Origin of the sequence: Trujillonella endophytica, from assembly GCF_900110555.1 — a bacterium.
GTDB classification, from domain to species: domain Bacteria; phylum Actinomycetota; class Actinomycetes; order Mycobacteriales; family Geodermatophilaceae; genus Trujillonella; species Trujillonella endophytica.
In genome coordinates this window covers 1-55,388 of sequence record NZ_FOEE01000014.1, presented here as the reverse complement: position 1 = coordinate 55,388, position 55,388 = coordinate 1, and the positions used below count along the sequence as shown (strand labels likewise).

The window sequence follows — 55,388 nt, the reverse complement described above, 5'->3', positions numbered from 1 at the left end:
GGGGCGGCTACGTCATGCACAGCGCCGAGACCGACCTCGCCTCCCCCGCGGGGCTGTGCGCCGAGGTCGGCGCGGTGGTGGTGTCGGTGGACTACCGGCTGGCGCCCGAGCACCGGTTCCCGGCCGCGTTCGACGACTGCTGGACCGGGCTGTGCTGGCTGGCCGAGCACGCCGCCGAGCTGGGCGTCGACCCGGCGCGGATCGCCGTCGGCGGGGTCAGCGCCGGTGCCGGGCTCGCGGCGGCGCTCGCGCTCGCCGCCCGGGACCGGGGCGGGCCGGCCGTGGCCTTCCAGCTGCTGGACATCCCGGTCCTCGACGACCGCCTGGACACGGCGTCGATGCTGGCCTTCACCGACACCCCGCTGTGGAACCTCGCCAACGCGCAGCAGGCCTGGTCGCACTACCTCGGCGACTCGGCGCCCTCCCCCTACGCCTCGCCGGCGCGAGCCGGCGACCTGGCCGGGCTCCCCCCGGCCTACCTCGCCGTCGCCGAGTTCGACCCGCTGCGCGACGAGGGCATCGCCTACGCCGCCCGGCTCATGACCGCCGGGGTCCCGGTGGAGCTGCACGCCTTCCCCGGCACCTTCCACGGCTCGGCCGGCGCCCTTCCGCAGGCCGGGGTGTCCCGCCGGATGCGCGCCGAGCTCGTCGACGCCCTGCGCCGCGGCCTCGCCTCCCCCACCCCGACCGGAGACCCACGATGACCCCCACCCCCGACGTCGACTGCCTCGTGATCGGTGCCGGCTTCGGCGGCATCTACGCCGTCCACAAGCTGCGCGAGGCCGGCTTCGGCGTGCGGGCGTTCGAGGCCGGCAGCGACGTCGGCGGGGTGTGGTTCTGGAACCGCTACCCCGGCGCCCGCTGCGACGTCCCGAGCCTGGCCTACCAGTACTCCTTCTCGGAGGAGCTGGACCGGGACTGGACCTGGAGCGAGCGGTTCGCGACGCAGCCGGAGATCCAGCGCTACGCCCGGTTCGTCGCCGAGCGCCTCGACGTCCTCCCGCACATCACGTTCGACACCCGCGTCACCGCCGCGGCCTGGGACGAGGAGCTCACCGGCTGGCGGGTGGTCACCGACACCGGCACGACGGTCACCTGCCGCTTCCTGATCTCGGCCGCCGGAGCCCTGTCGGCCGCTCAGACCCCGCCCTTCGCCGGGATCGAGGACTTCGCCGGGCAGGCGCTCCACACCTCCCGGTGGCCCGCCGACGGCGTCGACCTCACCGGCAAGCGGGTCGCGGTCATCGGCACCGGCTCCACCGGCATCCAGGCCGTCCCCGAGATCGCGGAGCAGGCCGAGCACGTCACCGTGTTCCAGCGGACGGCGAACTTCAGCGTCCCCGCGCAGAACCGGCCGCTGCCCCCCGACGAGGTCGCCCGGGCGAAGGCCCACTGGGCCGACCGCCGCGCCGCCACCTTCACGACCCGCGCCGGCCACGTCATCCCCACCACCGGCAAGCGCATCCTCGACGTCTCCCCCGAGGAGCGGATGGCCGATCTGGAGAAGGCCTGGCAGTTCGGCGGCAACGAGTTCCTCGGCACCTACATCGACACCAGCAAGGACCTCGAGGCCAACGCCCTGCTCGCCGACTTCGTGCGGGACAAGATCCGCTCGATCGTGCACGACCCGGCGACGGCCGAGAAGCTCGTCCCGACCGGCCACCCGATCGGCAGCAAGCGGATCTGTGTCGACACCGCCTACTACGAGACGTTCAACCGGCCGGACGTGGAGCTGGTCGACCTGCGCGCCGAGACGATCGAGACCTTCACCCCCACCGGGCTGCGCACCACCGCCGCCGAGTACGCCTTCGACACCGTCGTCCTCGCCACCGGCTTCGACGCCCTCACCGGCGCCCTCACCCGGATCGACATCCGCGGCACCGACGGCCAGAGCCTGGCCGACGAGTGGGCCCCTGGCGCGCAGACGTACCTCGGCCTCACCGTGCCCGGCTTCCCCAACCTGTTCACCGTCACCGGGCCGGGCAGCCCCTCGGTACTGGTCACCGTGGTCATCGCCATCGAGCACCACGTCGACTGGATCAGCGGCCACCTCGTGCACCTGCGCGCGCACGGCTGGACCCGGACCGAGGCCGAGCCCGCCGCCCGCGACTGGTGGACCGACCAGGTCCGGGCGACCACGCAGCTCACGCTGCACCGCCATGCGCCGAGCTCCTGGTACCTGGGCACGAACATCCCCGGCAAACCCCGCCTCTTCCTCCCCTACGCCGGCGGCCTCGACAACTACCGCGTGGTCGCCGACGGCATCGCCACCGACGGGTACCGCGGCTTCGCCATGACCGGCGCCCGGGAGCAGGCGCCGCTGTGACCGGTCGCCTGGCGGGTCGGCGGGTCCTCGGCACGGGGGCGGGGTCGGGCACGGGCGCGTCCCTCGCCCGTCGGTCCGCCGGCGGCGCGGACCGGGAGCACGTCAGACGGCGTCGTCGGGAAAGGCGATGATCGACAGGAAGCGGATGGGCAGCCGCACCAGGTCGACGGGCCCGTGCGCGCCCTCGCCGTCGATCTGCAGCGAGTCCCCGGCCTCCAGCCGGTACACCGAGCGGCTGTGGCCGTAGTCCATGGCGCCCTCGAGCACGTAGATGAACTCGGTGCCCGGGTGCTGGAACAGCGGATAGGCCTCGCTCGCGTCGGTGAGGGTGACCAGCAGGCACTCGAGCCGCTTGTGCTCGCCCCGCAGCCCGCCGAGCAGGTTGTACTCGTGCCCGGCCCGGGTGCCGTTGCGGACGATGGGCGTGCCCTGCCCGGCCTTGACGAAGGAGGCCGGCCGCTCGACGTCCGCGCCGCGGAACAGCGAGGTGACGGGCACGTCCAGTCCCCTGGACAGCGCGGCGAGGGTGCCCAGGCTGCACGAGGTCAGCGCGTTCTCGATCTTGGAGAGCATCGCCTTGGAGATCCCGGTCCGGCCGGCGAGGTCCGCGATCGACCAGCCGTGCCGGAGGCGGAGCTCGCGGACGTTGCGGCCGATCGCCGCCTCGAGCTCGAGCTCCTCGATCGGCTCGCCCGGCGCCCGGTCGCGCGCGGTGCCCGAGGCGTTGCGGAGCAGCGAGGGATCGGTCATCGATGCAGGGTACGAGTGATCGTCCACTGGCAGGAAACGCCCGGGTCAGCCGGCGAGGGAGCGCAGGACTGTCGCCAGCGCACCCACGCCCGCCTCGCAGTCGTCGTCCCCGGCGTGCTCCGCCGGCGAGTGCGAGACCCCGGTCGGATTGCGCACGAAGAGCATCGCCGAGCGGACGCCCGCGGTGGAGAGGATGCCGGCGTCGTGGCCGGCGCCGGTGCCGATGACCGGCACGCCGCCGAGGAGGTCGGCCAGCCCCGCTGCCAGGTCGGCGTCGAACCGCGTGTCCGCCGTGAACGACTCCGTGACCGCCGGATGTCCCAGGGCCGCCTCCACCGACGGCACGAGCCGCCGGACCGCCGCCTCGTCGGGACCGCGGGCGTCCAGCCATCCGCTGACCGCCGACGGGATCGCGTTCACCCCGTTGGGCAGCACCCGGACCTTGCCGACGGTGGCGACGCAGCCGAGCTCCTCGGCGGAGCGCCGGGCCGCCTGGATCAGGGCGGCGAGGTCGAGCATCGGGTCGCGCCGGTCGGCCAGCCGGGTCGTGCCGGCGTGATTGGCCTCGCCGGCGAAGTCGAAGCGCCAGCGGCCGTGCGGCCAGATGGCCGAGCCGACCGCCACCGGCCACGGGGTGTCGCCGAGGTGGCGGCCCTGCTCGATGTGCAGCTCCACGAACGTGCCGATGCGGGCAAGGGTCTCGTCGTCGCGCCCCATGACCCCGGGCTCGCGACCGGCCGACCGCAGCGCGTCGGCCATGGTCGTCCCGTCGGCGTCGGTCAGGCCGAGCGCGTGGTCGGCGGTCATGGCGCCGGTCAGCACCCGCGACCCCGCGCAGGCGACCCCGAACCGCGCGCCCTCCTCGTCGACGAAGTTGGCCACGCCCAGGGCCCGGCCGGGCACGAAGCCCTCGGCCTTCAGCGCCGCGACGGCGGCGAGCGAGGAGGCCACCCCGAGCGGCCCGTCGAAGGCGCCGCCGTCGGGCACCGAGTCCAGGTGCGACCCCGTGACGACGCCGGGCCGGCCGGCGGCCGCGCTCGCGTCGGGGTCGCCCCACCACGCCCACTGGTTGCCGACGCGGTCCTCGGTCACGTCCAGGCCCAGCGCCGTCGCCGAGCCCGCGAACCACTCCCGGAGGTCGGCGTCGGCCCGGGTCCACGCGAACCGGCGGTAGCCGCCGGAGTCGGCCGCCCGGCCGATCGCGGCGATCTCGGCCAGCAGGCCGCCCACGGTCGTGCGCGCGCGGGTCACCGCATCTCCCCCGCCCCCACGTAGGGGTGCAGGCTCGCCAGCGGCCGGCCCTCGGCGAACCGCTCCAGCCGGAAGTCCGCCGCGGGGACGTCGGGGTCGGTGCTGTCGCCCTCCAGGACGAGGTCGGCCACGAGGTCCCCGACGGCGGGGCTGATCTTGAACCCGTGCCCGGCGAAGCCCGCGGCCAGGACGAGTCCGTCGAGGCCGGGCGCGGGGGCGATGACCGGGTTCCAGTCCGGGGGCACGTCGTAGACGCCGGCATAGGTGTGGGTGACCGAGGGGTCGGGGAACCCCGGGAAGCGGTGCAGCACCTTGTGCGCGTACCTCTCGATGCTCGCCTCGGTCGCGATGTTGGAGTAGTCGTCGGGATCGACGATCTTGTCCTCGACGTCGGCGTGGTCGCTGTTGCCGACGAGGAACTGGCCGGCGCCCTCGACCCGGCAGTACTGGAGGCTCACCAGGTCGGAGAGGACGGGCAGGTCCGGCAGCGGCTCGCCGGCGTCGACGACGAGCAGCTCCGAGCGGTAGGCCGCCATCGGGAACTCGATCCCGACGTCGGCCAGCAGCTTCGCCGACCACCAGCCCGACGCGAGGACGACCACGTCGGCCTCGCACACCTCGCCGTTCGCCAGCTCCACGCCGGTGACCCGGTCGCCGGTGGTGAGCAGCCGCGCGACCGGGGCGTTCTGCCGGATCCGGGCGCCGTGGTCGCGGGCCACCCGGCCGAAGTGCAGCCCGAGCTGGGTTGCGTCGGCGAAGCCGCCGCGGGGCTCGAACGAGGCCGAGGCGACGTCCTCGACGTTCAGCATCGGCCACAGGGCCGAGAGCTCGTCGAGGTCGATCAGGTCGACCTCGATCCCGAGGGACCGGTGCATCGCGGTGTTGGCCGCGAGCGCGGCGACGTTCTCCTCGCCCACGAGGACGGCGTAGCCGACCTGCCGGAAGCCCACCTCGGCACCCAGATCCTCGAACGTGGGCAGGCTGCGCCACGCCATGGCGGCGATGGAGGGGACGCCGTAGTGCGCGCGGACGATCCCGCTGGACTTGCCGGTGCCCCCGCTGACCAGCTCCCGGCGCTCGAGGACGAGGACGTCGCCGACGCCGCGCTCGGCGAGCGCGCGCGCGATGGACAGGCCGATCAGCCCGCCCCCGATGACGATCGCCCTCACCAGGACCCCTGCCCTGGGATCCAGCTGGTGCCGGCGAGCGGGATCCGCGTCATCGCGGCGGCCTCGACGGTCAGGGCCACCATGTCCTCGGGCTCGAGGTGGGTGACGTGGGCCTTGCCGCACGCGCGGGCGACCGTCTGGGCCTCCATGGTCAGCACCCGGAGGAAGTTGGCGACCCGCCGTCCGCCGGCGACCGGGTCGAGCGCCTGCTGGAGGTCGGGGTCCTGCGTGGTGATGCCGGCCGGGTCCTGCCCCGCCTGGAACTGGTCGTAGAAGCCGGCCGCGGACCCCAGGGCCTGGTACGCGGCGGCATAGCGGGGGTGGTTGTCACCCAGTGCGATGAGCGCGGCCGTGCCGATCGCGACCGCGTCGGCGCCGAGGGCGAGGCACTTGGCGACGTCGGCCCCGTTGCGGATCCCGCCGGACACGATCAGCTGGACGCCGTCGGGCTTCTTGTGCACGCCCAGCTCCTGCAGGGCCTGCACGGCCTGCGGGATCGCGGCGATCGTGGGGATGCCGACGTGCTCGATGAAGACCTCCTGGGTGGCCGCGGTGCCGCCCTGCATCCCGTCGACCACCACGACGTCGGCGCCGGCGTGGACGGCCAGCTTGACGTCGTAGTAGGTGCGGCTGGCGCCGACCTTGACGTAGATCGGCTTCTCCCAGTCGGTGATCTCCCGCAGCTCGTTGATCTTGATCGTCAGGTCGTCGGGCCCGGTCCAGTCGGGGTGCCGGGAGGCCGACCGCTGGTCGATGCCGACCGGCAGGTCGCGCATGCCGGCGACCCGCTCGGAGACCTTCTGCCCCAGGAGCATCCCGCCGCCGCCGGGCTTGGCGCCCTGCCCGAGCACGATCTCGATGGCGTCGGCGCGCCGCAGGTCGTCGGGGTTCATGCCGTAGCGGTTGGGGAGGTACTGGTAAACGAGGTGCTGGGAGTGGCCGCGCTCCTCCTGGGTCATGCCGCCGTCGCCGGTGGTGGTCGAGGTGCCGGTCTCCGACGCGCCCCGGCCCAGCGCCTCCTTGGCGCGACCCGAGAGCGCCCCGAAGGACATGCCGGCGATGGTGACCGGGATGTCCAGGTGCAGCGGGAACCGCGCGTTCCGGGCGCCGAGCACCACGTCGGTGCCGCACCTCTCGCGGTAGCCCTCCAACGGGTAGCGGCTCATGCTGGCGCCGAGGAACAGCAGGTCGTCGAAGTGCGGCAGGGCGCGCTTGGCGCCCCAGCCGCGGATGTCGTAGATCCCGGTCTCGGCCGCGCGCTGGATGGCGGCGATGGTGGTGCGGTCGAAGGTCGCCGACTCGCGCAGCCCACGGCTGGCCAGGTCGTCGGGAGCGCTCGTCATCGGGGTCCCCGTTCGCGGGCTCGTCGTCATCAGTACGTGTTGTCCGAGTGGAAGTGGTAGAGCGTGCGGGCCGATCCGTAGCGGGTGTAGGACGCCGGGTCGTCCTCCTCGAAGCCGGCGGTCTTGAGCAGGTCCGCCAGCTCCTCGAGGTGCTCGGCGCGCATCTCCTTGGGCTCGCAGTCGGCGCCCAGGCTCTGCACGCGGCCGCGCACGTAGAGCCGGGCCTCGTAGATCGAGTCGCCCAGGGCGTCGCCGGCGTCACCGCGCACGACCATCCGCCCGCGCTGGGCCATGAACGCGCTCATGTGGCCGACCGAGCCGCCGACGACGACGTCGAGCCCCTTGAGCGAGATGCCGCACCGGGCCGCCGCGTCCCCGTCGACGACCAGGAGCCCCCCGCGGCCGGTGGCGCCGGCGGATTGCGAGGCGTTGCCGGTGACGTGCACCGTTCCGCTCATCATGTTCTCGGCCAGTCCGGTGCCGGCGTTGCCGCGGATCGTCACGTCGGCGCGCTGGTTCATCCCCGCCGCGTAGTAGCCGACGTGCCCCTCGACGGTCACGCTCACCGGGGCGTCGAGGCCGACGGCGACGTTGTGGGCCCCCTGGGGGTTGCCGATGACGAAGTCGCCGGAGATGCCGGGGGCGTGCAGGGCGGCGTTGACCTCCCGCAGCGGGGTCGTGGCCAGGTCGAAGGTGGTGCTCATGCGGTCACCACTTCCTGCGCGCGGGTCCAGGCGTAGATGACCTCCGGCTCCGGCTCCCAGATCCGGGCGTCCTCGATCCCCGGCAGGTGGGCCAGCGCGCGGAACTCGCTGGCCATCGCCACCCAGTCGCCGGTCTCGGCGATCACGGCGGGCTTGCAGGCGATGGCGTCGCGCACGACGGCGAAGGAGTTCCGGTCGGAGACCAGGAGCGTGTAGAAGCCGTCGAACGTCGTCGTCAGGTCGGTCAGTGCGGTCGCGACGTCCCGGCCGGCGGCCAGCCGGTGGGCCACGAAGCGGGCGCCGACCTCGGTGTCGTTGAGCGAGTCGAACTCGACCCCGGCGGCCAGCAGCTCGCGGCGGATCGTGGCGTGGTTGGAGAAGGACCCGTTGTGGACCAGGCACTGGTCGGGGCCGACGGCGTAGGGGTGCGCGCCGGCGGGGGTGACCGCCGACTCCGTGGCCATCCGCGTGTGACCGACACCCTGCCAGCCCTGCGCCGCCGCCAGCCCCCACCGCTGCGCGAGGTCGCGCGGGCGGCCGACGCCCTTGAGCACGGCCAGATCGGTGCCGAATCCGCCGACGAGCACGTGCGGGTAGCGACGCCGCGCGGCGGCCGGCAGGACCTCGGGGTCCACGTCGGCGGACGCGAGCAGGACGTCGCCCACCTCCGTGACGACGACGTCGGCGCCCAGCTCGGCGGTCAGGGCCGCGGCCACCTCGGCCGCCGGCGCCCCGACGTCGATCAGGGAGATCGTGGCCCGGCCCGCCGGGGACCACGCCTCGTTGCCGTAGACGGCGATGCCGGCGGAGTCGGCGCCCCGGTCCTCCATCGCGCACAGCATCCCGGTGAGCAGCTCGCCCAGCCGGGAGTGGAGCTCGGGGTTGCGCACGTGCAACCCGACGATCCCGCACATCGTCGTTCCTCTCTCAGATCGCGGTCAGGTAGCGGTCGTGCTCCCACGCGGAGACCGCCGCGTGGTAGGCGAAGAACTCGTCCTTCTTGAGCCTCGCGAAGTACTCGGCGACGCCCGGGCCGACCGCGTCGAGCACGCCCGTCACCACGTCGTCGCCCTCGAACGCCTCCACCGCGTGCAGCAGCGTCGCGGGGAACGGGGTGTCCGGGCCGGTGCCGACCTCGCCGAGCGAGCGGCCGTGGGCGATGCCGTCGAGGCCCGCGCCGACGGCGGCCGCGATGGCCAGGTAAGGGTTCGCCGACCCGTCCCCGCCGCGCAGTTCGATCCGCTGGTCGTCGGGGATGCGCACGTAGTGCGTCCGGTCGTTCCCGCCGTACGTCGGCAGGGTCGGCGCCCAGGTCGCGCCGCTGGCGCTCGAGGCGACCGCGCCGGTGCGCTTGTAGGAGTTGACCGTCGGCGCGATCACCGCCTGCAGAGCGCAGGCGTGCTCGAGGATGCCGGCCACGAACGAGTACGCCGTCTTCGACAGGCCCAGCCCGACCGGGTCCGCGTCCCCGCCGGCCGGGAAGACGCTCGCGCCGGTGGCGGTGTCGCGCAGCGACAGGTGCAGGTGCAGCCCCGAGCCGGTGCGGTCGGCGAACGGCTTGGGCATGAACGTCGCGATCATCCCGCGCTCGGCCGCCATCACGTTGAGCAGATAGCGCAGGGTGACCACCCGGTCGGCGGTCGTGAGGGCGTCGGCGTACTCGAAGTTCTGCTCGAACTGGCCGTTGCCGTCCTCGTGGTCGTTGGCGTAGTTGCCCCAGCCCAGGCTGTTCATGGCCTGGCTGATGCCGACCAGGTGGTCGTACATCCGGGTCACGCCCCGCGCGTCGTAGCAGGGCTGGGCCGCCGTGTCGTCGCCGTCGGCGGGGACCAGGCGGCCGTGCTCGTCGCGCCGGAGGAGGAAGTACTCCACCTCGGCGCCCGCGTACGGCGCGTACCCCGCCGCCGCGGCCCGGGCGACGGCGGCCTTGAGGATCACCCGCGGCGCGTAGGGCCAGGGCTCGCCCTCGACGTGCGGGTCGCAGTGCACCAGCGCCAGCCCCTCCTTGACGAAGGGGATGGGGGTGAACGAGGCGACGTCCGGCATCGCCATCAGGTCCGGGTCGCGCGGCTGCTGGCCGATCGCGCCGACCGCGTACCCGGCGAAGCCGACGCCCTCGGTCGCCAGCTGCTCCACGGCCTCGACCGGCACCAGCTTCGCGCACGGCTTGCCGGTCAGATCGACGAACAGCGCCAGGATGAACCTCGTCCCGGCCTTCTCGGCCAGCACTGCCAGCGCACTCGGTTCAGACATTCCGGACTCCCTGTGATCACTGCAATGAATCGCCGTGTCATGGGAGTAGATAGGAAACGTGTTGCCGAGGGGGTCATCGCCCGTTTCGTCCGCGTAACGTCGCGCCGCACCGCGACCCGGGACGCCGGCGGGCCGGCCGCGTCAGCCGGTCAGGAGCGCCAGGCGCGGGCGATCTCGGCCACGCCGGCCCCGCTCCGGGCCACGTCCATGACCCGCCGTTCCACCGCCTCGTGCGCGCGGACGGCGGCTGGCAGGTCGGCGGCCAGCTCGACCGGGATCCTGGCGACACCGTGCAGGTCGGCGTGCACCAGGTCGCCGTCGGCGAACCGGACGCCGCCGATCTCCACCGGCTCCCCCACCGCGACCAGCTCGACGTGACCGCCACCGACGTCGGGCCCGGCCGACCACGTGGCGAACCCGGCGGCGGCCATCTCCGGGACGTCGCGCACCGGCCCGTTGGTGAGGCCGCCGACCACGCCGGCGGCCAGGTTGATCGCGGCACCCACGTCGCCCCAGATGCAGACCGGCCCCTGCCAGTCGCCGACGTTCTGCGCGACCAGGAAGCCCGGCCCGGGCAGCGCGCGCAGCTGCGCCTCCCCCGCCTCGGTCAGCGCGCGGGTGCGCTCGGGATCGGCCGGGGGGCCGTGCCGGCGGGTGCTGACCGTGCGGGTGACCGCGAAGCCGACCCGCACCCCGAGCTCCGGGGAGGTGCAGCGGGCGGCATGCCGGTCCACGGTCTGCAGGTCGGCGGGGTCGACGCCGAGCCGCTTGAGCCCGTTGAGCACCGACGGCGTGCTGAACCCCGCCAGCTCGGCGAGGACGCCGGGATCGAGCGCCGTCACGAGAGCAGGGTCGGCTCGCGCCGCAGCTCCGCGCGCACGCTGGACTCCCAGAAGCCGTGGAACCGGTTGCCGTCGGCCCGCGCGCTGCGCTCCAGGTACCAGTCGGGCAGGCGGGTGCCGGCCCGGCTCCCGGCGGCTCGGATCCGCCACGCGGTGCGACACCGCTGCTCGAGCGCGACGGCCCGCTGGTGCACGGCACGGATGGTGGAGCCGAGGACGAAGACGCCGTGGCCGGCCAGCAGGGCCAGCTCGGCGTCCCCCATCGCGGCGACGGCCTTGGCGGCCGCGGCGGAGTTGTCCACGCCGCCGTCGTACTCGTCGACCAGCACCAGGTCGCCGCCGCCGAGGCTGGAGCTCTGGTCGTAGACGGGCGGGATCTCGCCCATGTCGGCCCAGACGGTGCCGTACTGGGAGTGGTTGTGCAGCGCCACCTGCACGCCGGGGCGGGCGCGGTGCAGCTCCAGGTGCAGCGGGATGCCGAGCGGCACCGGCCAGTCGCCCTCGACCAGGTTGCCGTCGAGGTCGATCCGGATGACGTCGCGCGGCCGGAACTCCGCCCAGCTCAGCAGCCACGGATTGCACAGCAGGGTGCCGTCGCCGAGGTTGACGGTGATGTGCCCGGCGAGGTGGTCGTCGTAGCCCTCGCGCCACAGCGTGCGGGCCAGGACGACGATCTCCTGCGCCGGGGTCAGCTCGGGAACGAGCTCGTCGGCGGTCGGGACGAACGACATCGGTCCTCCAGGGAAAGGGGTCAGGAGTCCAGCGGGAGGACGACGTCGGGCAGCGGGTGGCGGTAGAGCACGGCCGCGTTCTCGCTGCACATCTTCCGCAGCTCCGCGGCGGGGATGCCGGCCCACGCCTTCTCGATGACGTCCTGCGTGTGCGGCCAGGTGCCGTCCCCGTGCGGGTAGTCGGTCTCCAGCATGATGTGGTCGACGCCGATGACGTCGCGCAGCGCGATCGTCGACGGGTCGTCGATGGTGCAGAACCAGAAGTTGCGGCGCAGCACGTCCGAGGGCCGGTCGGCCCAGCCGCGGCCGTAACCGGAGCGGTCGACGATGTTGTCCAGGCGGTCGACCAGCATCGGCACCCATCCGATGCCGCCCTCGCTCATCGCGATCTTCAGGCCCGGGTAGTCGCGCGGGAAGCCCGACCACAGCCACTCGCAGCACGCGCCGAGCGACATCTGCCCGAACAGCGTGGCGCCGAGCTCCAGGATCGGGGCGCCGGGCGGGAAGGGGTGCATGCCGGAGCTGCCCACGTGCAGGGAGATGACGGTGTCGGTCTCCACGCAGGCGCGGATGATCGGGTCCCAGTGGTCGCGGTCCCACAGCGAGGGCAGGCCGATCGCGTGCGGGCGCTCGGGGAAGGTCACCGAGGTGAACCCGCGGGCGGCGTTGCGCTCGATCTCGCGCACGGCCTCGACCGGGTCGGCCAGGTAGGTGATGCCGCCGGGGATGATCCGCTCCGGGTAGGCCAGGTACCACTCGTGGTACAGCCAGTCGTTCCAGGCCCGCACGCAGGCCAGCCCGACCTCGACGTCCTGCGCGCCGAAGAAGACCCGGCCGCTGAAGCCGGTGATCTGCGACGGGAAGTTGAGCATCGCCCAGATGCCGCCGGTGTCCATGTCCCGCACCCGGGCGTGCACGTCGTAGCAGCCGGCCCGCATCTGGTCGAGCCGGAACGGCTCCATCGCCACGGTCTCCGGGCGCCGCCCGGCGACGGCGTTCATGCCCACCTGCTTGAAGATCTTGCCCTCGAACTCCCAGACCAGGGCCCCGGTGTCGGTCTCGACCATCTGCGGGCCGCGCTGCCGCAGGCGCTCGGGCAGCCACGTGCGGAACAGGTGCGGCGGCTCGACGACGTGGTCGTCGACGGAGATCACGGTGTAGCGGACCTGTGCCGGCTCGGGCTCGGGGAGGAAGAGCTCCGGGTCCAGGGCGACAGTCATGGTCTGACCTCCGGGGTCGTGGTCCCGCCCGGGTGTGGTCCAGGGCACAAACAGACTGAGCCTAGTTCAGTCGCTCCGCACGGGTCAACGCGGGAATGGAACAACGTTTCAGCTGGGCAGCATCGCGGCGACGTCGGGACGGCGGAGCTTGCCGACGTCGGTGCGCGGCAGCGCGGCCACGTGGTGGAAGGCCACCGGCACCTTGTAGGCGACGAGGTGCTCGCGGCACAGCGCGCTCAGCTCGGCGTCCGTGGCCGGGGGCAGGCCCGGCGCGTCGACGACGAAGGCGACCGGGACCTCGCCGAGCCGCGCGTCCGGGGCACCCACGACCGCCGCCTCCGCCACCGCGGCGCACAGCTCCAGGACCTCTTCCACCTGCTCGGGGAAGACCTTGTTGCCGCCGCGGTTGATCAGGATCCCGGCGCGGCCCTCGATCCAGACGAAGCCGTCGTCGTCGATCCGCGCGAGGTCCCCGGTCTCCACGTAGCCGTCGGCGTCGATCCGCGCGGACAACTGCTCGCCGGTGGCGTAGCCCGACGCCATCCGCGCCGTCCGGACCCGCAGCGCGCCGACCCGGCCGGCCGGCAGCTCGCCGCCGTCCGGGCCGACGATGCGCACGCCGACCCCGGGCAGCGGGCGCCCGGCGGCGCCCACCTTCTCCGGGTGCTCGCGCGCGTCGGCCGCGGTCCAGCCGACGACCTCGCCGAGCTCGGCCTGGCCGTAGCTGTTGAGCACGAAGACGCCGAACCGCTCGCGGAACAGCCGCGCCTGGGTCGGCGACAGCGGGGCGGTGATGCTGCGGACGTACCTCAGGGGCACCAGGCTCGCGACGTCGGAGGCGTTGAGCATCGCGATCGCGGCCGGCGGGAGCACGACGGACCGGACGTCGAAGCGGGCGACCAGCTCGGCGAAGACCTCGGGCCGGAAGCGGTCCATGATCACCAGCGGGGCGCCGGCGCGCAGGCCGAACAGCGCGTTGTAGATGCCCGAGTTCAGCGCCAGGGAGACCGGGATCAGGTTGGGCGAGGGGGGCCGGGCCGTCGTCCGCTCGCCGCCGGCCCGCAGCGGGCCGAGGACCCGGTCGAGCAGCTCCAGGTACCCGCCGTGGGTGTGCAGGATCGCCTTGGGCGGACCGGTGGTGCCCGACGTCCAGGTGATGAAGGCCGCGCCCGCCTCGTAGCGGCGCGGCTCGCCGTCCAGGGCGCGGATGCGCACCGCCGCCTCGTCCGCGCCGCCGGACTCGATGATCGCCGCGGGCAGCGTCGCGGCGAGGGAGTGCGCGATCTCGGTGGCGGGCGAGGCGGGGTTCAGCGGCACGAAGACGGCGCCGGCGGTCCAGACGGCCGCCATCGCGAGGACGCACTCGGGCGCGTTGTCCAGCCGGACGGCGACCGCCTCCCCCGGCACGACGCCCAGCGCGCGCAGTTCGGCCGCCCAGGCCCGGCAGGTGGCGCGGGCCTCGCCGGCGGTCAGCGTCCGGGTCGCCGTGTGCAGCAGCGGCTGGTCGTCGGCGGCGGGGTGGTCCAGCAGCAGCGCGGCGAGCGAGTCCTCGGCCGGCTCGGCGGCCGTCACGGGCGGCACCCCTGCCCGAACCGGTCCGGTACCCGTGCCCGCATGCGGCGTACCCCCGTCGGCGGTCTGCGACCCGAGGGGGTCGTCGTCCTCGCTATCATCACAATCATAGCTCTTTAAGCCCGTGCGGCACAGCGCGCCCGGCACGGGAACGGCGCGAGGCCGGTCACGGTCCCACCGTGGCCGGCCCCGCGCCGTCGGGACGGGCATGCCCTTCGCGCGGCGCGGGCTCGCAGGAGTCGGCGCCGCGGCCGGTCACTGCGGCATCGAGGCGAAGTACTCCTTCGCGGTCTGCAGGTTGTCGATCGGCATGGTGTACCCCTGCTCCAGGCCGATCCGCGTGATCCGCCAGCCCTCGGCGGTGCGCCGGTAGGTGTTCGTGTAGCGCGACATGCTGAAGGCCGCGGCGCCGTTCTGGTAGCCGGTCAGGATGATCAGGTTCGACTCCTGGACGGCGGTGTCGCCGTCGACCGTGACGCCGTAGTCGACTCCGGTCTGGAAGACACGGGGCAGCAGCCCCTCGGTGCCGTGGTAGGGCTTGAAGTAGGCCAGCAGCGCCTCGCGGCCGGTGGGGCCGGTGCCGGGCTCGTGCAGGCCCTGCACCTCGATGGTGGCGTCGTCGGTCAGCAGGTCGATCCCCTCCAGCGTGCGGTGGGTGGGGATGCCGTTGAAGCCACCGGTGCACGCCCGGTGCCAGCGGCGGAAGACGTCGTTGATCTCGCGGACGTCCTCCAGGTCGCGGACCCGGGACTCCAGGGCCTCCAGGCGGGCCAGGACGTCGGTGCTGCTGGACTGCTCGGTGGGTGCGGACATGGGAACTCCTCCAGGAACGGGGCCGCTTCCGCGGCGCGCGCGACGACGGGGGCGGGGCGGAAGGCGCGCAGGGCGGGGCCGGGGACCCCGCTGGGTCGCGTCCGGACGCTAACACCGCAGGGGACCCCCATCAATACAAAGATGATGGTTTGCGGGCGTTGCTCGCCACGAGCGGGGTGCCGCCGCCCGTGCTGCCACCATGCCGGGACCACCCGTCGCGCAGGGAGCACCCATGGCCACAGATCCGTTCGACAGCGCCGGCACGACCGACGAGGGATCGAGCTGCTCCGCGGTGGCCGCCCGGGACCCCGGGCGGCCCGCGATCGTCACCCCCGCCGGCGCGGTGCTGAGCTTCGGCGCCCTCGACGCGCGGGTGAACGCGATCTCGCACCACCTGCGCGCGCTGGGGCTGGGAACGGGCGACGTCGTCGCGGCGGTCGTGCCCAACGGCGCGGAGTACGTCGAACTCGTGCTGGCCACGGCCCAGGTGGGGATGTACCTGGTCCCCGTCAACCGGCACCTCGCACCGCCCGAGATCGCCTTCGTCGTCGCCGACAGCGGCGCGCAGGTCCTGGTCGCCGGGGCCGGGTCGGTGCCGGGACTCCCCGCCGACGCCCTCCCCCGGCACCGGTTCACGATCGGTGGCGCACCGGCCGGCTGTCGGCCGTACGCGGAGCTGGGCGCCGGGTACCCCTCGTCCGCCCCGGAGGGCCGCACCGCCGGCGCGGTGATGGCCTACACCTCGGGCACCACCGGCCGGCCCAAGGGCGTGCGGCGGAACCTCCCCGGCGTGCCGCCCGAGGCCGCCCTGACCCGCGCCCAGGGACTGCTGCTCCGCTACGGCGCGCGGCCGGGCCGGGGCGTGCACCTGGTGTGCTCGCCGATGTACCACGCGGCGCCGGGCAGCCACGCCGTCGGCTTCCTGCACCTCGGGCACACGCTCGTCGTCCAGGACTCGTTCGACGCCGAGACGTTCCTCCGCGACGTCGCGGAGCACGGGGTCAGAAGCACGCACATGGTCCCGACGCACTTCCACCGGCTGCTCGCACTGCCGGAGGCGACGCGCCGCCGCTACGACACGTCGACCCTGAAGATCGTCGCGCACGCCGGCGCCCCGTGCCCGGTCGACGTCAAGCGGCGCATGCTCGAGGAGTGGGGGCCGGTCCTCTGGGAGTACCTGGGCTCGACCGAGGGCGTCGTCACGCTGGTGTCCCCGCAGGAGTGGCCGGCCAAGCCCGGCACCGTGGGCCGACCGCTGCCCGGGACCGTGGTCCGGATCGTCCGGGACGACGGCACGGAGGCCGCGGCCGGCGAGCCCGGCACCATCTACTTCGGGGTCGAGGGCGTGCCACCGTCCTTCAGCTACCACGGCGACCCGCAGAAGACCGCCGAGAGCCGTCGCGGGAACCTGGTGACGGCCGGCGACACCGGACTCGTGGACGACGACGGCTACGTGTTCCTGCTCGACCGCCGGACCGACCTCGTCATCACCGGCGGCGTCAACGTCTACCCGGCGGAGGTCGAGCAGCACCTGCTCACCCACCCGGCGGTGCACGACACCGCCGTCGTCGGCCTGCCGGACCCGGAGTGGGGGCAGTCGGTGCTCGCCGTCGTCCAGCCCGCACCCGGGATCGTCGCGGACGACGCGCTGCGCGCGGAACTGGACGCCCACTGCCGCACCGGTCTCGCCGCGTTCAAGCGGCCCCGGCGCATCGACTTCGTGGCCGACCTCCCGCGCACGGAGTCGGGGAAGCTGCAGCGGCGGCGGGTCCGCGAGCTGTTCGCGGAGCCCCTCCCCGACGCGTGAGCCGGCGCCACGGGGGCTGGGCGTCGCGCACCAGCAGGTCGTGGATCGCGTCGACGTCGTCCCGGCGGCGGTCGTCGCCCGTCGCCCTCAGGTCCGCTCCTCGCCCGGCCGGACGCGGTCCTCCTCGGCGAGGACGCGGTGCCAGTCGGCGTCCACTCCGTACGTCCACCGCGGCGGGCGGCGCTCCACCCAGGCCCGCGGGCCCTCCCGGGAGTCGGCGCTGCCCATGACGACGCGGTGGTAGCGGGTCTCCCGGTCGACCACCTCGGGCAGGGAGACATCGGCCCACAGCAGCCGCTTCGACATGGCCAGGGACAGCGGGGCGCAGTTGTCCGCGATGTCCTGCGCCACCGCCAGCGCCTTCGGCAGCACCTCGTCGGCGGGCAGCGACGCCGAGGCCAGCCCCAGCCGCACCGCCTCGTCGCCGAGGAACGTCCGGCCGGTCAGCAGGACGTCGGCCGCCACGGCGCGCGAGGCGGCGTGCGCCACCGTCCAGTGCGATCCGCCGTCGCCGAGCATGCCGCGGCGCACCTGCGGGATCGCGAGCTTCGCGGTCTCGGCGACGTACCGGATGTCGCACTGCATCGCGAGGGTGAGACCGATGCCGATGGCATGGCCGTTGACCGCGGCGATGACCGGCTTGCGCACCTCCCACGCGGGCAGGGACAGCGGCTGGGCGGAGAACTCCGGCGCCACGCCGCGGAAGGTGTCGGCCTCGGGCTGCATGTCGGCCCCGGCGCAGAAGGCCCTCCCCGCGCCGGTGAGGACGACGACGCGGACGTCGTCGTCGATGTCGCACCGGGCATAGGCGGCGCCGAGCTGCTCCCCCATCGCCCGGGAGTACACGTTGAGCCGATCGGGCCGGTTCAGGGTGAGGACGGCGACCCCACCGCTCACCGCCACGGTGACCTCAGCGAGAGCCATCGGGGGCCCGCCGCGGGGGCTCGTGCCGGGCCTGCGGGGCGGGTGGGCCGGCGGGGTCCTCACCCAGCCGCCGCACGTCGCGCACGACGTCGCGCCACCGGTCGACCGATTCCGGGTCGGTCTCCCACTGCTTGAGGGTCGAGTAGCAGACGAGCCGCGTGGCCCGGCCGCGGTACTTCGCCACCAGTGCCGCCGGCAGCTCCGCCCAGGTCGTGGTGACCGCCATGGCGTCGACCATCTCGTCGGTGACCAGCGCCGTGGCCTCCTCGTGCCGTCCGGCGCGCGCCAGCTCGTGGAGCCGCTCGCCCACGCCGGGCCAGCCGGAGGAGTCGAAGACGACCCCGTAGCCGGGCGTCGAACCGTAGAAGGCCAGCCGCTCCCGCAGGCGCTCGCGCTGCTCGGCGAGGGACCGCTCGTCGTCGGCGACGGCGGTCATCACGGGACAGACCACCTCGAGCTCGTCGGCCGACCGCCCGGCCCGCTCGGCCCCGGCCACGAGGTTGGGCCGCACGAGCCCGTCCAGGTAGGCGACGGTGTGCAGCGGGTGCACCTTGATGCCGTCGGCGACCTCGCCGATCATCCGGCACATGTAGGGCCGGACGCCGGCGAGGTGGATCGGCGGGGCCGGGTACGGCAGGGGATCCGGCGCCCAGGTCTCGGGGAGCAGGCTGAAGCCGTAGTGGTCCCCGGCGAACGCCAGCCGCTCCTCCCGCGCGAAGGCGGCGAAGATCGCGCGCAGCGCCTGCACGTACTCCCTCAGCCGGGGGCCGGGCGGGTCGAAGGGCATCGAGTAGCGGCGCTCGACGTGCGCCTTGACCTGCGTGCCCAGCCCGAGGACGAACCGGCCCTCCGTGGCCTCGGCCAGCATCCACGCGGCCTGCGCGGTGACCATCGGGCTGCGCGCGAACGCGACCGCGATCCCGGTGCCGAGCATCAGCCGGTCGGTCGCCGCGGCGGCGACGGCTGCCAGAGAGAAGGCCGGCGCGGCACCCTCGGGGATCCACAGACCGTCGAAGCCGACGTCCTCGACCTGCCGGGCGGCGGCCTGGACGGCCCGCACCGTCTGCCCGCCGCCGAAGGCGTCGATGCGGAGGGCGTGCCCGGCCGCGGTCACGCGCCCTTCTCCTGGTTCCATCGCATGGGCTCTATCTTTACATCTTTGGGATCGAGCGCAGGGCCGCGCGCGGTCGCGACGGCCACGGCGCGTGGCCACGAGGAGGGAACCGTCATGGGCATCGCCGTCACCGGGGACGAGACCGCGTTCGCCGAGGCGGTGGCCGCGTTCGCCGCGCGGCACGCCCCGGCCGAGAGGATCCGGGCGGTGGTCAACGGGACGCCCGGCGACGTCGTCGCCGGACTCTGGGTCCGGCTGGTCGACCAGGGCTTCCTGGAGCTGTACCTCCCCGAGCCGGACGGGGCCGGCGCCACCCTGGTCGACGTCGCCGTCCTCGTCGAGCAGGCCGGCCGCCGGCTGCTGCCCGGCCCGCTCCTGCCCACGCTCCTGGCCGGTTTCGTCGTGCACCGCGCGGCCGACGGCGACGCGGAGGCCCGCGCCGCCCTGCCCACGAGCGCGCCTGCCGCCGCGGCCCTCTCCCCCACCGGGCTGGTCGCCCGGCGCACCGCCGACGGCTGGACGGTCGACGGCCGCACCGGTCCGGTCCTGGGCGCGCCCGGCGCCGAGCACCTGCTGCTCGCGGCGGCGGGTGACGGGGAGGACGTCTGGTTCGTCGTGCCGGCCGCGGAGGTGACCGTGCACGCCGAGCCGGGGCTCGACGGGACCCGCGCGCTGGGGACCGTCGAGTGCTCGGGTCTCGCGGTGCAGGCCGGCCTGCGGGTGCCGGTGTCCACCGCGCAGGTCCGCGCCGTGGCCGCGACGCTGTTCGCCGCCGAGGCCGCGGGCATCGCCCGGTGGTGCGAGGAGACCGGGACCGCCTACGCGAAGATCCGCGAGCAGTTCGGCCGCCCGATCGGCGCCTTCCAGGCGGTCAAGCACAAGTGCGCGCGCACCTTCGTGGCCGGCGAGCTCATGGCCGCCGCGGCCTGGGATGCGGCGACCGCGTTCGGCCAGGGCGACGACCAGTTCGGGCACGCCGCCGCCGTCGCCGCGACCCAGTGCCTGCAGCGCGCCGTCGACCTGTGCCTGGACACCGTCACGCTGCTCGGAGCCATCGGGAACACCTGGGAGCACGACGCGCACCTGTACTGGCGGCGGGCGATGACCCTGCGGGCGCTCTTCGGCCCGACCGCCCGGACCGCCGGCGAGGTCGCCCGCAGCGCCCGCTCGGTGCACCGTTCCCGCTCCCTCGAGCTGGGCGCCGAGCCGGCGGGCCTGCGGGAGCGGGTCGCCGCCGTCCTGCAGGGCGTCGTGGCCGCCCCCGCCGGGCAACGGCAGGCGCTGCTGGCCGAGGCGGGTCTGGTGGCGCCGCAGTACCCGGCCCCCCACGGGCTGGACGCCGGACCGGTCGAGCAGATCGTGATCGCCCAGGAGTTCCAGCGCGCCGGGCTGCCGCAGCCCTCCATGGTCATCGGCGAGTGGGCGCTGCCCACCATCATCGTCCACGGCGACGACGCCCAGCGGGAGCGGTTCGTCCGACCCTCGCTGCGCGGCGAGATCACCTGGTGCCAGCTGTTCAGCGAGCCCGGGGCGGGCTCGGACCTCGCCTCGCTGCGGATGCGCGCGGACCGGGTGGACGGCGGCTGGCGGCTCGCCGGCCAGAAGATCTGGAGCTCCAACGCCCACACCGCCGACTGGGGCATCTGCCTGGCCCGCACCGACCCGGCCGCGGCCAAGCACCACGGCATCACCTACTTCCTGGTCGACATGCGGAGCCCGGGCCTCACCGTGCGGCAGATCCGCGAGGCCAACGGCCGCGCCGAGTTCAACGAGACGTTCTTCGACGACGTGTTCGTCCCCGATGCGTGCGTGATCGGCGATCCGGGCGAGGGCTGGCGGCTGGCGCGCACGACGCTGGGCAACGAGCGGCTGAGCATCGGCGGGGGGCACGGCTCGCGACGCCTGCCGGTCGACATCGCCGCCGCGTACGGCGCGGCCGGCCCGGATCTCGAGCAGCGGGCCGGCGAGCTCACCGCGGACTACGACAGCCTCGACGCGATGGGGCAGCGGATCCTGGTGCGCAGCCTCGACGCCCTGGAGCCCGGGCCGGAGGGGGCGGTGCTCAAGCTGCTGCACTCGCAGCTCGCGCCCCGCGTGGCCGAGTTCGAGCTGGCGTGCGCGGGGGACGCCGGCGCCCTCGACGGCGGCGCCGCGACAGCCCTCCTCTCGGCCCCGCGGGTGCTCATCGGCGGGGGGACGGTGGAGATGCAGCTGAACATGATCGGCGAGCGCATCCTCGGGCTGCCGCGGTCGTGACCGGGCGGGCGCTAGCTTCTCCCGGCAATCCCGTCCATCAACGAGGAGGACCGCGATGACTCGCGTGGGCATCATCGGCACGGGGGCGATGGGGCGCCCGGTCGTCGACCGGCTGCTGGCCGCCGGCCACGAGGTGGCCGCCGTCGTCCGGCGTCCGGAGGTGCGGGACGAGCTGACCGCCGCGGGCGTCGAGGTCGTGGCGAGCCCGGCGGAGCTCGGCCGCGGCCGCGACGTCGTCCTCGTCTACGTCTACAGCGACGAGCAGGCCCGCGAGGTGACCCTGGACAGCGGGCTGCTCGAGTCCCTCGAGCCGGGCGCGCTGGTGGTGGTGCACACGACGGGCAGCCCGCGGACGGTGGAGGACATCGCCGCCCGCGGCGTGGCCGTAGTCGACGCGGCCGCCAGCGGCGGGCCGGCCTCGATCGCCGCGGGCACGCTCACGGTGTTCCTGGGCGGAACCGCCGAGGACGTCGAGCGGTTCCGGCCGGTCGTCGAGGCCTACGCGTCGCACGTGGAGCACGTCGGGCCGCTGGGGTCGGGACAGCGGGTCAAGCTGCTGAACAACCTGCTCTTCGGCGCGCACGTGCAGCTGGCCGTCGAGGCGGCCCGGGTCGCGGAGTCGTTCGGGCTCGACGTCGCCCAGGTGGCCCGCACCCTGCACACCTGCAGCGGGCAGAGCTACGCGCTCGACCTGGTGGCCGCGTCCGGCTCGGCGGCGGCGCTGGTCCAGGGCGCCGGGCCCTACATCCGCAAGGACGTGTTGGTGGCCCGCCAGGTGGCCGCCGACCTCGGGGTCTCCCTCGGGACGATGGACGCGGCCACCCGCCCCCTGACGGAGCTCTGACTAGGGACGTTCCACGAGGGCGCGGAACTCGCGGGTCTCCGCGGCGAGGGCGTCGGCGAGCGTGCCGCGCAGGGTCTGCGCCACCACCCGCTTGACGGCGGCCACCGCGCGCGGGTCGTTCGCCGCGATCTGCGCGGCCACCTCGAGCGCCCGCGCCAGCGCCGTCCCGTCGGGGACGACCTCGCTGACGAACCCGCGCGCGAGCATGTCGGCCGCGCCGAACCGGGCGCCGGTGAGCAGCACCTGCATCGCCGCGGCGTATCCGATCTGGCGGGGCAGCCGGGCCACCGAGCCGCCGGAGGCGAGGAAGCCGTGCCGCACCTCGGGAAGGGCGAACACCGCCGACTCCCCCGCGATCCGCACGTCGGTCGCGCCGACCAGTTCCATCCCCGCGCCCATGCAGACCCCCTCCACCGCCGCGATCACGGGAATCTCCAGGTCGGTGTCGCGGAGGACGGCGGCGTTCACCGTCGCCCACACCTCCCGGCCCCCGCCCGGGCCCTGCCCCGCGGCCGCGACCAGGTCCTCGGCGAACCCGGCCAGGTCCGCGCCGGAGGAGAAGTCGGCGCCGCCGGTCAGCACACAGGCCCGCGCCCCGCTGCCGGCCACCTCCCCCCAGGCGGCGGCCAGCTCCCGGAACCCGGCCAGCGAGAGGGCGTTGCGGCGCTCCGGCCGGCGCAGGGTCACCTGGACGACGCCGGGCAGCGGCCGGCTCAGCTCGATCACGGTCGGATCGAAGCACCCCGACCCATAGTGATCACTATCTTTCCTCGCTAAGTTAACGAGGACAGCGTCGTCGTGCCGCAGCAGCGGCTGAGCAGAAGGAGCGCCCGGTGGAAGAGCTGAGCGGGAGGACCGCCGTCGTCACGGGCGGCGCGGCGGGCATCGGACGGGCGGTGGGCCGGCGACTCGCCCGCGAGGGCATGACGGTGGTGCTCGCCGACCGGGACGCCGACGCCCTCGATGCCACCGTCGCGGAGCTGCGGGGCGAGGGAGCCGAGGTCACCGGCGTGCCGACCGACGTCTCCGACCCCGACGCCAACGCGCGCCTGGCCGACGCCGCCTACGACGCCCACGGGGCGGTGCACCTGCTGCACCTGAACGCGGGCATCGGCGGCACGGTGCCGCTGCTCGACCCGGATCCCAAGGTGTGGCAGCGCGTGGTCGGCGTGAACCTGCTGGGCGTCGTCTACGGCATCAAGGCCTTCGGCGCCCGCATGGTCGAGAGCGGCGAGCCGGGCGTCATCGTGGCCACGAGCTCCGGCGCCGGGGCCGAGGGCACCTCGTACCTGTCCGGGCCCTACGCCGCGACCAAGAACGCCGTCGTCTCGGTGATGGAGAGCCTCTACGGCGAGCTGCGGGACCGGAAGGCCGCCGTCCGCGCCGCGGTGCTGTTCCCGCCGCTGACCGCCAGCAGCATGGGCAACCCGCAGGTCGAGGCCTGGCTGCGGGGCAACGGCGTGCCCGCGACCCTCATGCAGCCCGAGGACGTCGCCGAGCTCCTGCTCGACGGCGTGCGCCGCGGACGTTTCTACATCCGGATCGGTCGCGAACAGAGCGCGAGCCTGTACAACGGGGCCGTGTCCGACGACTTCTTCGAGTGGAACGAGCGGGTCATCCGCTCCCGCGCCGAGGCGCAGATCAGCGACGGGACCCCGGAGGGCCACCTGTGGTGACCGGCCGATGAAGCCCGCGGAGTTCGAACACCACGCCGTCGACTCGGTCGAGGAGGCGGTCGGCCTCCTCACCGAGCTCGCCGACGACGACGTCAAGGTGCTGGCCGGCGGCCAGAGCCTGGTGCCCCTGCTGGCGCTGCGGCTGGCCTCGGTGGGGCACCTGGTCGACGTCAACGGGGTGACCGAGCTGGCCACGATCGCCGACGGGGACGGGCTGGCGATCGGGGCCACCGTGCGGCACCGCCAGGTGGAGCGCTCCCCGGAGGTTGCGGCGGCCAACCCGCTGCTGGCGGCGGCGGTGCGCCGGATCGGCCACGCCGCGATCCGCAACCGCGGCACGATCGGCGGCACCGTGGCCCACGCCGACCCGGCGGCCGAACTCCCGGCCGTGCTGACCCTGCTCGACGGGTCGGTCGAGGTGCGCGGCACCGGCGGCGGGCGCACCATCGCCGCCGCCGACCTGTTCGACGGCTACTTCACGACCACCCTGGAGCCCGAGGAACTGCTCACGGCGGTGCACGTGCCGGCGCTGCCGGCGGGCACCGGGTGGGCCGTGCAGCAGTTCAGCCGGCGCAGCGGTGACTACGGGATCGTCACGGTCCTGGCGACGCTGGCCCTCGACGGCGACGGCCGGATCTCCGCGGCCAGGGTCGCGTACGCCGGGGTGGACGCCGTTCCGCTGCGCTCCCCGGTGGCGGAGACGGCGCTGGTCGGGCAGACCGCGTCGGCCGAGCTCTGGACGGCGGTCGGGCACGACGCGGCCGTGGTCCTGGAGCCGGCGAGCGACCTCAACGGCTCGGCCGAGTACCGGCGGCACCTCGCCGCCACGCTCACGGCCCGGGCCCTCCAGCAGGCCTCCGAGAGAGCAGGGGTACGGGCATGACCGGACGAACCGTCCGCGTGACGGTCAACGGGGTCGCCTACGAGCGCTCCGTCGAGGCGCGGCGGACGCTGACCGACTTCATCCGCGACGACCTGCGGCTGACCGGCACCCACGTCGGCTGCGAGCACGGGGTGTGCGGGGCGTGCACCGTCCTGCTCGACGGCGACGCCGTCCGGGCGTGCCTGCTGCTCGCCGTTCAGGTCGACGGCCGGGAGATCCGCACCATCGAGGGGCTGGAGCGCGACGGGCAGCTGCACCCGCTGCAGGAGGCGCTGCGCGACTGCCACAGCTTCCAGTGCGGGTTCTGCACGCCGGGGTTCGTGATGACGGCGGTGGCGCTGCTGGAGGAGGGCGCGACGCCGACCGAGGAGGAGCTGCGCGAGGAGCTGTCGGGCAACCTCTGCCGCTGCACGGGCTACCAGTCGATCGTCGCCGGCGTCTCCGAGGCCGTGCGTCGGGTCAACGGCGACGGCGGCGGCGCCTCCGGCGACGCGCGACGGGTCGAGGAGATCTCCCGATGAGGATGGTCGGCGCGAAGGTCCCGCGCGTGGAGGACCGCCGCATCCTGACCGGGCGCGGCCACTACGTCGACGACCTGCAGCTGCCCCGCATGCTGCACGCGGCGTTCCTGCGCAGCCCGATCGCGCACGGCCGGGTCACCCACCTGGACGTCGAGGCGGCCCGGGCGGCCCCGGGCGTGCACGCGGTCTACACCGGCGCGGACATGCGGGAGCTGAGCAAGCCGATCCGCAGCCCGCTGTCGCAGGGTGCGGTCCCGGAGGTCTATCCCCTGGTCACCGACACCGTGCGCTTCGTCGGCGACCTGGTCGCGATGGTGGTCGCCGACTCGCGGTACACGGCCGAGGACGCCGTCGGCATGATCGACGTCGAGTACGCCGACCTCCCCGTCGTCATGGACTACGAGGCGGCGCTGGACCCCTCCGTGCCGCCGCTGTTCGCCGACCTGGACAGCAACGTCGTCCACACGGCGACGAAGGAGTCCGGCGACGTCGACGCGGCGTTCGCGGCGGCCGACCGGATCATCGAGGTGACCCTCAGCCAGCACCGGATCGCCAACGTGCCGATCGAGACGCGCGGCCTGGTGGCCGACTACGACGCCGGCTCCGGCGAGCTGACCGTGCACGCGGCCACCCAGTCGCCGCAGGGCCTGCGGCTGCAACTGGCGCAGACGCTGGACCAGCCGATGGACCGGCTCCGGGTGCTGACCCAGGACGTCGGCGGCGCGTTCGGCCTGAAGGGCAACATCTTCCGCGAGGACTTCTGCGTGCCCATCGCCAGCCGGCAGCTCGGCCGGCCGGTGAAGTGGATCGAGGACCGCAACGAGCACCTGATGGCGTCCGGGCACGCCCGCGAGGAGCGCATCGCCGCCCGCGTCGCGGTCACCGAGGCCGGCGACATCCTCGGGCTCACGGCGGCTCTGGACCTGGACATGGGCGCCTATCCGGGGATGCCGTTCTCCGCGGCGTCGTTCACCGGGGTCATCGCGCTCCTGCTGCCCGGCCCCTACAAGGTGCGCGGCTACCGGTGCGACACCCGCGTGGTGGCCACCAACAAGTCGACCTACGTGGCCTACCGCGGCCCGTGGGCGATGGAGACCTTCACCCGCGAGCGGCTGATCGACATGGTCGCCGCCGAGCTGGGGCTGGACCCCGCCGAGGTGCGCCGGCGCAACCTGCTCGAGGGGGCCGACGAGGACCGGCTGATCACCGGCCCGACGGTCCGCGGCATCACCACCCGCGAGTGCCTGGACCGTGCGCTGGAGCGGATCGACTACCCCGCCTTCCGCACGGAGCAGGAGGCCGCGCGCGCCGAGGGCCGGTACCTCGGCATCGGCATGGCGGCGTTCATCGAGAACGCGCCCGGCCCGAAGGAGATGCGGCCCGGCGGCGGGTTCACCGGCGGTGAGTCGGCGAAGGTCCGGCTGGAGATGGACGGCGCGCTGACCGTGATCACGGCGCAGTCGCCGCACGGGCAGGGGCACGAGACCACGCTGGCCCAGCTCGCCGCCGACGAGATGGGGGTGCCGTTCGACTCCGTCCGCGTGGTGCACGGCGACACCCGCCTCACCCCGTTCAACATCATCGGCACCGGGGGCAGCCGGGCCGCGACCTGGGGCAGCGGCGCGGTGATGGTGTCCACCCGGAAGCTGCGGGAGAAGGTCCTCGCGATCGCCGCCGGCCAGCTGGAGATCGACCCGTCGGACCTGCAGATCGTCGACGGCGTCGTCAGCCCCAAGGGCGTGCCGGGCAAGGAGATCCCGCTGGCCCGGCTCGCCGGCCAGATGACGCTGATGCCGCAGACCGCGCCCCCGGGCACCGACCCCAACCTGATGGCGGAGGAGCGGTTCACCGGCGAGGAGACCACCGGCAGCGGCTGGTCCGGCGGGGTGCACGCCTGCATCGTCGAGGTCGACCTCGGCACCGGCGGGGTCGAGATCAAGCGGTGGGTCGTCGTCGAGGACTGCGGCCGGATCATCAACCCGGCGATCGTCGACGGGCAGATCCGCGGCGGGGTGGCCCAGGGCATCGGCAGCGTCCTGTACGAGCGGATCCCCTACGACAGCGAGGGCACCTTCCTCGCCGGGACGTTCATGGACTACCTGCTGCCCACCTCGGCCGAGATCCCGCCGATCGAGATCGTGCACATCGAGTCGCCGGACGACGACGGCGTCGGCTTCCGGGGCGTCGGCGAGGGCGGCATGATCGTCGCCCCCGCGACGCTGACCAACGCGATCTCCGACGCGCTCGCGCCGTTCGGGGCCCGGGTGACCGAGCAGTACCTGCCCCCGGCGGAGGTCCTCCGACTGGCGGGCGTGGTGGGCGCCGGCGCGGCCTGAGCGAGCAGCCCGGCCCCTCCGTCACCAGACGAGGGGCCGGGCTCCCCCGCCGGTCACGCGCACGACCTGGCCGCTGACGTACCGGGCGGCGTCGGAGGCGAGGAAGGCGACGACCTCCGCGACGTCCTCGGGGGTGCACACCCGGCCGGCCGCGGCGCCCTCGGCGAAGCGCGCCACCGCGGCGTCGTCGAAGACCTCGCGCACGCCCTCGGTGAGCACGAAGCCCGGGGCGACGACGTTGCTGCGGATGCCCCGGGTGCCGTAGTTCGCCGCCGTGTACGCCGACAGGGTCTCCAGCGCCGCCTTCGCCGTCCCGTAGGCGACGTGCGATCCGGTCGGGTTGACCGCCGCGCCGGACGACGTGTTCACGATCGACCCGCCGCCGGTCCCGACCATCGCCGGGATCGCGTGCCGGCAGCCGTACACGGCGGCCATCACGACCAGGTCGAAGGCGCCGCGCCAGGCCTCGTCCGGGGCGCCGACCGTGTCGGTGTCCCGCGGGTCCTGGGCGACGGCGTTGTTGTGCAGGACGTCGAGCCGGCCGAAGGTGCCGACCGCGGTGGCGACCAGGCCGGCGACGGCGTCCTCGTCGGTGACGTCGGCGCACCGGGCCACCGCGGCGGGCCCCAGCTCGCCGGCCACCCGCTCGACCCCGGCGCCGTCGACGTCGGCCAGCACCACCCGGGCGCCCTGCGCCACCAGCACGCGCGCGGTCGCCGCGCCGATCCCCCGCGCGGCGCCCGTGACGATCGCGACCCGGCCCTCCAGCGGGCCGGTCACCCGGCGACCCACACGTCGACGGTGTGCAGCGTGTCCTGGTACTCCACGAACCGGCGGATCAGGCCCTCACCGTCGAAGGTGAACAGCTGGTGGTAGCGGTTGGCGTAGGTGCGGCCGGTCGCCGCGATCACCGCGTGCCCGGTCGCGGTGGCGGCCACGCGGTCGTCCTCGGCGGTCATCGTGCCCACGTCCAGGCGCAGGCTCCGCCCGACGGTGGCCTCGAGCGTCGCGTCCAGGACGGCGAGCGTGGTGGCCCGGTCTCGCGGCTCGCCGGACGGCGCGCCGATGCCGGCCAGCCGGGAGGAGACGGGCGCCGCGGCCACCGGGACCTCCCACGAGAAGTCCGGGGCCAGCAGCTCGGCGAGGGCGTCGATGTCGCCGGCGCCGAGCGCGGCGGCGAAGGCGAGGACGGCGGCCTTGTTGCGCTCGCGGGTCGCCGCGCCGCCGTCCGCGGCCTGCGCCACCGCGGTCGCGGCTGCGCCGCCCTCGAACGGGCGCATCAGGGTGACGTTGAAGCCGAACCACTGCTCGGGGTCCAGGTGCAGCTGGTGCACCGACATCTCGACCTCGTCGGCGCTGCCCTGGCGGCTGTCGTACTCGTAGCGGATGCGGAAGCCGCGGGACTCCAGCCAGCCGCGTGCGGCCTCGACGTCCCGGATCCGGAAGACCAGCGGACCGAGCTGGCCCTCGCCGAACTCCGCGAGCCGCCGGCCGACGCTGCTGCTGGTGTCCCCCGGCGCGGGCGCGATGAACTCCAGGCCGCCCGCGAAGTCCGTGGCCGACAGCGCACCGTGGCCGGCGATGTCGATGGGATCGGGCAGCCGGAGCCCGAACGCCTCGTTGAACTGCTTCACCGCGTCGTGGATGCGCGCCTGGTCGATGACCAGCTCCACGCGGTTGAGGCCGACGACGTCCACGGGCACTCCCTGACTCGATGCGACGGGGCCGGGGGCGCGCGACAGGTCGGCGCCCCCGTGCCGCCGACCCGTCGTGCGCCGTCCCCCCGCGGAACCGACCGGTCCGCGCGCCGACATAGTAGGTGCAATGCGCGGTGGGTCGCGTGCCGAGCCGGCTTCAGATCCGGACGGTGCGGAAGAAGGCGCGGACCTCCGCGACGAGGACGTCGGGCTGCTCGAGGGCCGCGAAGTGGCCGCCGGCCGGCAGCTCGCTCCAGCGGCGGAGGTCGAGGAACGCGCGCTCGGCCCAGCGCCGGGACGGGGTGACGATCTCGTGCGGGAAGATCGCCGCGCCGGTCGGCACGGAGGTCGGGGGCCACCCGGGGCGCCGGAAGCTCTCCCGGTACAGCCGCGCCGACGACGCCGCCGTGGCCGGCACCCAGTAGAGCATCGCGTTGTCCAGCAGCCGGTCCGCGCCGAGCGCCGCCACCGGGTCGAGGTCGCAGTCGGCCCAGACGGCGAACTTCTCCAGGATCCAGGCGAGCTGCCCCGCGGGTGAGTCGGTCAGGCCGTACCCGAGCGTCTGCGGGCGGGTGGCCTGCTGAGTGGAGTAGCCCGTGCCCTGCTCGCGGTGCTCGGCGAGCCGGCCGAGGGCCCGCTGCTCGGCGTCGGTGAGGCCGCCCTCGGGTTCGCGGTCGGGCCGGACGGTGACCATGTTCAGGTGGATGCCGGTCAGCCGGTCGGGGAACGCGTCGGCCAGGGCGCGGGTGACCTCCGCGCCCCAGTCGCCGCCCTGCGCACCGAACCGCTGGTAGCCGAGCCGGGACATGATCTCGGCCCAGGCGGCGGCGATCGCCTCGACGCCCCAGCCGGTGCGGGCCGGGCGGTCGCTCCAGCCGTAGCCGGGCAGCGACGGGCAGACGACCGAGAACGCGTCCCGGGCGTCGCCGCCGTGCGCGACCGGATCGGTGAGCGGCCCGATGACGTCGAGGAACTCCACGACCGACCCGGGCCAGCCGTGCGTGAGCACCAGCGGCATCGCCCCCGGGTGCGGCGAGGGCACGTGGATCAGGTGGATGCCGAGGCCGTCGACCGTCGTCCGGTACTGCGGAAAGCGGTTGAGCAACTGCTGCCGGGCGGGCCAGTCGTACTCCTCCGCCCAGTAGCGGCACAGGTCGCGCAGGTACGCCGCAGGCACGCCCTGCGACCAGTCGGCGACCGGTTCGTCCTCGGGCCAGCGGGTCCGGCGGAGGCGCTCGCGCAGGTCGTCGAGGACGGCCGGGGCGACGTCGACGGTGAACGGCTCGAGGCCCGGTGCGGTCATCGCTCTCCTCGGGGCAGGACGGCGCCGGCCCAGGCGAGCAGGCGGTCGAACAGCCGGCCGCGGTGCGGGCCGACGACGTGGTGGTGGCCGGAGTCGGTCACCCGGTACAGCGTGAGGTCGCCGGTGCCGCAGAACTCCGGGGCGACCTCGGCCAGCGGCGCGCCGATCTCCCGGTCGCCGTGCGCGAGGAGCACCGGGACGTCGAGCGCGGCGATCTCCGCCGCGGCGTTGCCGGGCACCATCGCCGCCAGCCCGACCAGCGCCAGCAGCGGGGTGCTCGCGCGGGCCAGCGCGCCGGGGACGCCCGGCTCGGCCGACCGGTCCCGCCCGTGCCGCCGGTCGAGGTCGGGCAGGGCGGTGCCGAACCGGTCGCGGACCAGGCCGGGCAGGGCGCGACGCAGGCCGTCGGGGTCGTCGGCGTACCGGGCGAGCGCGGGATCGAGCTGCTCGGGCATGCCGCGCCCGCCGTAGCCGAGGAGGGCGAGGGCCTCGCAGCCACCGTGCCGCGCCTGCTGGGTGACCAGCAGCCCGGCCCCGGCCGAGTGCCCGACGCCCACGGTGCGCAGGCCGGGCAGCGGCTCCGGCCCGATGGTGCCCGCCCGCAGCCCGTCGGCGACGGACCGGAGGACGGCGGCGTTCACGTCGGCGACCGCGTGCGCGGTGAGCGCGTAGGGGTCGTCGGGCACGCTGCTCTCCCCCACCCCCAGGTGGTCGACGGTCACGGCGACGTGCCCGCGGGCGGCGAGGAACCGGGCGAGGCCCGCGCCGGGCAGGTCGAGGTCCCAGTACCGCCGGGACATGCCGCCACCGGGCAGCAGCCACCACAGCGTGCCGGCGGGTCCGACGTCCGCCGGCGGCAGGAACACGTCGACGACGGCCCGGGCCCCGCCGGGCGGCGCGACCGCCCGGACGTCGACCTCGACGGTCACCGGCGCGCTCATGCCCCGAGCACCGCCCAGCCGCCGGCGGGCAGCACGACCCGCCCGTCGCGGAGCTCGGCGGCGCCGGCCAGGACGGCGCGCGCGCCGGGGGCCGGCAGGGTCACGGGGGCGGCCGCGGTCGAGAGCGCGACCAGCAGCCGGCCCTGCGGTGCGGCCGACGCGTAGACCAGCGTCTCGTTGGCGACGTCGAGCACCTCGGTCCGCGCGGCGTGCAGCCACGCGTGCCGGCGGCGCAGCCCGAGCAGCTCCTGGTGCAGGCCGAACGTGGGCAGGCCCAGCGGCGAGAGCTCCTGCGGGGTGTCGGGGAAGGCCGGCCGCACGGCGTCGTCCCCACCGGCGCGGTCCTCCTTGACCCCGCGGAAGGCGTGCTCGTCGCCGGCGTACACCGCCGGGGTGCCGGCGACCGTGGCCAGCACGACGACCGCGTGGGCCAGGTGCGCGGGGTCGGTGAGCCGGCTGGCGATACGGGTGACGTCGTGGTTGCCGAGGAACGTGTACGGCACGAAGTGCTCGACGAAGGAGTCGTGCCGGCGCAGCGCGTGGGCGAGCTCGTGCAGGTTGGCGTCGTTGAGCGAGCTCCAGACGGCCTTCCACAGCTCGTACTGCGTGACCGAGTCCAGGCCGCTCCCGGCGACGAAGCGTGGGTAGTCGCCGTGGATGACCTCGCCCATGAGGTAGGCGCCGGGGTGGCGGGCGCGCACCCGCCCGGCCACCTGCGCCCAGAACGCCGTCGGCACGGCGTAGGCGGCGTCCAGGCGCCAGCCGTCGACACCGCGGTCGAGCCAGTGCGTCATGACCTCGGCGACGTGCTCGACGACCGCGGGCTCGGCGTGGTCCAGCGCGACGAGGGCCGAGTGGCCCTCGAAGTCGTCGTAGCCGGGCTCGACGCCGGGGCGCCAGGCCTCGGGGCCGCCGGGCCAGCGCAGCCGGAACCAGGACGCGGTCGGCGCTGCCGGCCCCTGCTCGAGCACCGCCCGGAACGCGGGATGGCCACGGCCGACGTGGTGGAAGACGCCGTCGAGCAGCACGCGGATGCCGCGGTCGTGCGCGGCGGCGATCAGGGCGTCGAGGTCGGCGTCGTCGCCCAGGCGGGGGTCGATCCGGAGGTGGTCGACGGTGTCGTACCCGTGTGTCCCGGACGCGAAGACGGGCCCGAGCGCCAGGCCGGAGGCGCCGAGTTCCAGGAGGTGGTCCAGCCACGCGGTCACCCGGCCCAGCCGGTGGACGACGGGGGCGGCCGGATCGCCCTCCGGCTCGGCGCCGACGAAGCCCAGCGGGTAGACGTGCCACCAGATCACGTGCTCGACCCAGTCCCGCTCCCCGTGTCCCACGCGCCCAGCCTGTCAGCCGGGAGGCGTCAGCGCAGGCGCCGGGGCAGGCCGGCGGTCACGAGGACCACCCGGTCGGCCGCGGCGGCGAACCGGGTGTTGAGGACGCCGAGCTCGTCGCGGAACCGGCGTCCCGACGCGGTCGCCGGCACCACCCCGCTGCCGACCTCGTTGCTGACCGCGACCACCCGCCGTCGTCCGGTGGCCCAGGCGTCGACGGCGGCGTCGACCCCCGCGGCCAGCCGGTCATCCGCGCCGGGGGTGCCGGCCCAGACGCCGCAGTCGTCCATGGCGCGGGCCAGCCAGGTGGTGAGGCAGTCCAGGAGCACCGGCGGGCCCGTGGTCGCCAGCACCGGCGGCAGGTCGACGGTCTCGACGGTGCGCCACGTGACCGGGCGGCGGGCGCGGTGCAGCGCCACGCGGTCGGCCCACTCGGCGTCGTCCCCGCCGGGCACGAGCCCGCAGGCGACGTAGTCGACGTCCCTGGCCCGGCCCAGCAGCTCCTCGGCGTACCGGGACTTGCCCGAGCGGGCACCGCCGAGAACCAGCACGCGCCGAGGACGTCGCGGCAGCCTCACGCCGCGCGACGCTACCGGCGCTCAGGCGGGGAGGGCGGACAGCCCGGCGAGGACGTCGGCGTAGCGGCCCTCGGCCTCGGCCCGGCGCAGGCTGGTGCTGACCGCGGCGCCCGGCTCGGAGGCCGCGGAGAAGCTGCAGTTGCTGTCGGTGATCGGCGAGCAGCAGTTCTCGGCCTGACCGCCGGTCGCTCTTCTCCCCGCTCGCCCGTGCTCTGCGTACCGGTGGACGCAGAGCACGGGCGCGCCGCCCGAGGAACCGGCGGCCCTACGGTGGCGCGATGCCGCCGCTGGAGGAGCTGCCGCGGATCGACGAGCACGCCGTCACGGTCGCGGCGCCGCCCGGAACCGCCTGGCGTGCCGTGCTCACGATGCTGCACACCACCTTCGCCGCGCCGGCGGCCGCCGCGGCCGCGCGGGTGCTCGGCTGCGAGCCGGCAACGACGTCCGGCTGGGACCGGCCGACCGTCGGCTCCACCGTGCCGGGCTTCCGGATCGTGGCGGCCGCAGAGCCCCGACTGCTCGTCGTCGCCGGCCGGCACCGGTTCTCCCGGTACGGCATCGTCGTCCGGCTGGAGCCGGTGGACGGGGAGCCAGGTGCCGGCGGTACGCGGGTGCGGCTGGAGAGCCGCGGGGCGTTCCCCGGCGCGCACGGGCGGCTGTACCGGCTGGCCGTGGTCGGCACCGGCGGGCACGCCCTCGCGGTCCGGCGGATGCTCGCGGGCGTCCGCCGGGCCGCGGAGCAGCGCCGGTCCTAGGGTCCGCGACATGGCGGAACGAGAGCTGCGGACGGTCCTGACGGGTGGCGGGTTCTTCGAGGGCCCGCGCTGGCGCGACGGCACCTGGTGGGTGTCGGATTTCTACCGGCACACGGTGAGCCGGGTGACGCCCGACGGCCGGGAGACGGTCCTCTTCGAGGTGGAGAACCAGCCCTCGGGGCTCGGCTGGCTGGCCGACGGCTCGCTCGTGGTCGTGTCGATGAAGGACCACCGGCTGCTCCGCTTCGCCGACGGCGAGCTGTCCACGTACGCCGACCTGGGCGAGCACTGCGGCGGGCACCTCAACGACCTCGTGGTCGACGCGCAGGGGCGGGTGTTCGTCGGCGACTTCGGCTTCGACCTGATGGGCGGCGGCGACGCGCACGCCGCCACGCTCAAGCGCGTGGACCCCGACGGCTCGGTGACCGTCGTGGCGGACGGGCTGCAGTTCCCCAACGGCGCGGTCATCACCCCGGACGGCGGCACGCTCGTCGTCGGCGAGACCCTCGGCAACCGGTACACGGCGTTCGACCTCGGCCCCGACGGCTCGCTGTCCAACCGGCACGAGTGGGCGATCCTCGGTCCGGAGGTCACCGGGCGGACCACCGAGGAGGTGCTCGGCCAGGTCGTCGTCGCCCCGGACGGCTGCGCGCTGGACGCCGAGGGCCACATCTGGTCGGCCGACGCGGTCGGCGGCCGGGTCGCCCGGATCGCGCCGGGCGGGTCGATCGTGGAGTCCGTGGCCGCGCCCGACGGCATGGGTGTGTTCGCCTGCATGCTCGGCGGCGAGGACGGCCGGACCCTGCTCATGTGCTGCGCGCCGGACTTCTACGAGCACAACCGGGCGCCGGTCCGGGAGGCCGTACTCGTCTCGACCGAGGTGGGCGTCGCCCACGCCGGCCGGCCCTGACGGCGCCCTCACCGGGATTTCTCCGGCGCGTGCCGCGTTCGTGAGGGCACCGTCACACCTGTGACACATCCCTTTACCAGACTGGGCCCTAAGGCCCGGTACGGGGTGGGCCGTCCCTCCCTAGCGTCAGCGGCACCGACGAATGGAGACGGCGTGACGGCAGTCCAGCACCCATCGACCGGAACGACCCCCACCACCCGACCGGAGCCGGTGCCGGGCACTCCGGAGCCCGAGCCCCGCCGCCGCGGCCCCGCCGCTCTCGCGGGCTCCGTCGCCGTCGGCGCGGAGACGGCCCGGCTGGCGCGGGAACTCGCGCACATCGCCGTGGGGAACGCCGAGGCCGTGACCGACAAGCGGTTCGCCGACTCCGCGTGGACGGGCCATCCCGGCTACCGCCGGCTGGGGCAGGGATACCTCGCGTGGAGCGCCTCCCTGGAGCGGCTGGTCGACCGGTACGAGGCCGGCGGGGCCGGCTGGCGCGAGGTGGAGCGGGCCCGCTTCGCCGTCCGCGCGCTGACCGCCGCCGCGTCCCCGACGAACACGCTGCTGGGCAACCCGGCGGCGCTGAAGAAGGCGCTGGACACCGGAGGGCGGAGCGTCGTCCGCGGCCTGAGCGCGATGCTCACCGATCTCCGGGAGAACGGCGGGCTGCCGGCGCTGTGCGATCCCGCCGCCTTCGCCGTCGGCCGGAACCTGGCCACCACGCGCGGCGCCGTCGTCTACCGGGACGACGTCGTCGAGATCCTCCAGTACGCGCCGACGACCGCCGAGGTGCACGCGCGGCCGCTGCTGGTCGTCCCGCCCGTGATCAACCGCTACTACCTGCTGGACCTGCGCGCCGGCCGCAGCTTCGTCGAGCACGCCGTCGGCAAGGGCTTCCAGACCTTCATCGTCAGCTGGCGGAACCCGGGCAAGAAGGACGCGCACTGGAACCTCGACACCTACACCGAGCGGCTGCGCCGGGCGGTCGCGGTGGTGCGGCAGGTGACCGGCTCACCCGACGTCAACACGGTCGGCTTCTGCGCCGGCGGGATCCTGCAGACCCTGCTGCTGAACCACCTGGCCGCCCACGAGGACACCAGCGTGCACAGCGCCGCGTACGGCGTCACGCTGCTGGACTTCGGCGAGCGCGCGCCGATCGGCGCGTTCGCCGGCAAGTGGGTGACCGGCCTGGCGCGGCGTGCCTCGGGGACGCGCGGCGTGCTGGGCGGGAAGTCGCTCGGCTCGGTGTTCAGCTTCATGAAGCCGAACGACCTGGTCTTCGACGGCCTGGTGTCGCAGTGGCTCCACGGCGAGCCGGTGCCCTCCTTCGACGTCCTCGCGTGGAACGCCGACGCGCCGAACCTGCCCGCCCGGCTGCACGCGCAGTTCCTCGACTTCTTCCGGGACAACACCCTCGTGCGGCCCGGGGCGCTGACCGTGCTGGGGTCACCGGTCGACCTGGGCGAGATCACCGTGCCGACGTTCGTGACAGGTGCGATCACCGACCACCTCACCCCGTGGCGCGGCTGCTACCGGACGTCGCGGCTGCTGTCGGGCCCGAGCACCTTCGTGCTGAGCAACGGCGGGCACGTGCAGAGCCTGGTGAACCCGCCCGGCAACCCGAAGGCGCGGCACTGGGTCGGGGGTGAGGCCGTCGCCGACCCCGAGGAGTGGCGGGCCGGCGCCGAGGAGCGGTCCGGCAGCTGGTGGGAGACCTGGGCCGAGTGGACGGCGGTGCGCTCCGGGCCGCGCGTGCCCGCGCCGGCGACGCTCGGCAGCGAGCGGCACCCGGCTCTCGACGCGGCCCCGGGGCTCTACGTGCTGGACCGCTCGCCGAACTGAGTGCAGAGACGCGAGCGACCCCCGCCCGGCGGCTGCCGGGCGGGGGTCGCCGTGCGTGGTGCGGAGGGTCAGCGGGCGTGGCCGCGGGGGGTTCCGCCGCCCTTGCGCTTCTGCTGGAGCTGGGCGAACAGCTGCTTGGCCTTCTCCTGGTTCTGCGGCTTGCGGGCCTCCTGGACGAGCTTTGCAGCTACGCCCGAGGCGATGAGCTTCCGGAACATGCCGGGCATGGGTCCTCCTCGTGCCAGTGGTCTGTCGTGGGTCGGTTGACCTGTCGTGTGCCCGGGTGGGGACCGGGTCAATCCCCGGGGCGCTACGACGACGTGACGACAACGAACTGCAACGCTGCGTGGTGCCGGCGCGGCGTGTCCGGAATTCGTCCGATCCGTTTCCGGCTCCGTTGGCTCGGTCGGTGGTCCGCGCTGGCCAGGACGGCGATCCATGTCCGGGACACGCCGACCCCCGCTCGCTGCAGGCAGGCGTGTCCGACCGTCCGCCGAGTTGGCGCCGTCCGGGAGCCGACCTAGCGTTCGCGCCGTCCGTGAGGCCGCACAACGACGCCGAGAAATGGCGCCACTCACGGGAACCGCCGAATCAGGCGCGTGCAGCCTGCCGCGCCGGGCCGGGGACCCACCGAACCACTGGGGTGAAGCCGTGCCCGGGACCACGTCCCGGGCAGGCCGGGCGACTTCCTGCGCCCGAACCCGTCAGCTGACCCGGTAGGCGGAGCACGGAGACCTGAGGAGAACCGTCGTCCATGACGACCAGTCGCATCACCCTGTCCCGCCGCACGTCCCGCACCGCCCGAGGCGCCGTCATCGCCCTCGTCGCCGGAGCCGGCATCGCCCTCACCCCCACCACGGCCCTGGCCGTACCCGCCGCCGTACCCGCCGCCGTGCCGACGGCGGTGCCGTCGTCGGTGCTCAGCGTCGTGGCCCCCACCCCGGCGGCCCAGCGGGCCGTCGCCACCGCGCTGGCCCAGGTCGGCAAGCCCTATGTCTGGGGCGGTGGTGGCCCGAACAGCTTCGACTGCTCGGGGCTGACCCAGTTCGCGTACGCGTCGGCGGGGATCAGCCTGCCGCACTCCTCGCGGATGCAGTCGAGGATGGGCACCCCCGTCGGCCTGTGGAGCCTGCAGCCCGGCGACCTGCTCTTCTATTACAGCCCGGTCAGCCACGTCGCGATGTACATCGGCGACGGGATGATGGTCCACGCGTCCACCCCGGGCAGGCCCGTCTCGGTGGTGTGGGCCGGTTCGATGCCCGGCTTCGTCGGCGCGACCCGGGTCGCCTGAGTCGCGGCCCCATCGCCCGGGTCGTGACCCCGGAGCCCCGGTAGCCGCGCTGCTACCGGGGCTCCGGGGCGCTCAGCCGTTCCGGGGCGCTCAGCCGCACGGGGGGCAGGGCTGGTCCGCGGGGCACAGCGAGAACACGGCCTCGGGGTCGCGCGGCCACGAGGCGAGGAAGAGGTAGCCGAACCGCGTGTTGAGGTGCGCCTGCGGGCCGGCGTCGGTCACGGCCCGCGCCAGATCGGCGTGGTCGTGGGTGGTGAAGCGCACGAGCTCGTCGCCGTCGGCGAGGGTCACCCCGCCGTCGTCCACGCCGAGGACGAACACCGACCGCCACTCGGCGAGCGCGCCCGTGTGACACAGCAGGATCGTGGCGCGGTGGGGGGTGTGCCCCGCCGTTCGACGGGTGCAGGGGGTTCCGCTCCGGGCTCCCGCGCTCGGCCGCGGATCGACGTCGTTCGGCACGGTTCCTCCGTCGGGTTGTCCTGGCTCGGTCCCGAGCTCGTTGCCCGTCCATCGGCACGGGAACGCAGGAACCGGCGAGTGCGCCACCACGACGAGTGACCGCACTCCGTCGCGCGGGTGGCGGCGCCGGGCGGGGGTGACGCTGAGCGACCACCCGGCGGAACCGCGGGAGACAGCACAGTCCGCGAGCACAGAACGTGACAACCGGGACGAGATCGGCCACTGATTCGTCACGGTGCGCCAGCCGGCGGTCACCGCCCGCACGACGGCACGGTCGGCGCGTCCGGCGTCGCTCCCCCGCCCCCGCGAGAGGTGTACACCGGCTCCCTCAGCTACGCCCGGCGCAGAGCGGAGCCTGCGATGTACCTCACCGACACCCCGTCGCTCGGCAGCGCCGCCGACCGCAGGATCGTCGAGGACGCGGCGATCGCGTTCGTCCTCGAGCAGGAGGCGGTCGAGGGCCGGCTCGCCCGCGACGTCCGCGGCACCCGCGCCCTCGGGGACGTGGTCAGCGGCGAGCGGATCGTCGAGGTGCGGGTCTTCGCCACGCCGGTGCGCGGCCAGGACGTCTGGCTGGAACCGCACTTGTACGAGACCGCCCGGGCGCACCCCGACCGCTTCTGGTTCTACGTCGTCGAGGACCTCGGCTCCGACGTTGCGCGGTTCCGGCTGCTGCGCCTGGGCGGCGAGCCGCTGCAGCGGATGCTCGAGCAGGCGATCAAGCGCCGCTATTACGCCGTCCCCGTGCCCGCCACCTTCCAGGAGGACGAGGACGCGGCCGGGATCGAGGACGACGACGGGGCCGCGGCCGCCTCCTGAGCCCTGCGCTCCACCTCGGAGTCACGGCCATCCGAACCCACCGCACCGGCCTCCGCGAGCACCCCGGACGGGTGTCGCGCACGACACACAAATCCGGACGCAGTAAGAACTTGTACCGAGTCCGCTTTTCGGTCTACCTTCCCGCACGTGGCGAAGACGGGCAGGGCGGCATCCGTGGCGCACTGTCCCGTGTCCGCGGTCATGGGCCTGCGGGAGCGCAAGAAGCTCGCGGCCTGGCGCACCATCCGCTCGACCGCACTGCGCCTCATCGACGAGCGCGGGTTCGACGCGGTGAGCGTGGAGGACATCGCCGCCGAGGCCGGCGTCTCCCGGACGACGTTCTTCAGCTACTTCGCGAGCAAGGAAGCCGTCGTCTTCGACCTCGACCCCGACGAGGTACGCCAGTGGCGCGAGCTGCTCGAGAACTGTCGTACCGACACGCCACTCTGGGACGCGCTCACCGATCTCGCGCTCGGCCTGGCGCGGCTCCTGAGCGAGCGGCTGCCCCTGCAGAAGCGGCTGCTCGAGCAGTCGCCGGGGTTGTGCCGATCGACGCGGGGTGTCTGTGACGGCATCGAGCCCGAGCTGCGCGAGTGGCTCGGCCGGCGCTGTCCGGACGGCGACGACGTGAGGACCGCCCTGGTCCTCAACACCGCGATGGCCGCGGTCACCACGGCCATCGACGCGTGGGACCCGCACCAGCCCTACGACCGGCTCCTGGAGCTGCTGAGCGACTGCCTGCGCTGGGCCGGCGCAGGACTCGCCCACCCCGTGAGCTGACCGAAGCCCACACCCGAGACCCGCCCGGCACCGACGCCGGGCGCACCACTGCACGGGCCGTGCACGTCCGCGCGCCCGCACCGCACCACACGACGGAACTGCGCCCCGCGCAGGAAGGACGGCACTTCCCATGTCCGCTGAAGGACTCATGACCCCACCGGGTCCCGACCTCGCCAAGGCCGGGCCCCCCGGACCCACCGATGGGCCCGACCCCAAGCGCTGGCTGGCGCTGGCGGTCATCGCGATCGCGCAGCTGATGATCATCCTGGACGCGTCGATCGTGAACGTCGCCCTGCCCGCGATGCAGGACGACCTGAACATCACCGAGCCCAACCTGCAGTGGGTGATCACCGCCTACACGCTGGCGTTCGGCGGGCTGCTGCTGTTCGGCGGCCGGATCGCCGACTTCATGGGCCGCAAGCGGTCCTTCATCATCGCGCTGATCGGCTTCGCCTTCGCCTCCGGGCTGGGCGGCATCGCCCCCAACGCGGAGCTGCTGTTCGCCGCCCGCGCCCTGCAGGGTGCCTTCGCCGCCCTGATGGCGCCCGCCGCGCTGTCGCTGCTGACGGTCACGTTCGTCGACACCAAGGAGCGCGCCCGCGCGTTCGGCGTCTTCGGTGCGATCTCCGGCGGTGGCGCCGCGATCGGCCTCATCCTCGGCGGCGTCCTCACCGAGTACGCCTCGTGGCGCTGGACCCTCGGCGTCAACGTGCCGATCGCGCTCCTCGCCGCCGGTCTGGCCGTCCCGCTGGTCAAGGAGAGCCGCGCCGAGGGCGACCGCCACTTCGACATCCCCGGCGTGCTCCTCTCGGCGCTCGGCCTGGTCAGCCTCGTCTACGGCTTCACCAAGGCCGCCGAGGAGGGCGTGGGCTGGGGCGACCCGCTGACCATCGCGCTGCTCGTCATCGCGGCCGTGCTCCTGGTGGCGTTCGTGGTCCGCGAGACCCGCACCGAGCACCCGCTGCTGCCGATGCGCGTGATCCTGGACCGCACCCGCGGTGGGTCATACCTGATCTTCCTGCTGGTCGGCGCCGGGCTGTTCGCGATGTTCCTTTACCTGACGCTGTACTTCCAGCGGACCCTCGGCTACAGCCCGCTCGAGGCCGGCTGGGCGTTCCTGCCCTTCAGCGGCGGCGTCATCGTCGGTGCCGGCGTCGTGTCGCAGCTCCTGCCCCGCGTCGGACCGCGGCCGCTCATGATCGTCGGTCTCGTCCTCGCCGCGGTCGGGATGCTGTCGCTGACCCGCATCGGGGTGGAGAGCGACTACGTCACCACGGTCCTGCCCGCGATGCTGCTGATGAGCTTCGGCCTGGCCTCGGTCTTCGTGCCGGCGGCGAGCACCGCGCTCGTCGGGGTCGAGGAGCGGGACGCCGGCATCGCCTCCGCGGTGCTGAACACCGCGCAGCAGGTGGGCGGGTCGCTCGGCCTGGCGATCCTGACGACGATCTTCTCGTCCACGGTCACCGGCTGGTTCGAGGACAACGGCGCCCGCGTCGCCACCGACCCGGCCTTCGCAGCAACGGCCGAGGCCGAGGCCTCGGTGAACGGCTTCGAGGCGGCCTTCTACTCCGCCGCCGGGCTGTTCGTGCTGGCGCTGATCTTCGCGTTCTGGCTGATCAAGGCCAAGAAGGAAGACCTGCCGGCCGAGGGCGCCGTCGCCGTCTGACGGTCCCCGCTCCGGCACGGACGGCGCCGGTGGTTCCTCGGAACCACCGGCGCCGTTCTGCGTCCTACCTTCCGGTTCCGGTCCCGGCGGTGTAGACCGGTCGGACCGGGGGAGGTCGACCGGAGGGGAACCGATGACGACGACCGAGCTGGGACCGAGACAGATCGAGGACGCCGCGATCGAGTACGTGATCGGGCGCGAGCGGGAGCAGGGGCGGACGGCCCGCGACACCCGGGGAACCGGCGTCGGCGACCTGCTGAGCGGCGACCGGGTCATCGTGGTGAAGGCGTGCGGCACCTCCTCGCGGGGGCACGAGCTGTGGCTGGAGCCCAGCCACTACGTGGCCGCCAGAGGTGAGCCGGACGGCTTCTGGCTGTACCTGGTGGAGAACGTGGCGCAGGGCGACCCGGCGCACTTCCGGCTGATCCGGCTCGGGGAGGACCGGCTGCAGGAGCTGCTGGAGCGGGCCCGGGAGCAGCGCTTCTGGACGGTGCCCGTGCCCGTGCGGGTGTACGACGAGGTGGCCCGCGAGGGCTGAGCGGGCGGGTCCTACGGTCGGGTCCGTGCCTGCCGACACCGCGTTCCCGGACTGGCCCCGCCCGGCGAGGTCCGGCTCGGTCGTGGTGGTCGGCAAGCTGGTGGCCGACCAGGTGCTGGAGCTGTCCGGGCCGCTGGTGGTCGGCGGGCAGCAGCGGGTGGCGCGGACGGCATCCGCGGGTGGTGCGGCGGCCAACGTGACCGCCGGGCTGGCGCGGGCGGGGGTGCCGGCGCGGCTGGCCGGCTGGGCGGGCGCGGACCCGCTCACGGACGGGCTGCTCGACGGGCTGGCGTCGCGCGGGGTGGAGCTCGCCGTGGTGCGTCGCGGGCGGTCACCCCTGACGACGGTCCTGGTGCACCCGGACGGCGAGCGCACGATGCTCACCGACCGCGGCGAGGGTGGGCTCGAGGTGGGCGACGTGCAGCCGGAGTGGGTGGCCGGTGCCGCCGTCGTCCATCTGGACGGCTACGACCTGCTGCGCTCCCCGCGGGCGCTGGCTGCCGCGGCGTCGCTGGCGCACGAGGCCGGCGTGCCGGTGAGCGCCGACGTCGCCGCCGCGACCCGGATCGCGAAGCACGGCGTCGAGGCGTACGTGGAGTTGCTGGCCGCGCTCGCGGCGGACGTGCTGTTCTGCAACGCGGGCGAAGCGGTGGTGCTGGGCCTGACGGAGGAGTTGCCCGCGTGGGCGCCGGAGCTGGTGCTCGTGCACGAGGGGCCGCGCCCGACCCGGATGGTGACGCGGGGCGGGGTGGCCGAGGTGCCGGTCGCGCCGCTGGCCGCCGTGCGCGACACCACCGGCTGCGGGGACGCGTTCGCGGCCGGGGTGCTCGCCGGGTGGCGCGCAGGGTCGCCGGTGCGGACGGCGGTGGAGGCGGGGCACGCCGCGGCAGCGCTGGTCGCGGGCGTGGTGGGCGCTCAGCCGCCGTCCTGAGGCCTGGCGTCAGCCCACCGGGCGCGGTCGGCGGCGGAGTCAGCCCGACCGCTGGACCGTCACGGAAGCGTCGCTGGGGAAGTAGGCGGCCCTCCGGCGGGCCAGCCGGTCGAGCTCCCACGCCCACGGGATCCGGTTTCCCTTGCGCTCGTTGTGCGGGCCGCACAGCGCCTGCCCGTTGCCGATGGTGGTGGTTCCTCCGCGGCTGTGCGGATGGACGTGGTCCGCCTGCAGACGTCCGGTCGTCTCGCATCGGCCGGTCCGCCACGAGTGGTGCTCGCATCGATGACCGGCGCGGCTCATGATCGCGAACCGGTCGGCTCCGACGAAGAGCCGCTGCGGGTCTCGGGGCAGGCACCCGTAGAGGGCGGCTCGCATCCCACGGAACAGCCGCCACACGATGGCCACCGCGACCACTCCTGCGAGCCACGGGTGATCGTCCGCCGCCCGCATCAGGGCCTCGAACGCGTCCCGCAGAACGTCGCTGATCTCGGTGCGAGTCTCGTCCTCGTGCGTCAGCGCGAACCGTTGCCCCATGTCCTGAGGGATCGAGCAACTGATGGCAGAGCTTGAGGCTCAGCGGACCGATTCCCCCGAGCGGCTGACGAGAACGGACCGTGGGTGTCAGGTTCCGGCTGGCGAGGCCGCGACGACGGTCACCGATCGGCGTCGCGGAACCGGAGGATGTCGTCGGCCGGGAGGTTGCCGCCGGTGACCCGTACCCGCTGCTCGATCCGGTCCCACAGCTCCGTGGCACCGGACCGCGCCGCGAGCTCGATCAGCTGCGCCCGCACGTACTCCTCGACCGCCCGGCCCGACCGGGCGGCCCGGGCCGACAGCTCGCTCATCGTGGCCTCGGGCAGGTCGCGGATCGTCAGCGGAACGGGCATGGAGGCACCGTAGCGGCGAGGCCGTCGGGGAAGCTGGTTCCCATGGCTTCGATCCACCGCTCGTCCCGCGCCGCTGGCGCGCTGGTCGGCTCGGCCGTCGGCGACGCCCTCGGGGCGCCCTTCGAGTTCGGCCCGCCCGGGCAGTTCACCGCCCGCTTCCCCACCCCGGCCCGCGGCTCGCGGACCGAGATGTGCGGCGGCGGAGCGCTGGGCTGGGCGCCCGGCGAGTTCACCGACGACACCCAGATGGCCCTGCTGCTCGCGCACTCCCTCGTCGAGCACGACGGGCTGGACGAGGCCGACGTCTTCGACCGCTTCAGCGCCTGGGCGCAGGCGAACCCGCCCGACATCGGCAACCAGACCCGCGCCGTCCTCGGCGCCGGCCGGCCCTGGGACGTCGCCGCCGCCGAGCACTTCACCCGCTCCGGGCACGCCGCCGGCAACGGCTCCCTGATGCGCGCCACCCCCGCCGCCATCCGGTTCGCGAAGACCGACACCGCGACCACCATGGACGCCGCCCGGCGCATCTCCGCGCTCACCCACGGCGACCCCTCCGCCGGCGAGGGCTGCGCGATCTTCTCCGAGCTGATCCGCGTCGCGCTGGATGGCGGCGACCCGCTGACAGCGATCCCCGCCACCCTGGAGCTCGTGCCGCCCGAGCACCGCGACCGCTGGGCCGCCGTCCTCGCGGAAAACTGGACGCCCGACCAGGCCACCGAACGCAACGGCGCCGTCTGGCCCACCCTCGGCCAGGCCGTGTGGGCCCTGCGCACCGGCCGCGACGTCGCCGAGGTACTCCGGCTGGTGATCGACCTCGGCGGCGACACCGACACCGTCGCCTGCGTCGCCGGCGGCCTCGCCGGCGCCGTCCACGGGATGGGCGGCATCCCCAGCCGGTGGGCCTCGGCAGTGCACGGCCGCGTCCCCGGCCACGGCGACCGCGTGTGGCGTCTCGCGGACCTGCAGCAGCTCGCCGCCGCGCTCGACTCCGGCGTCCAGCAGAGCTACGACCCCGGCGTCATCCCCCGCATCGGCCCCGCCGAGGTCCTGCCCGGCATCTGGGCCGGCAACCTCGACGGCGCCCGGTACAGCGACACCGATTTCGCCGTCATCTCCCTGTGCCGGCTGGGTGAGCCCTTCCCGCACGCCGTGCAGCGGATGGCCTACATCGCCGACAACGACTACAACGCCGACCTCGACGGCATGCTCGCCGACGTCCTCGACGACATGAAGGCCCTGCGCGACGAGGGCCACCGCCTCCTCGTGCACTGCCACGGCGGCGCCTCCCGCACCGGGCTCGCGCTGCGCGGCTACCTCGTCCGCGAGGAAGGCATGACGGTCGAGCAGGCCACCGCCCACGTCGCCGAACGCTGGCCGCACCTGGGCCTGTGGAACGCCAGCTTCACCGAGGCACTGCACCGGCTCGGGCGTCGGGACTGACTCCGGTCTTGCCCCGCCCGGCAGGCTGGGGCGCCTGGACCGGACGACACCTGGAGGGATCGGCATGCGCGCTGTGCAGTACCGGACCATCGGCGGCGAGCCCGAGGTGGTGGAGATCCCGACGCCGGAACCCGCACCGGGGCAGGTGCGGCTGCGGGTCACCGCGGCGGGGCTGTGCCACTCCGACTCGTTCATCATGGGGCTCCCGGCCGAGCAGTACGTGTACGGGTTGCCGCTGACGCTCGGGCACGAGGGCGCCGGCGTGGTCGATGCCCTGGGTGACGGGGTCACCGGCGTGGCGGTGGGCGACTCCGTCGTCGTCTACGGGCCGTGGGGCTGCGGGCTGTGCCACGCCTGCGCGCGCGGGGCGGAGAACTACTGCCCGCATGCCGCCGGGCTGGGGATCGCGCCGCCCGGGCTGGGCGCCCCCGGCGCGCTGGCGGAGTACATGATCGTGGACGACGTCCGGCACCTGGTTCCGCTCGGCGACCTGGACCCGGTGGCCAGCGTCTCGCTCACCGATGCCGGGCTGACGCCGTACCACGCGATCGTCTCCAGCCTGGGCGCGCTGACCGCGGGGAGCACCGCCGTCGTGATCGGCGCCGGCGGCCTGGGGCACGTCGCGATCCAGATCCTGCGGGCGATCACCGGGGCGACGGTCGTGGCCCTCGACATCAGCGACGAGAAGCTGGAGCTGGCCTCGCAGGTCGGGGCGCACCACGTGCTGCGGTCCGACCCGTCCGCCGTCGAGGCGATCCGCTCGCTGACCGGCGGAGTGGGCGCGGAGGCGGTGTTCGACATCGTCGGCGCCCCGCCGACCCTCGAGCTCGCGCGCCAGGTGGTCGCGGTGAACGGCGTCGTCCAGATCGTCGGGATCGGCGGCGGCGTGCTGCCCACCGGCTTCTTCTCGACGCCGTTCGGGGCGTCGGTCCGCGCTCCGTACTGGGGTACGCGGACTGAGCTGATGGAGGTGCTCGACCTCGCCCGCAGCGGCGCGATCCACGTCGAGGTCGAGCGGTACACGCTCGACGAGACGCCGGCGGCCTACCGCCGGCTGCACGACGGCACGGTCCGCGGCCGCGCCGTCATCGTGCCCGGAGCCTGACGACCGGCCGGGCAACTCTCGTCCGGCTCGTCGCCGGCCAGTGCCGTCCTACCGCTGGTCGGAGCTCGGCGGCGCCGGCGGCGCGGGGCGGGGACGCTCGCGGAAGCCCGGGTCGAAGCGCTTGGTCGCCTCGGGCTCCTGCTGGGCGTCGTCCTGCTCGTGGTTCTCGTCGTCGGCCGCGTGCCGCCCCGGACGGGGCATCTTGAACTCGGCCGTCTCGTCGTTCAGGTGCCTCGCCATGATGCGTCCTTCCCCTGCTGGTCTGGCCCCAGCGTACGGAGCCCGGCGCCGCGGCGCGGCGGGCGGAGGTCGGAAGTCCCACGGCCGGCGTGATCGCCTCCTGCACGGTTCGCCGGCGCGAGAGGAGAGGATGTCGGTGGAGGGGACGACGGCGCATGTCGCCGAGCGCCGGCCACACCGCGAACCGCGGACCGAACAGCTCCACCACCGAGTTGCACCGCCCCGCGGCGCGCTCTCGAGAGGAACCCGCAATGCCGGTCATCTGCCCCACCTGCTCGTCCGACGACCTGGACGGTGAGGTGCAGCCCGATGGCACCCGGATCCTGCGCTGCGGCTCCTGCGGGCACCGGTGGTCCCGCGAGCGGACCGCGGCCGCCCGGCGGGGCTACACCCCTCCCCCGGGCATCGACGCGCTGCAGGGCCAGTTCCCCCGCGCCTCCGACGTCCGGCCCGAGGTCCTGGAGCGCGTGGCTCAGCTGCGGGAGCAGTTCCTCGAGCAGCGTCCGGTGGTCGACGAGGACACGGCCGCCTACCGCGCCCGCTACCGGTTCCTCTTCAGCGAGGAGGGCCTGCCGACCGCCCCGCCGGAAGAGCTGTACAGCTTCACCACGACAGCCACCGTCGCCAATGCCGGGCGGATGGCGACCTTCAGCACCACGTGGGAGCGGGTCGGGCCCGAGCGCGCCGCCCGGCAGTTGCGCAGGACCATCGAGCACCTGCTGCGCGGGCCCGGCCGGGAAGAGGACCGCATCGACCAGCTCGTCGTCGGCACGCACCAGGCCGCCTTCCCCGGGTTCAAGGAGGCGCTGCTGACCAAGGTGCTCGTCGTGGCCCACCCCGACCGCTTCCTGCCGGTGCTGAAGTACACGGCGGCGGTCGGCGGCAAGAAGGAGATCGCCGAGCGGGTGTTCGGGCTCGAGCTGCCCGCCGTCGAGCGGACGCAGCGGACGCTGGGCCGGCTGATCGTCTGGAGCAACGACCTGCTGAAGGAGCTCGTCGAGCCGCACTTCGACGACCTGCAACTGGCCGCGCAATTCCTGGCACAGGCCAAGAACCAGTCGCCCGCAGCCCGGTGAGCCCCGTGGATGCCGGTGGCGTCCGGGTCCTCGATCGAGCGCTGACGGAGAAGGCCCCGGTCTCCAGGACCGGGGCCTTCTCCGTCAGTGCGTCACCGCTTCTTGCGTCACCGCTTCTTGCGGACGATCAAGTAGGTGATGCCGAGGATCACGTCGACGGCAACCCACAGGAAGATCACCAGGGCCACACCGATGCCGGCGCCGACGGCAGTACCCGCCTGGCACATATCGAGCGCCTGCCCGACCTCGCCGTCGCAGTTGTCGGCGGCGTCCCCGACGCCGGAGATGATCCAGATCAGGAACAGCGCCTGGATCGCCAGGAAGACCCAGCGGAAGATGTGCCGCTGCTTCTTGACCGGCTGCTCGGGCGTCGGCTCCGCCTGCGTCTGGATGTGGGTCATGTCGTTCCTCTCGTCGTCGTCCGCGAACCGGTCACAGGCGTGGTGCACGGAGAGGCGTCAAGGCGCGCTGCCGAGGGCAGCACTCACCTGGCGATCACCCGTGCGCCTGTCGAAGCCCGACCCCGTCGTTCTGGGCGTGGGCTCGTGGTCGGCGGACAGTCCACATCAACCGCTATCGCGACGGAGCGGACGTCTTGTCAGTGGGGCAAGGATGGCCGCCCGACGCGGTTCTCATGGGATGACGCGCCGGTACCGGAACCGTCCAGCCCCACGGGCTCCACGGCCCTCAGAAGCCCCTGAAGAGCGAGATCGCCCGCGAGAGCCGAGATCGCCCGCGCGCTTTCGGCACCGACGGCCGCGACACGCACGCCGGAACCACGCCGTGCCTCTCAATCGACGACGGTCGCCATCTCGACGAGTCGACACAGCGCATTGACCTGGCGCAGCTGCTCCGGTGTCCGCACCGCGGCGCCCAGCAGTTCCTCGCTCATCACCACGACCGCCAGCGCCTTCGCCCGGGAGACCGCGACGTTGAGCCGGTGCAGGTCGTAGAGGAACGAGACGCCGCGCGGGGCGTCCTCCGCGCTGGTCGAGGTCATCGAGTAGATGACGACCGGCGCCTCCTGCCCCTGGAACTTGTCCACGGTGCCGACCCGGGCGCCGTCCGGCAGCAGCGACCGGATCAGCCCGACCTGGTTGTTGTACGGCCCTGGTTGTTGTACGGCGCGACGAGCACGTCGTCCGGGCCGATGCGCGCCTGCACGCCGTCGGCGTCCACCCAGCCGCGGCCCTGCAGCGATCGCTCAGGTCGGCTACGCGGCGGGCTCGTCCGCGCACGCCGCCGCCGACATCGCCGATGGGTTGCCTTAGAGCATCTCGAAAAGGCCGATTTTTTGTCTGCGTCGTGGCTTCAGCCCACGGGTTCAGGGACACCACGGGAGATGCCGAGTGGTGAATCCGCCGCCCCAGGCATCAACGCTGTCATCCAGCCCTCGAGCCCACGCCAGTAGGTCCCATCGTCTTGCAGGTCGAGTTCGTAGCAGAGTCTCCACAACAGGCCGGCATCGGTGTGAGCCGTCCAGGCCAAGAGGTAGTCACCGAGCACGGCACTCACCGCATCCGCGCCGACCTTACGGGCCTCGACCAGGACTTCCTGGTCCTCGAGCTCCGCCAGCAGCGACCGGGCCTGAGGAACGGGACCGAGACTGTTCAGAGAGGTGTCGAGGCGTGCCACGTGCTCGTCCATGACGCGGAGGACGCCATCGGCGCGCCCGAAGAACAGCCGGTTGCTGCGCAGGTCCTTGCTGACTCTCTTGGCCATCTGCTTGGCGACTCCGGTGGCAGCCACGAGCGCTGCGGTGTCCGCGAGCGTCCGGAGGCGGTTCTGCACCCCGTCGTCGCGGACGACCTGCAGCGGGTCACCGCCGCAGGACCGGTTGTGCGCCTCGATGGCGGTCAAGCGGGCCGCCCAGAGGAGGTGGAGTGCGGCCTCCGCCATCTCGCGCACGTCCGAGGAGAGCGTGAGGTCTCGCTTGGTTCCTGGACCGAGGGGTCCACCGATCGACTCGAAGAACCGACCGAGAGCCCCACGAACCAATTGGGTCAACAGAACCAGGTCGACCTCATGGTCCTTGGCTGCCGACCTCAGCGCATGCTTGAGCGTCTCGCGGAGCTGCACCTCCGCGACGTTGAGGTCGATGCGCTCCGTCCTCTCCAGGATGTCGCTGACCCCGGCCCGGACCTCAGTGAGCCCGACCTGGAGTTCCCGGAGCATGCGGGTCTGCTTCTTCACCTCGACCAGGACAGCCGTCGAGATTGCGAGGTTTACGACGCCGATGCCGAGATTGGCGAGTTGGACCGCCCCCATGACTGCGGAAGCGTCCGCCGGTAGCGGCGGGAGGGGGCGCGCGGGCGAAGGCAGACCGAGCCCCTCGGCCTCAGCTGAACCGGGAGCGATGTAGCGGATTCCGCGAGGATTCGGAATCGACCCGTCGCTGCCCAGGATCTGGTAGGCGAGACGCCACGACTGTCCCGGCCCGCTGCGGGTGAACTGCGTTTCCACGGCCCCACTCCTCGAAGTATTTGTGCGCGTACCGAGCCGGCTGCAACAAGAGACCGACTTCTCTCCTGACTCGGGGCCTGCGCCCGGTCGACGACTGAGCACTCGTACCGGGTTGCCCGCGCCAGTTGCACGGGGACTCACATGAAGACTGACACGCGTCAACCAGGACACTGACGAGCGACACCTGCTGGCCATCGCGAGTGAAAGCGGAGCCGCCTGTGGTCGACGGTCTCGGGGCCGTTCGCTTCCGCCGTCTCAGTCGCTAGGGGTTCGCGTTCGACGCGAGGGCCGACGTGCCGCCAGGAGCGTCGACGTCAGCGGCGTCAGCGCTCCGGCCGCGGCTCCGTCGCGTCGACGTCCGGACTGACTTCCAGCACGAACTCGCGCACCCGTCGGGCACGGTCCGCCAGGTGCGTTCGGTCCGGTTCTTTCGCAGTCCTCTCAGGGCGTGGCCGCTGAGGCAACTTGCCCTCGTCGAACTCCTCGCCCGTAGGGACGTACGGCTCGTTCACGCGCCTCTCCGCTCCTGCCAAGACCCGTGGGCGTACTGCGCCAAGCCTGTAACGACGGTGGTGAAGGCATCTCGATCGACGACGTTCCCGGCGCCGAAGCGAAAACCGAGCATCGCCTCGAACGCCGGGATGCGCGACGAACCTCCGGTCCGGGTCACGTAGCTCACCTCGGTCGGCGTCACGCCCGCCTTCTCGAGGGTTTCGAGGATGCAAGCCTCCACGCGGGCGAGCTCGGCGGCGATGGCATCCTCGAATTCCGACCGCTCCACGACCACATCGATGTCGAGATGCGGTGGGCGACGCAGGACCAGGCGCGCCTCGTACTGGCTCGACAGCTGAATCTTCGCGCGTTCGATGGCTTGGAAACACGCCCACGCCTGTCCCCCGTAGAGCAACTCACGGAGGGCGTCAGCGACTCGGGAGTTGCCGCTTGCAGACAAGTCCCGCAGCAAGGGTCCGACTCGGTCGTCCATCAGGAGCTCCTGACAGCCCGCCAGCGACCGCAACTTCGACCGGAACCAACCGGGAAGCCGCACGCGCTCCGGGCCGGACATGGTCGGCACCGCGTCGAGCCCGAGGGCAGCAAAGAGCTCCAAATCGAAGATCCGGCTGTCGAACGTCTCCCCACCAACCGTGACTCCGCCCAGAGCCAGCACCTTGCCGTGGTTCCGCCTCTTGGAGAGGACCGCGACGTCGAAGGTGCCGCCCCCGAAGTCGGTGCAGACGACAATCCCGTCTTGCACGCCCTCGACCGTCACAGCAGCCTGCGGTTCAGGCACCAGGTCGACGTGCCGGAATCCTGCGCTGACGGCGGCCTGGTGCAGCCGGTCCTCCGCCAAGCTCTGCAGTCGAACAGGATCGGACTCGACACCGGGGAACCGCACAGGTCGACCGATGGCGACCGTACGAACGTCCTGACCGGTGAGCTGGTCCGCAGACCGCTTGAGCCGCTTGAGAATCACGGCCACGAGGTCGGTGAAGCGGTAGTCGCGGGTCCAGCTGTTCGTCCGATCCAGATGCTCGGACGAAAGATCCCTCTTGATCTGAGCCAGCAGCCGGCTGTCCCGGCAGCTCCCACCCCGGCGGTGCTGGCGACACTGGGTGAAGGTCCCGGAGCGTCCGCGGTCCACGAGGGTGCAGGTGCCGCAGGATGTCTGGGCCGTGGCCATCGCGACGAACGCCTGCGCCGAAGCCTGCCCAGTCAGCCGGTTGCCATCGCGGTGGAGGTAGACGAGCGACCGCAGTTCCGGCGCACCGGATTTCTCTGCGGCCACGACCTTCGTCGTCCCATCCGCGTAGGCGACGGCGATCGAGCTGTTGCTCGTCCCGAAGTCGACGCCATACGCGACTGCCTGGCTCACCGGCCGACCACCACAGCTGCCCACGCCACGGTCGACTCCATCTCCAGCTCGCGCCGTCGGACGTCGTCGCACTCGAGCTGGTGCAGCTCCTCAAGCTCCGCCACCCGCTCGAGGTCCTTGGCCAGCTTTCCCTTGCGCGCGGGCAGCACCTTGCGGTCCCGGGCGCTGACGTCGCCGCCCGACCGGGCGTCGAGCCACTCGCGCGCCTGGGTGACCTGCAGTTCGAGGCGGTCCTTCTTGTAGGCGTAGAGCCTGTCCGCACGCTCCAGCAGAGCTTTGCGAACGTCCTCGTACTCCAGCGTGAATGTGCGCCGCTGCTCCTGGAACTGAGCATCGAACTGGCGCTGGCTGGCGACGACGGCGTCGGAGACCCAGGAGGGGGGAGCGACCTCTGCGGGCGCGTCGTCCGGTCGGCGGGTCAAGCGCTGACTGCTGACAGCGAGATTCTCGCCGACCAGATGGCGGACCAGCGAGCCACGGTTCGTCAGCCCTCTGACCCGAGTCTCGTAGACGACCTCCACCCAGGTCCCTGGCGGTACGTCGGTTGAGTACCGGCACCCCACGGTCGCGCCTTCGAGGGCCGCCCCGTGTGCCACCAGCTTGTCGACCAGGGCGTGGCCGAAGGCGAAGAACTCCAGATCGTCCCGGCGCAGGGCTTCCGAGGTGGCGAACACCCCTCGAAAGCTTCTCTCCTGCAGTCCGAGGCTGTTCATGGCGCCGAGGGACAGGTGGACGGCGTCGCCACCGTCCTCGTGGTCGCTCAGGAAGCCACCCTTCCACTCCAGGATGCGGCGGCAGTACTCGGCGACGTCGTCTTGCGTGGCCATGGACGCGTGCTGCTGAAGCTCGTTGAGCTGATCCCGGCGGAAGCTGGCTCGGTCGAGCACGAAGTCACCCAGCCGCTTCTCGACCGCCTGCGCTTGCAGGACCTGCTTCTCGAGCTCCTCGGAGTACAGCGAGAAGCTCGCGTCCCCGTTGATCTCGTCCGAGAGCGCGAAGCGCTCGATGTCCTTCTCGATGCTTCCGAGGATCGGATCGAGCGCGCCGATCGACTCCTCGAACAGCCTGATGCGAACGGCGAGCACCTCGAGGACTCTCTCCTCCAGAGTTCCCTGCGCGACGAGGTTGTAGATGTTGACCGGTCGCTTCTGGCCGATCCGGTCGAGTCGACCGATGCGCTGCTCGACCTTCATGGGGTTCCACGGCAGGTCGAAGTTGATCAGATGGTTGGCGAACTGCAGGTTCCGTCCCTCTCCGCCGGCCTCCGTGCTGACGAGCACCGAAGCTCGTTCCCGGAACTCGCGGACCGCCTGCTCCTTCTCGTCGGCGTCCATACGACCGTTGAAGAGGGCCGTGGCGATGCCATTGGAGCGGAGCGTCTTGGCAAGAAACGTCTGCGTCTCCACGAACTGCGTGAAGATGACGATCTTCGCGTCGGGCTCCTGCAGGATCCGCTCACAGACGACGGCAGCCTTCATCATCTTGCTGTCCCGCACGAGGTCGAGACGAGCAGCCAGCTCGCTCAGCTGCCTGATCTCCACATCGATGTAGTCGGCGTGCAGCAAGACGGCCGCCGCCTCCTCCGTCGGGTCGCTCAGCTCGAAGGGGTCGTCCAGCTCACCCTCGAGCGACCTTGCCGTTGCCCTCGCACGCGCGATCACCGCGGCACGATCCCCCTGGAGCGCGGCGATGCGGCGACGGAAGCTCGTCCTCAGAGCATGCGAACTGCTGGTCAACATCTTCTGGTACGCCACCATCAGGAATCCGACAGCGGTGTTCTTGTCGAGCCGAGCTCGGTTGTAGCCCTCACGGATGTACTCCGTGACATCGTCGTACAGCTCTAGCTCCTCAACGGAGAGCTCCACCAACTCAGTACTCGCCCGCCGTCGCCCGGCCAGTCCGAGCTCGGCCTTCCGGTTCCGGACCATGACGTCGGCGAGAGGATGCATGGCGACGACACGCGCGACGACTTCGGCCCGAGTGTGATCGTCCGCAAGGGTCTCGGAGTCAGCGCAACCCACGTGATCGAGCAGTCGTCCCTCCTTGCTGAAGAGGGCTCGGCGCTCGTCCGCACTGAGCGTGTCCCACGCCTCGAGTTGCTTCATCAGCTCGTTGAGCCGCGGGATGTTCGACCGCTGCTGCTCGAACGCCTTCTCGTTGCGGAACATGCCGGGCTCGACCAGCTGGATGAGCGAGTACAGCTCGAACGGATCGAGTTGCACAGGGGTCGCCGTCAGGAGGAGGAGACCGTTCGTCGTCTCCTTGAGCTCGTCGGCGAGCTTGTAAGCGTTAGTCTCCTTCTGACGGGTGCGGCGCACCCTGTGGGCCTCGTCGAAGATGACGAGATCCCACTCGGCCTCGAGGATCTGCTCGCTCCTCTTCGCTCCGTAGGCGAACGGCAGAGAGCAGATGACGTTGTCCCGAGCCAGGAAGGGATTGGCGTCCGCTCTTCCCAGGTACTTGGCCGCCGCGCCGTCCATGATCTCGAAGTTCTCGTTGAACTTCGACGCTAGTTCCGTCTGCCACTGCCGCGTCAAACTCGCCGGGCTCACGATGAGAACCCGTGAGATCTGCTCCCTCGCCCGCAGCTCCTTGAGGATGAGGCCGGCTTCGATCGTCTTACCGAGACCTACCTCATCCGCCAGGATCATGCGGGGCCGCAGCTTGTTGGTCACCCGATGCGCCACGAATACCTGGTGCATCTGCGGCTCGATACGAGCGTTGGTGAGGCTCGCCAGAGGATCGTGGCGGTAGGCGTGCTGGAGGTAGTGCGCCTGGATCCGAATAGCGTGCGCCTCCGGATCTCCTAGGGTGCCGTCGCTGAGCAGTTCGGCCGGCGTTCTCGGCGCGAAGTCCAACTCCTCGCCGTCGAGCATGACGACGGCCGCACCGAAAGCGACCCTGAAGTGCGTCCCGGCCTCCCCGACGACGACGCCGATGTCGCCGGAACCACGTCGCCTGACAGTGAGGATGGAGAGGACGGGGTCACCCCTGGTGGTCTGACTCTCCGCCTGACCGACGCCTTGCTGTCCTGCTGTGGGATGTGTCGGCCGTGTGGGGGTGGCCCCGTCCCTGCACGTCACCGGGCGGGACGTCCGTGACCTCATAGGAGCCTGTGCAAGAGGCGCCCATCACTGTCCTGTCCG

Annotated in this window: 53 protein-coding genes, 1 pseudogene and 1 riboswitch (1 of these 55 running past the window's edge); of the genes and pseudogenes, 22 read left to right on the top strand and 32 right to left on the bottom strand. The window is 73.4% G+C overall.

The genetic code is table 11. The annotated features are described in order from the left end of the window. Positions 1-704, top strand: the 3' portion of a protein-coding gene (locus BMY88_RS18985; RefSeq protein ID WP_091947340.1) for an alpha/beta hydrolase. Its footprint begins 247 nt before the window's first position; 704 of the gene's 951 nt are visible here — the last part of the coding sequence; the start codon falls outside the window, past its left edge; the stop codon is at positions 702-704. Next, the gene (locus tag BMY88_RS18980) at positions 701-2,326 is read left to right on the top strand and encodes a flavin-containing monooxygenase (protein WP_091947337.1); all 1,626 of its coding nucleotides are present in this window, start codon (positions 701-703) and stop codon (positions 2,324-2,326) included. Before BMY88_RS18985 ends, BMY88_RS18980 begins: the two co-directional genes overlap by 4 nt. 102 nt (positions 2,327-2,428) lie before the next feature. Here BMY88_RS18980 and BMY88_RS18975 read toward each other — a convergent pair whose 3' ends face one another. The 12 genes from BMY88_RS18975 to BMY88_RS18920 all read right to left on the bottom strand — a co-directional run bounded on the left by BMY88_RS18975 (position 2,429) and on the right by BMY88_RS18920 (position 14,974). Next, positions 2,429-3,076, bottom strand: coding sequence for a helix-turn-helix domain-containing protein (locus BMY88_RS18975; RefSeq protein WP_091947335.1), 648 nt, complete (start codon positions 3,074-3,076; stop codon positions 2,429-2,431). Positions 3,077-3,121: 45 nt separating this feature from the next. Then, a complete protein-coding gene (locus BMY88_RS18970; RefSeq protein ID WP_211435721.1) occupies positions 3,122-4,327 on the bottom strand; it encodes an allantoate amidohydrolase in 1,206 nt (401 codons plus the stop codon). Next, positions 4,324-5,496 (bottom strand): NAD(P)/FAD-dependent oxidoreductase, encoded by a 1,173-nt coding sequence (locus BMY88_RS18965; RefSeq protein ID WP_211435720.1) that lies wholly within the window; start codon positions 5,494-5,496, stop codon positions 4,324-4,326. The genes BMY88_RS18970 and BMY88_RS18965 overlap by 4 nt, the downstream gene beginning before the upstream one ends. Then, the gene (locus BMY88_RS18960) at positions 5,493-6,839 is read right to left on the bottom strand and encodes an FMN-binding glutamate synthase family protein (RefSeq protein WP_091947332.1); all 1,347 of its coding nucleotides are present in this window, start codon (positions 6,837-6,839) and stop codon (positions 5,493-5,495) included. Before BMY88_RS18960 ends, BMY88_RS18965 begins: the two co-directional genes overlap by 4 nt. Positions 6,840-6,868: 29 nt before the next feature. Further along, positions 6,869-7,543: a GltB/FmdC/FwdC-like GXGXG domain-containing protein gene (locus tag BMY88_RS18955; protein WP_091947329.1), complete on the bottom strand. Its 675-nt coding sequence runs from the start codon at positions 7,541-7,543 to the stop codon at positions 6,869-6,871. After that, positions 7,540-8,457, bottom strand: coding sequence for a class II glutamine amidotransferase domain-containing protein (locus BMY88_RS18950; protein WP_091947326.1), 918 nt, complete (start codon positions 8,455-8,457; stop codon positions 7,540-7,542). The genes BMY88_RS18955 and BMY88_RS18950 overlap by 4 nt, the downstream gene beginning before the upstream one ends. 13 nt (positions 8,458-8,470) lie before the next feature. Next, complete coding sequence (gene glnT / locus BMY88_RS18945) at positions 8,471-9,796, bottom strand: type III glutamate--ammonia ligase (protein ID WP_091947324.1); 1,326 nt, start codon at positions 9,794-9,796, stop codon at positions 8,471-8,473. Positions 9,797-9,945: 149 nt separating this feature from the next. Further along, positions 9,946-10,638, bottom strand: coding sequence for an RraA family protein (locus BMY88_RS18940; protein ID WP_170861181.1), 693 nt, complete (start codon positions 10,636-10,638; stop codon positions 9,946-9,948). After that, positions 10,635-11,369 carry a class II aldolase/adducin family protein gene (locus BMY88_RS18935; protein ID WP_091947318.1) on the bottom strand — a complete coding sequence of 245 codons (735 nt, stop codon included), beginning with the start codon at positions 11,367-11,369 and terminating at the stop codon, positions 10,635-10,637. The genes BMY88_RS18940 and BMY88_RS18935 overlap by 4 nt, the downstream gene beginning before the upstream one ends. A 20-nt stretch (positions 11,370-11,389) precedes the next feature. Continuing rightward, positions 11,390-12,589 (bottom strand): amidohydrolase family protein, encoded by a 1,200-nt coding sequence (locus BMY88_RS18930; protein WP_091947315.1) that lies wholly within the window; start codon positions 12,587-12,589, stop codon positions 11,390-11,392. Between the two features lie 108 nt (positions 12,590-12,697). After that, entirely contained in the window at positions 12,698-14,161 is a 1,464-nt protein-coding gene (locus tag BMY88_RS18925) for a class I adenylate-forming enzyme family protein (RefSeq protein WP_170861180.1), read from the bottom strand. Between the two features lie 255 nt (positions 14,162-14,416). Then, positions 14,417-14,974 carry a nuclear transport factor 2 family protein gene (locus BMY88_RS18920; RefSeq protein ID WP_091947309.1) on the bottom strand — a complete coding sequence of 186 codons (558 nt, stop codon included), beginning with the start codon at positions 14,972-14,974 and terminating at the stop codon, positions 14,417-14,419. A gap of 232 nt (positions 14,975-15,206) precedes the next feature. On the opposite strand from BMY88_RS18920, the gene BMY88_RS18915 reads away from it, so the two are divergent. Then, positions 15,207-16,781: an AMP-binding protein gene (locus BMY88_RS18915; protein WP_091947306.1), complete on the top strand. Its 1,575-nt coding sequence runs from the start codon at positions 15,207-15,209 to the stop codon at positions 16,779-16,781. An 87-nt stretch (positions 16,782-16,868) separates the two neighbouring features. On the opposite strand, the gene BMY88_RS18910 is transcribed toward BMY88_RS18915, so the two are convergent. Further along, complete coding sequence (locus tag BMY88_RS18910; protein WP_091947303.1) at positions 16,869-17,705, bottom strand: enoyl-CoA hydratase/isomerase family protein; 837 nt, start codon at positions 17,703-17,705, stop codon at positions 16,869-16,871. After that, the gene (locus tag BMY88_RS18905) at positions 17,692-18,819 is read right to left on the bottom strand and encodes a TIGR03617 family F420-dependent LLM class oxidoreductase (protein ID WP_170861179.1); all 1,128 of its coding nucleotides are present in this window, start codon (positions 18,817-18,819) and stop codon (positions 17,692-17,694) included. Before BMY88_RS18905 ends, BMY88_RS18910 begins: the two co-directional genes overlap by 14 nt. Before the next feature lie 114 nt (positions 18,820-18,933). Here BMY88_RS18905 and BMY88_RS18900 point away from each other — a divergent pair, with 114 nt between their 5' ends. The 3 genes and pseudogenes from BMY88_RS18900 (at position 18,934) to BMY88_RS24720 (ending at position 21,919) form a co-directional block, all read left to right on the top strand. Continuing rightward, entirely contained in the window at positions 18,934-21,075 is a 2,142-nt protein-coding gene (locus BMY88_RS18900; protein ID WP_091947297.1) for an acyl-CoA dehydrogenase family protein, read from the top strand. Positions 21,076-21,103: 28 nt separating this feature from the next. Next, positions 21,104-21,589 (top strand): annotated as a pseudogene (locus BMY88_RS24725) (NAD(P)-dependent oxidoreductase); the annotation flags it as partial. Further along, positions 21,587-21,919, top strand: a complete 333-nt coding sequence (locus tag BMY88_RS24720; RefSeq protein WP_280138746.1) for an NAD-binding protein — start codon at positions 21,587-21,589, stop codon at positions 21,917-21,919. The pseudogene BMY88_RS24725 and the gene BMY88_RS24720, both read left to right, overlap by 3 nt. Here the strand turns inward: BMY88_RS24720 and BMY88_RS18890 are convergent, their stop codons facing one another. Continuing rightward, the gene (locus BMY88_RS18890; RefSeq protein ID WP_170861178.1) at positions 21,920-22,645 is read right to left on the bottom strand and encodes an enoyl-CoA hydratase/isomerase family protein; all 726 of its coding nucleotides are present in this window, start codon (positions 22,643-22,645) and stop codon (positions 21,920-21,922) included. A 107-nt stretch (positions 22,646-22,752) separates the two neighbouring features. Between BMY88_RS18890 and BMY88_RS18885 the strand changes: the two genes are divergently transcribed. From BMY88_RS18885 to BMY88_RS18870, 4 genes are read left to right on the top strand one after another with little or no spacing between them, the layout of a single operon-like run. After that, positions 22,753-23,595: an SDR family NAD(P)-dependent oxidoreductase gene (locus tag BMY88_RS18885; RefSeq protein ID WP_091947290.1), complete on the top strand. Its 843-nt coding sequence runs from the start codon at positions 22,753-22,755 to the stop codon at positions 23,593-23,595. A 7-nt stretch (positions 23,596-23,602) separates the two neighbouring features. Continuing rightward, positions 23,603-24,478: an FAD binding domain-containing protein gene (locus BMY88_RS18880; RefSeq protein ID WP_091947287.1), complete on the top strand. Its 876-nt coding sequence runs from the start codon at positions 23,603-23,605 to the stop codon at positions 24,476-24,478. Beyond that, on the top strand, positions 24,475-24,999 hold the full coding sequence (locus BMY88_RS18875) for a (2Fe-2S)-binding protein (RefSeq protein ID WP_091947284.1): 525 nt from the start codon (positions 24,475-24,477) through the stop codon (positions 24,997-24,999). The genes BMY88_RS18880 and BMY88_RS18875 overlap by 4 nt, the downstream gene beginning before the upstream one ends. Beyond that, the gene (locus BMY88_RS18870) at positions 24,996-27,335 is read left to right on the top strand and encodes a xanthine dehydrogenase family protein molybdopterin-binding subunit (protein WP_091947280.1); all 2,340 of its coding nucleotides are present in this window, start codon (positions 24,996-24,998) and stop codon (positions 27,333-27,335) included. Before BMY88_RS18875 ends, BMY88_RS18870 begins: the two co-directional genes overlap by 4 nt. 21 nt (positions 27,336-27,356) lie before the next feature. On the opposite strand, the gene BMY88_RS18865 is transcribed toward BMY88_RS18870, so the two are convergent. The 7 genes from BMY88_RS18865 to BMY88_RS23505 all read right to left on the bottom strand — a co-directional run bounded on the left by BMY88_RS18865 (position 27,357) and on the right by BMY88_RS23505 (position 33,419). After that, entirely contained in the window at positions 27,357-28,115 is a 759-nt protein-coding gene (locus BMY88_RS18865; RefSeq protein ID WP_211435719.1) for an SDR family NAD(P)-dependent oxidoreductase, read from the bottom strand. Beyond that, positions 28,112-29,032, bottom strand: coding sequence for a nuclear transport factor 2 family protein (locus BMY88_RS18860; protein ID WP_170861177.1), 921 nt, complete (start codon positions 29,030-29,032; stop codon positions 28,112-28,114). The genes BMY88_RS18865 and BMY88_RS18860 overlap by 4 nt, the downstream gene beginning before the upstream one ends. Before the next feature lie 157 nt (positions 29,033-29,189). Continuing rightward, positions 29,190-30,335, bottom strand: coding sequence for an epoxide hydrolase family protein (locus BMY88_RS18855; RefSeq protein ID WP_091947272.1), 1,146 nt, complete (start codon positions 30,333-30,335; stop codon positions 29,190-29,192). Beyond that, positions 30,332-31,276, bottom strand: a complete 945-nt coding sequence (locus BMY88_RS18850) for an alpha/beta hydrolase (RefSeq protein WP_091947269.1) — start codon at positions 31,274-31,276, stop codon at positions 30,332-30,334. Before BMY88_RS18850 ends, BMY88_RS18855 begins: the two co-directional genes overlap by 4 nt. Next, positions 31,273-32,607, bottom strand: a complete 1,335-nt coding sequence (locus tag BMY88_RS18845) for an alpha-amylase family glycosyl hydrolase (RefSeq protein ID WP_091947267.1) — start codon at positions 32,605-32,607, stop codon at positions 31,273-31,275. The genes BMY88_RS18850 and BMY88_RS18845 overlap by 4 nt, the downstream gene beginning before the upstream one ends. A 26-nt stretch (positions 32,608-32,633) precedes the next feature. Further along, entirely contained in the window at positions 32,634-33,182 is a 549-nt protein-coding gene (locus tag BMY88_RS18840) for a bifunctional adenosylcobinamide kinase/adenosylcobinamide-phosphate guanylyltransferase (RefSeq protein ID WP_091947265.1), read from the bottom strand. A 21-nt stretch (positions 33,183-33,203) separates the two neighbouring features. Beyond that, positions 33,204-33,419 carry a hypothetical protein gene (locus BMY88_RS23505; protein WP_139220520.1) on the bottom strand — a complete coding sequence of 72 codons (216 nt, stop codon included), beginning with the start codon at positions 33,417-33,419 and terminating at the stop codon, positions 33,204-33,206. Between the two features lie 41 nt (positions 33,420-33,460). Here BMY88_RS23505 and BMY88_RS18835 point away from each other — a divergent pair, with 41 nt between their 5' ends. The 3 genes from BMY88_RS18835 to BMY88_RS18825 all read left to right on the top strand — a co-directional run bounded on the left by BMY88_RS18835 (position 33,461) and on the right by BMY88_RS18825 (position 36,671). Then, positions 33,461-33,937, top strand: coding sequence for a hypothetical protein (locus tag BMY88_RS18835; RefSeq protein WP_091947262.1), 477 nt, complete (start codon positions 33,461-33,463; stop codon positions 33,935-33,937). A 10-nt stretch (positions 33,938-33,947) separates the two neighbouring features. Continuing rightward, positions 33,948-34,847, top strand: coding sequence for an SMP-30/gluconolactonase/LRE family protein (locus BMY88_RS18830; RefSeq protein ID WP_091947258.1), 900 nt, complete (start codon positions 33,948-33,950; stop codon positions 34,845-34,847). A 153-nt stretch (positions 34,848-35,000) separates the two neighbouring features. Continuing rightward, the gene (locus BMY88_RS18825; RefSeq protein ID WP_091947255.1) at positions 35,001-36,671 is read left to right on the top strand and encodes a PHA/PHB synthase family protein; all 1,671 of its coding nucleotides are present in this window, start codon (positions 35,001-35,003) and stop codon (positions 36,669-36,671) included. 68 nt (positions 36,672-36,739) lie between these two features. Here BMY88_RS18825 and BMY88_RS23930 read toward each other — a convergent pair whose 3' ends face one another. Further along, on the bottom strand, positions 36,740-36,898 hold the full coding sequence (locus tag BMY88_RS23930; protein ID WP_170861176.1) for a hypothetical protein: 159 nt from the start codon (positions 36,896-36,898) through the stop codon (positions 36,740-36,742). Positions 36,899-37,245: 347 nt separating this feature from the next. Next, positions 37,246-37,409, top strand: a riboswitch (cyclic di-AMP (ydaO/yuaA leader). A 16-nt stretch (positions 37,410-37,425) separates the two neighbouring features. Between BMY88_RS23930 and BMY88_RS18820 the strand changes: the two genes are divergently transcribed. Continuing rightward, positions 37,426-37,962 carry a C40 family peptidase gene (locus tag BMY88_RS18820; RefSeq protein ID WP_091947252.1) on the top strand — a complete coding sequence of 179 codons (537 nt, stop codon included), beginning with the start codon at positions 37,426-37,428 and terminating at the stop codon, positions 37,960-37,962. A 90-nt stretch (positions 37,963-38,052) separates the two neighbouring features. Here BMY88_RS18820 and BMY88_RS23500 read toward each other — a convergent pair whose 3' ends face one another. Beyond that, a complete protein-coding gene (locus tag BMY88_RS23500) occupies positions 38,053-38,421 on the bottom strand; it encodes a hypothetical protein (protein WP_139220519.1) in 369 nt (122 codons plus the stop codon). Between the two features lie 360 nt (positions 38,422-38,781). Between BMY88_RS23500 and BMY88_RS18810 the strand changes: the two genes are divergently transcribed. The 5 genes from BMY88_RS18810 to BMY88_RS18790 all read left to right on the top strand — a co-directional run bounded on the left by BMY88_RS18810 (position 38,782) and on the right by BMY88_RS18790 (position 43,155). Then, a complete protein-coding gene (locus BMY88_RS18810) occupies positions 38,782-39,240 on the top strand; it encodes a protein NO VEIN domain-containing protein (protein WP_091947247.1) in 459 nt (152 codons plus the stop codon). 174 nt (positions 39,241-39,414) lie between these two features. Beyond that, positions 39,415-40,020 (top strand): TetR family transcriptional regulator, encoded by a 606-nt coding sequence (locus BMY88_RS18805; RefSeq protein ID WP_139220518.1) that lies wholly within the window; start codon positions 39,415-39,417, stop codon positions 40,018-40,020. A gap of 148 nt (positions 40,021-40,168) precedes the next feature. Beyond that, a complete protein-coding gene (locus BMY88_RS18800) occupies positions 40,169-41,686 on the top strand; it encodes an MFS transporter (RefSeq protein ID WP_244524799.1) in 1,518 nt (505 codons plus the stop codon). A 133-nt stretch (positions 41,687-41,819) separates the two neighbouring features. Beyond that, positions 41,820-42,224, top strand: coding sequence for a protein NO VEIN domain-containing protein (locus BMY88_RS18795; RefSeq protein WP_091947239.1), 405 nt, complete (start codon positions 41,820-41,822; stop codon positions 42,222-42,224). Between the two features lie 25 nt (positions 42,225-42,249). Beyond that, positions 42,250-43,155: a carbohydrate kinase family protein gene (locus BMY88_RS18790; RefSeq protein ID WP_091947236.1), complete on the top strand. Its 906-nt coding sequence runs from the start codon at positions 42,250-42,252 to the stop codon at positions 43,153-43,155. 39 nt (positions 43,156-43,194) lie between these two features. Here BMY88_RS18790 and BMY88_RS18785 read toward each other — a convergent pair whose 3' ends face one another. After that, the gene (locus BMY88_RS18785) at positions 43,195-43,692 is read right to left on the bottom strand and encodes an HNH endonuclease (protein WP_091947233.1); all 498 of its coding nucleotides are present in this window, start codon (positions 43,690-43,692) and stop codon (positions 43,195-43,197) included. Between the two features lie 119 nt (positions 43,693-43,811). After that, positions 43,812-44,045: a FitA-like ribbon-helix-helix domain-containing protein gene (locus BMY88_RS18780; protein ID WP_091947231.1), complete on the bottom strand. Its 234-nt coding sequence runs from the start codon at positions 44,043-44,045 to the stop codon at positions 43,812-43,814. Positions 44,046-44,087: 42 nt separating this feature from the next. Here BMY88_RS18780 and BMY88_RS18775 point away from each other — a divergent pair, with 42 nt between their 5' ends. Further along, positions 44,088-45,485 carry an ADP-ribosylglycohydrolase family protein gene (locus BMY88_RS18775; RefSeq protein WP_091947228.1) on the top strand — a complete coding sequence of 466 codons (1,398 nt, stop codon included), beginning with the start codon at positions 44,088-44,090 and terminating at the stop codon, positions 45,483-45,485. 64 nt (positions 45,486-45,549) lie between these two features. After that, entirely contained in the window at positions 45,550-46,590 is a 1,041-nt protein-coding gene (locus BMY88_RS18770; RefSeq protein ID WP_091947225.1) for an NAD(P)-dependent alcohol dehydrogenase, read from the top strand. A 48-nt stretch (positions 46,591-46,638) separates the two neighbouring features. On the opposite strand, the gene BMY88_RS18765 is transcribed toward BMY88_RS18770, so the two are convergent. Beyond that, positions 46,639-46,830, bottom strand: a complete 192-nt coding sequence (locus BMY88_RS18765) for a hypothetical protein (protein ID WP_091947222.1) — start codon at positions 46,828-46,830, stop codon at positions 46,639-46,641. A gap of 251 nt (positions 46,831-47,081) precedes the next feature. On the opposite strand from BMY88_RS18765, the gene BMY88_RS18760 reads away from it, so the two are divergent. Further along, positions 47,082-47,906 carry a zinc ribbon domain-containing protein gene (locus tag BMY88_RS18760; RefSeq protein ID WP_091947220.1) on the top strand — a complete coding sequence of 275 codons (825 nt, stop codon included), beginning with the start codon at positions 47,082-47,084 and terminating at the stop codon, positions 47,904-47,906. A gap of 107 nt (positions 47,907-48,013) precedes the next feature. Here BMY88_RS18760 and BMY88_RS18755 read toward each other — a convergent pair whose 3' ends face one another. The 5 genes from BMY88_RS18755 to BMY88_RS18730 form a co-directional block, all read right to left on the bottom strand. Beyond that, positions 48,014-48,307, bottom strand: a complete 294-nt coding sequence (locus tag BMY88_RS18755; protein WP_139220517.1) for a hypothetical protein — start codon at positions 48,305-48,307, stop codon at positions 48,014-48,016. 389 nt (positions 48,308-48,696) lie between these two features. After that, positions 48,697-48,978, bottom strand: a complete 282-nt coding sequence (locus BMY88_RS18750) for an AAA domain-containing protein (protein ID WP_244524800.1) — start codon at positions 48,976-48,978, stop codon at positions 48,697-48,699. 239 nt (positions 48,979-49,217) lie between these two features. After that, on the bottom strand, positions 49,218-50,369 hold the full coding sequence (locus tag BMY88_RS18745; protein ID WP_091947214.1) for a hypothetical protein: 1,152 nt from the start codon (positions 50,367-50,369) through the stop codon (positions 49,218-49,220). A gap of 508 nt (positions 50,370-50,877) precedes the next feature. Continuing rightward, on the bottom strand, positions 50,878-52,242 hold the full coding sequence (locus BMY88_RS18735) for an Hsp70 family protein (RefSeq protein ID WP_170861175.1): 1,365 nt from the start codon (positions 52,240-52,242) through the stop codon (positions 50,878-50,880). Then, complete coding sequence (locus BMY88_RS18730) at positions 52,239-55,325, bottom strand: DEAD/DEAH box helicase (RefSeq protein WP_170861174.1); 3,087 nt, start codon at positions 55,323-55,325, stop codon at positions 52,239-52,241. The genes BMY88_RS18735 and BMY88_RS18730 overlap by 4 nt, the downstream gene beginning before the upstream one ends. Between the last annotated feature and the right edge of the window lie 63 nt (positions 55,326-55,388).

What these genes read in the sequence shown, in the direction of transcription:
- BMY88_RS18910 (WP_091947303.1), bottom strand. Translation starts at nt 17,705, where the DNA reads ATGGCTCTCGCTGAGGTCACCGTGGCGGTGAGCGGTGGGGTCGCCGTC.
- BMY88_RS18830 (WP_091947258.1), top strand. Translation starts at nt 33,948, where the DNA reads ATGGCGGAACGAGAGCTGCGGACGGTCCTGACGGGTGGCGGGTTCTTC.
- BMY88_RS18835 (WP_091947262.1), top strand. Translation starts at nt 33,461, where the DNA reads ATGCCGCCGCTGGAGGAGCTGCCGCGGATCGACGAGCACGCCGTCACG.
- BMY88_RS18755 (WP_139220517.1), bottom strand. Translation starts at nt 48,307, where the DNA reads ATGACCCACATCCAGACGCAGGCGGAGCCGACGCCCGAGCAGCCGGTC.
- BMY88_RS18900 (WP_091947297.1), top strand. Translation starts at nt 18,934, where the DNA reads ATGGGCATCGCCGTCACCGGGGACGAGACCGCGTTCGCCGAGGCGGTG.
- BMY88_RS18875 (WP_091947284.1), top strand. Translation starts at nt 24,475, where the DNA reads ATGACCGGACGAACCGTCCGCGTGACGGTCAACGGGGTCGCCTACGAG.
- BMY88_RS18810 (WP_091947247.1), top strand. Translation starts at nt 38,782, where the DNA reads ATGTACCTCACCGACACCCCGTCGCTCGGCAGCGCCGCCGACCGCAGG.
- BMY88_RS18960 (WP_091947332.1), bottom strand. Translation starts at nt 6,839, where the DNA reads ATGACGAGCGCTCCCGACGACCTGGCCAGCCGTGGGCTGCGCGAGTCG.
- glnT (WP_091947324.1), bottom strand. Translation starts at nt 9,796, where the DNA reads ATGTCTGAACCGAGTGCGCTGGCAGTGCTGGCCGAGAAGGCCGGGACG.
- BMY88_RS18780 (WP_091947231.1), bottom strand. Translation starts at nt 44,045, where the DNA reads ATGCCCGTTCCGCTGACGATCCGCGACCTGCCCGAGGCCACGATGAGC.
- BMY88_RS18935 (WP_091947318.1), bottom strand. Translation starts at nt 11,369, where the DNA reads ATGTCGTTCGTCCCGACCGCCGACGAGCTCGTTCCCGAGCTGACCCCG.
- BMY88_RS18850 (WP_091947269.1), bottom strand. Translation starts at nt 31,276, where the DNA reads ATGAGCGCGCCGGTGACCGTCGAGGTCGACGTCCGGGCGGTCGCGCCG.
- BMY88_RS18950 (WP_091947326.1), bottom strand. Translation starts at nt 8,457, where the DNA reads ATGTGCGGGATCGTCGGGTTGCACGTGCGCAACCCCGAGCTCCACTCC.
- BMY88_RS18880 (WP_091947287.1), top strand. Translation starts at nt 23,603, where the DNA reads ATGAAGCCCGCGGAGTTCGAACACCACGCCGTCGACTCGGTCGAGGAG.
- BMY88_RS18760 (WP_091947220.1), top strand. Translation starts at nt 47,082, where the DNA reads ATGCCGGTCATCTGCCCCACCTGCTCGTCCGACGACCTGGACGGTGAG.
- BMY88_RS23930 (WP_170861176.1), bottom strand. Translation starts at nt 36,898, where the DNA reads ATGCCCGGCATGTTCCGGAAGCTCATCGCCTCGGGCGTAGCTGCAAAG.
- BMY88_RS18920 (WP_091947309.1), bottom strand. Translation starts at nt 14,974, where the DNA reads ATGTCCGCACCCACCGAGCAGTCCAGCAGCACCGACGTCCTGGCCCGC.
- BMY88_RS18915 (WP_091947306.1), top strand. Translation starts at nt 15,207, where the DNA reads ATGGCCACAGATCCGTTCGACAGCGCCGGCACGACCGACGAGGGATCG.
- BMY88_RS18775 (WP_091947228.1), top strand. Translation starts at nt 44,088, where the DNA reads ATGGCTTCGATCCACCGCTCGTCCCGCGCCGCTGGCGCGCTGGTCGGC.
- BMY88_RS18870 (WP_091947280.1), top strand. Translation starts at nt 24,996, where the DNA reads ATGAGGATGGTCGGCGCGAAGGTCCCGCGCGTGGAGGACCGCCGCATC.
- BMY88_RS18765 (WP_091947222.1), bottom strand. Translation starts at nt 46,830, where the DNA reads ATGGCGAGGCACCTGAACGACGAGACGGCCGAGTTCAAGATGCCCCGT.
- BMY88_RS18955 (WP_091947329.1), bottom strand. Translation starts at nt 7,543, where the DNA reads ATGAGCACCACCTTCGACCTGGCCACGACCCCGCTGCGGGAGGTCAAC.
- BMY88_RS18975 (WP_091947335.1), bottom strand. Translation starts at nt 3,076, where the DNA reads ATGACCGATCCCTCGCTGCTCCGCAACGCCTCGGGCACCGCGCGCGAC.
- BMY88_RS18795 (WP_091947239.1), top strand. Translation starts at nt 41,820, where the DNA reads ATGACGACGACCGAGCTGGGACCGAGACAGATCGAGGACGCCGCGATC.
- BMY88_RS18770 (WP_091947225.1), top strand. Translation starts at nt 45,550, where the DNA reads ATGCGCGCTGTGCAGTACCGGACCATCGGCGGCGAGCCCGAGGTGGTG.
- BMY88_RS18785 (WP_091947233.1), bottom strand. Translation starts at nt 43,692, where the DNA reads ATGGGGCAACGGTTCGCGCTGACGCACGAGGACGAGACTCGCACCGAG.
- BMY88_RS18820 (WP_091947252.1), top strand. Translation starts at nt 37,426, where the DNA reads ATGACGACCAGTCGCATCACCCTGTCCCGCCGCACGTCCCGCACCGCC.
- BMY88_RS18855 (WP_091947272.1), bottom strand. Translation starts at nt 30,335, where the DNA reads ATGACCGCACCGGGCCTCGAGCCGTTCACCGTCGACGTCGCCCCGGCC.
- BMY88_RS18930 (WP_091947315.1), bottom strand. Translation starts at nt 12,589, where the DNA reads ATGACTGTCGCCCTGGACCCGGAGCTCTTCCTCCCCGAGCCCGAGCCG.
- BMY88_RS18980 (WP_091947337.1), top strand. Translation starts at nt 701, where the DNA reads ATGACCCCCACCCCCGACGTCGACTGCCTCGTGATCGGTGCCGGCTTC.
- BMY88_RS18800 (WP_244524799.1), top strand. Translation starts at nt 40,169, where the DNA reads ATGACCCCACCGGGTCCCGACCTCGCCAAGGCCGGGCCCCCCGGACCC.